Source organism: Pseudonocardia aurantiaca, assembly GCF_039526725.1.
In the GTDB taxonomy this organism is placed as follows: Bacteria; Actinomycetota; Actinomycetes; order Mycobacteriales; family Pseudonocardiaceae; genus Pseudonocardia; species Pseudonocardia aurantiaca.
Window position 1 is genome coordinate 235,190 of sequence record NZ_BAAAJG010000003.1, and the last position, 56,974, is coordinate 292,163.

A 56,974-nucleotide genomic window follows, 5' to 3' on the forward strand; every position below is an offset into this window, starting at 1 on the left:
GCGGACCGGGAGCTCCCGCTCCTCGGCGTCTGCCTCGGCCATCAGGCCATCGGCGCGGCGTGGGGTGGGGTCGTGGAGCGCGCGCCGGAGCTGCTGCACGGCAAGACGTCCCTCGTGCACCACCAGGGTGAGGGTGTGCTCGACGGGCTCCCCGACCCTTTCGTCGCCACGCGCTACCACTCGCTCTCCATCCGGCCCGACACGCTCCCGGACGTCCTGGAGGTCACCGGGCGCACGGAGAGCGGCGTGATCATGGCCGTGCGGCACCGCGCGCTGCCGATCGCCGGCGTCCAGTTCCATCCGGAGTCCGTACTCACGCAGGGCGGCCACCGGCTGCTGGCCAACTGGATGGCGAGCGCGGGCCACCCGGTCGCGGAGGCCACGGTCGAGGCCCTCACCGCGGAGACGGCCGCGGTCGTCGCAAAGGCCTGACCGCGCGGCTCCCGACGCGGCCGCTGCTCAGGTCGGCAGGCCGCGCTACCGTGGGGGTCGACATCCGACGTCACGCGAGGTCAGCACATGCCCAAGTCCAAGGTCCGGAAGAAGGCGGTTTACACCCCGCCAACGAGCGAGCGCACCGGCACCACGCCGGTGAAGGTCGCAGGCCCCACCCACCCGGTGTACATCGCGGTGATGCTGGGCTTGATGCTCGTCGGCCTGGCTTGGCTGGTGGTCAACTACATCGCCGGCAACTTGATCCCGTTCATGGTGTTGCTGGGTCCGTGGAACTTCGCCATCGGGTTCGCGCTCATCGTGATCGGCCTGCTGATGACGATGAGATGGCGCTGACCGGCCGAACCACAACGATGTGAGTCTTCCCCAATGTGGACGCTCCGTGTGGATAAGTCACGTTGAGTGATCAACTTGGAGCGGTCCGGGAGTGGAGCCCGGCGCGCGGCCTCGTCATCGCCGGGTGGTTCCTCGCGATCGCAGCGGCTACCTGGTGCGCAGCCCTGTGGATCACCGGGTCCGATCCGGCGGGTCGGCTGCTGGCCGGCGTCGCCGCGGTGGGCGCCGGGATCGCCGCATTGTTCGGCACCCGTGCCCGGCCGCGGCTACGAGCGGATGCGGACGGGCTGACCGTCGGTGGGATGGCCCGGCCCCGCCACCACCCCTGGCCTCTGGTGGAGGACGTGCGCCTCCTGCGCACTCGGCGCCTCGGCCGGGTGACCACTCTGCTGCAGGTCGACACCGTCAATGCGAGCGGTGACGAACGGCTGCTCCTCTTCGGCCGCCTCGATCTCGACGCCGACCCTGAGGACGTCCTGCAGGAGCTGCGCCTCTTGCGGCCCTGAGATTCCCCCACATGCCGCAGCGGCCTGTCCGCCACGTGGGGGTTGGGCTGATCAAATCGCCCGCATGAGCGGTCGTGAATGCGCGCCGGGCTGCATACGATCGAGAGACCTCGACGAAGGGAGTCTGCATGGGGAGCACACCGATGCGGGGCACGGACAGCTGCACCACTGGATGCGGCTGCAACCCACCCGCCTGAGACTGTCCCGACGAGCCACGGCGGGGCGACCCTCACGAGGGCCGCCCCGCCGTCGTCGTGCAGGGCCTCTTTCCTAGGAGTAGCTCCTAGCGCAAGCCGGTGATCGCGATGACGAGCAGCAGCAGGACCGTCAACCCGGCGAGGGCCCCGGCCTGCACCACGTTGCGGCTGCGTGCCGGCGCGTAGACCAGCGCAGCGGTGGCCCCGGCACCCACCACCAGCCCACCGAGGTGCCCGATCAGCGAGATCCCCGGGATGATCACGCTGATCACGACGTTGACCGCGATCAGCCCGATCACCTGCCCGGCGGGCACCCGCATCCGCCGCAGCACGACGGCTAGCCCTCCCATGAGCCCGAACACGGCGCCGGACGCGCCGGCAACCTCCTGGTTCGCCGTGAAGACCATCACCGCGGCCGAGCCACCAAGGAGAGAGACCATGTAGACCGCAAGAAATCGGACACGGCCGAGCACGATCTCCATGTCCCGGCCCAGCACCCAGAGCGCCCACATGTTGAACAAGAGGTGGATGAGCCCGATGTGCAGGAAGCCACTGGTGACGATCCGCCACCACTCGCCTGCCCACACGTCGCGAGCCACTAGCGACCATTGGCCGAACAGCGGCGCCGCGGCGTTGCCGTTGATGCTGCCGGCCTCCACCGCCGTTAACAGGTAGATCGCCACGTTGAGCGCGATCAGGGTGGGAACGACGACCGGCCGGGTGCCCGGTGCCGCCCCAGCGATCGTCGTGCCCCGCCGCACCCCGCGTCGGGCCGCGCCGACGCAGTCGACGCACTGGTAGCCGACCGACGCCTCACGCAGGCACTCCGGGCATGCGGGGCGCCCGCAGCGGGTGCAGCTCAGCCCGGTGGGACGGTCCTTGTGCCGCACACACACCGCGGACGGCCCGCTCTGCGGCTCACCCGGGTGCGGCGGCGGGGTCGGCGGGCCGGCTGGATGGGTCACGGGGCGGGCCTCCTCGCCGGCACGGCGGGCATGGGCGGTGTCACTGGGGTGGAACGTGCAGAAGTGCCGAGTTCAGTCCGTGATCTCGACGTGCTCGATGACGACCTCGTTGATCGGCCGGTCGGACCGGTCGGTGGCCGTGGTGGCGATCGCGTCGACCACCGCGCGGGACTCGGCGTCGGCCACCTCGCCGAAGATCGTGTGGCGGCGGTTCAGGTGCGGGGTGGGCCCGACGGTGATGAAGAACTGCGACCCGTTGGTGCCCGGCCCAGCGTTGGCCATCGCCAGCAGGTACGGCCGGTCGAAGCGCAGGTCGGGGTGGAACTCGTCGGCGAACTGGTAGCCGGGGCCTCCACGTCCGGTACCGGTGGGGTCACCGCCCTGGATCATGAACCCGTTGATCACGCGGTGGAAGACCGACCCGTCGTAGAACGGGCCCGAGTTGCCGCCGCCTGCATTGGGCTGCGTGTAGCTCTTCTCGCCGGTTGCGAGGCCTGCGAAGTTGGCTACTGTCTTCGGCGCGTGGTCGGGGAACAGAACGATCCGGATGTCGCCCTGGTTCGTCCGCAGCGTCGCGGTGTGTTTGGCGTTGCCTGGTTCCGTCACGACACCTATCGTGCCAGCCCGCGGGGAGGCAGGCAGCGGAGCACCGGGGAGGGCGGGCCGCCGGTCACACGACGTCGGCCAGGAACGCGGCCACAGCCCGCTCGTAGGCGGCCGGGTCCGCGTTCCAGGACGCCGTGTGCTCCACGTCGGGCACTTCGAGGTAGCGCATCGGCCAGCCCAGCTCAGGGGCGGCCGCGGCGAGCGCGCGGCTGGCTGTCACGGGCACCGCGGTGTCGGCTGAGCTGTGGATGACGAGGGTCGGCGGGCGCGTCGCGGGCGGGCGGCGGCGCAGGTCGAATCGGTCGAAGTCGATGCCGATGCGCCTGCTCGTCACGGCGCCGGCCAGCGGCGACAGCCCCGGCGGAAGCCTGCGGTTGCGGGCCTGCTGGCGCAGGGTGGCTCGCCAGTCAACGAGCGGGGCGTCCCACACGACCGCGGCGACGCTTGCTGCCTCCGGTGCCCGGTCCAGAAACGCGCCCGTGATCGCGCCGCCCATCGACCACCCGAACAACACGACCCGCCCAGCCCCTCGATCCGTCGCGTACCGGACCGCGGCCGCCACGTCCTCCCACTCCGTGTCGCCCAGGTGGTAGAGCCCGTCCGGGCTAGCGGGCGCGCCGATGTCGTTCCGGTAGGTCACCACGAGCTGCGGGAAACCCCGCCGGTGCAGCGCGGGCAGCATCCGCAACGCCTCGCGCCGGGAGCCGCCCCGGCCGTGCACCATGATGACCCACGTGTCACCGGGGCCGTCTGTGGCCGGGACGAACCACGCCGGGTACGGCCCGAGCGGACCCGGCACGACGACGTCGTCGAACGGCAGGTTCCGCGCTCCCGGATCTGGGTCGTACGGGCCGGTGTCCAGCACGGCGGCGGTGCCGGCTTCCGGGACAGCACCGGCGAGAAGTGGCCGCACGACCTCGCGACGCCGCTCGGCGACGACAGGTCCGATCACCGCAAGCGCCTCGGTTCCGGTCCCAGGCGCGGCCCACCGCAGCCCCCATGTGCCCGGCTGCGCGGTGAGCCGCGTGGAGGTCAGCGTGACCGTCCGGGCATCGGCGGCCCGGACCCGCTCCGGGTAGACCGGGCGGAGCGAGGTGTCGAGCAGCACCGAGGAGTAGAACCACCCGATCCCGGCTGCGCCGGCGGCACTGGCCCCCAGCCCGACGCCGAGCCCGATTCCGACGCCGGTTCGGATCCGTCGCAGAAGCGCCATTCTGCAAGTTTGCCCCGGGCGAGCCGCGGTCGGTCGCCAGGTCTCACGGTCAAGCATCTGATCGTCATCAGTCTCGATGAAACCGCCGTGACCTGCGGAGACGTCGCCACCGTTACGAGTGAACCATCGTGATCCAGTCGTAACCACACCTGACGGCCCGCACTATCGCCACCTTCGCCCGACGAGGATCCCGGTGGTGCGGGCGTTCCCGGTCCGGGCCGTGCTCGTGGAGGACCGATACGTCAGGGATCGAGTGGGAGCTTGAACCCTCCGTGGGAGTCGACGAACCCGAGGCGTTCGTAGAAGCGGTGGGCATCTCCCCGGGAGCGGTCTGACGTGAGCTGCACGAGCACGCATCCCCGGCGGCGGCACTCCTCCACCGCCCACCCGACGAACAGGCGCCCGAGCCCGTTGCTGCGGTACTCCCGGTGCACGCGGACCGCTTCGATCTGCCCGCGCAGCGCCCCGCCACGGGAGAGCCCCCGGATGAACGTCAGCTGGAGTGTGCCCACCACTTCGCCCGAGGCCGTCGTCAGGCACACCAACAACTGCTCGTCCGAGGCGTCCACCGCCTCGAAGGCGCTGAGGTACGCCTCCGGTGGCGCCGTTTCGCGGCCGCTGCCGAGCGGGTCGTCGGCGAGCAGCGCCACGAGCGCGGGTACGTCCTCGCGACGGGCTTTGCGGACGGCGAACTTCTCGCCGCCCGCCGTCACTACGGAAACGGCGGTGCCGTGTTCCACGTGGAACGGACCCTTCTACTGCCGCGGGCTGACTTCGCCCATCTCCGACCAGCCATCCCCCGGGACATCCGAGAGGCTGATGATCTTCGGGGTCGAGGCCACGTAGTCCGGCGCCCAGCCCACGAACGTCTTGAAGTGGTCGGAGCCGACGTGGTCACCCGCCGTACCGTCCTCGAACGCCTCGACCAGCACGAACGTGTCGCGCTCCTCGACGCTGCGCGACCATTCGAAGAACTTGTTGCCCGGCTCTGCCCGGGTCGCCTGGGTGAACTCCTCGACCCGCGTGAGCCACTCGTCGCTGAGCTCCGGGCGGATCGTGAACTTGACGACGATGAAGATCATGAAGCCTGTCCTCCGGGGTCGGCGCTGATCACGGTGCGCGGGGCAACGAGGTTACCGGCTGGCCCTTCCGCTGGGACCAGACCGGAAGGATGGGTCGTCGCCACCGGTCATGCGCATTTGCGCAGCACCATCAGCGACCGTGCGGTGATCCGCAGCCGGCCACGCGGTTTCGCGTCCCGCTCCCGCCTGCGGGCCCGAGCCAGCAGCGGGTCGGCGGTGTCGACGGAGATCTCCCAGACCCGGCCGTACGCCTCTCCCGGAAGGTTGAACGGCACGGCCTGGTGGTGCGCGTTGAACAGCAGCAGGAAGGAGTCGTCGACCACCCGCTGCCCGAGCTCGTCGCGCTCTGGGATGCCCTCGCCGTTGAGGTACACGGCGAGCGAGCGAGCGAAACCCGTGCCCCAGTCGTCTTCGGTCATCGGCTTCCCGTCCGGGCGCAGCCAGGCGATGTCATCGATGCTAGACCCGCGGATGGGTCTGCCCTGGAAGAACCGGCGCCTGCGGAACACGTGGTGGTCGCGGCGCAGCGCGGCGACCGCGGCGACGAACTCGGTCAGCACCGAGTTGTCCCTCGCCTCCTTCCAGTCCACCCAAGCGAGCTCGTTGTCCTGGCAGTAGACGTTGTTGTTGCCGTGCTGCGAGCGGCCGAGCTCGTCGCCGTGGGCGAGCATCGGCACGCCCTGGGACAACAACAGGGTCGCGATGAAGTTGCGCTTCTGCCGCTCCCGACGCACATGCACCTCACCGCCCTCGACCGGGCCCTCCGTCCCGTGGTTCCAGGACCTGTTGTGGCTCTCCCCGTCCCTGTTGTCCTCGCCGTTGGCCTCGTTGTGCTTCTCGTTGTAGGAGACGAGGTCGCTGAGAGTGAACCCGTCGTGCGCGGTCACGAAGTTGATCGAGGCGATCGGCCTGCGGTTGTCCTTCTCGTACAGGTCGGACGAGCCGGTGAACCGGGAGGCGAACTCCCCGAGGCTCGCAGGCTCTCCCCGCCAGAAGTCCCGGACGGTGTCGCGGTACTTGCCGTTCCACTCCGTCCACAGCGGTGGGAAGCCACCGACCTGGTAGCCGCCCTCGCCGACGTCCCACGGCTCGGCGATCAGCTTGACCTGGCTGACCACCGGGTCCTGGTTGACCAGGTCGAAGAAGGCGGCGAGCCGGTCGACCGAGTGGAACTCCCTGGCCAGCGCGGCGGCCAGGTCGAAGCGGAAGCCGTCGACGTGCATCTCGGTGACCCAGTACCGCAGCGAATCCATGATCAGCCGCAACGACTCGTGGGCCCGGACGTTCAGGCTGTTCCCGGTGCCGGTCGTGTCGTAGTAGTGCTCGGGGTCGCCGGGGACCAGCCGGTAGTAGGCGTGGTTGTCGATGCCGCGGAACGACAACGTCGGCCCAAGATGGTTGCCCTCCGCAGTGTGGTTGTAGACGACGTCGAGGATCACCTCGATCCCCACGCCGTGGAGCCGCTTCACCATCGTCTTGAACTCCTGCACCTGCTCGCCGCGGGTGCCGAAGGACGCGTAGCCGTTGTGCGGGGCGAAGAAACCGATCGTGTTGTAGCCCCAGTAGTTGGACAGTCCGCGCTCCTGCAGCCCGTGGTCGTGCGCGAACTGGTGCACCGGCATGAGCTCGACGGCTGTCACGCCGAGGTCCTTCAGGTGCTTGAGCATCACCGGGTGGACGAGTCCCATATAGCTGCCGCGGAGGTGGGCCGGCACGTCCGGGTGTGCCATCGTCATGCCCTTGACGTGGGCCTCGTAGATGACCGTCTCGTGGTACGGGACGCGCGGCGCCCGGTCGTTGGACCAGTCGAAGTACGGGTTGACGACCACCGAGCGCGGCACGAAAGGCGCGGAGTCGGTGCTGTCGATCGAGCGCGGGTCACCGAAGCGGTAGGAGAAGAGGGCCTGCCCCCAGTTGATCTGCCCGTCTACCGCCTTGGCGTACGGGTCCAGCAGCAGTTTCGACGGGTTGCACCGGAGCCCGGCCCCCGGGTCGTACGGTCCGTGGACGCGATAGCCGTATCGCTGGCCAGGTCCGACCCGCGGCAGGTATCCGTGCCAGGTCAGCGCCTCCCGCTCCGGGAGGTCGATGCGTGTCTCCTTGCCGTCCTCGCCGAACAGGCACAGTTCCACGCGCTGCGCGACCTCCGAGAAGAGCGAGAAGTTCGTGCCGCCGCCGTCGTAGTTGGCGCCGAGCGGGTACGGCGAACCAGGCCAGACGTCCATGGTGTCCCCCCACCTCCGCGGGCAAGGACCGACGCCCGCACCGCCAGCAATGGGCATACCTGATCAGGTGCCAGCCGCGCAGCGCTCGTCCCATCAGTTGAAACATGACGTGAGACGGATAACCTCTGCACTCGATCTACTCTGGAACAGAGCTATTGTCGGGTCATGCCTGGCACCACGACCGTTGTGGTCGACACCGTCTCCGAGGGCCTGATGCCCGCGGTCGGCGCCGTGCGCCGGCAGCTGCGCCGGCTCGCCGGGCCCTCCTTCCCTGGGGACCCGCTGTCCACGTCGCAGCGCGAGGTGCTCGTGGCCGTCGGGCGGCACCCGGGAAGCGCGGTCGCCGAGATCGCGGACGAGCTGGGGCTCGCGCCCAACAGCGTCTCCACGATCGTGACGCAGCTGGTCGGGGCCGGGATGCTCGTGCGCGAGATCGACCCGCAGGACCGCCGCATCGGCCGGCTCGCACTGACCGAACAGGCCCGCGGCCAGGTGGCCGAGGCGCGGCGCCGCAGACGCGAGGTGCTGCACGACGCGCTCGACCGGCTCAGCCCGCAACAGGTCGAGGCGCTGGCGGCGGGGTTGGCGGCGCTGGGGGTCCTGGCCGACGAGCTGAAGACACTGGAGCAGGAACGAGAAGCAGGAGGCCAAAGTTGACTGCACCGCAGGTCGCCGTGGAATGCACCGGCCTCGTGCACCGGTTCCGCGACACGGTGGCGGTCGACCACCTCGACCTGCGCATCCCGGCCGGCGCGGTGTTCGGGCTGCTCGGACCGAACGGAGCCGGCAAGACCACCACGATCCGCGTGCTCAACACGCTGCTCCCGGTGCAGGAGGGCAGCGTCCGGGTATTCGGCCTCGACGTGGCGCGCCGGGCCGTGGACGTGCGTCGGCACCTGGGCTACGTGCCCCAGCAGCTCTCCATCGAGCCCGCGCTCACCGGCCGCCAGAACGTCACGTGGTTCGCCCGGCTGTTCGACGTGCCCCGCCGGGAGCGCACGGCCCGGGTCGACGAGGCCCTCGACGCGATGGACCTGCTCGCCGTGGCCGACCGCCTGGCCGGCAACTACTCCGGCGGCATGATCAGGCGGCTGGAGTTGGCCCAAGCGCTGGTCAACCGGCCCGCGCTGCTGGTGCTCGACGAGCCGACCGTCGGCCTCGACCCCATCGCCAGGGCCGGGGTGTGGGAGCGGGTGCGTGGCATGCAGGCCGACTACGGGATGACGGTGCTGCTCACCACGCACTACATGGACGAGGCCGACGAGTTGTGCGACACGGTGGCGCTCATGCACCGCGGACGCCTGCAGGTGGTCGGCTCACCAGCGGAGCTGCGGGCTGACCTCGGCCCCGACGCCACGCTCGAGGATGTGTTCAGCTACTACGCCGGCGCCGGCCTGGTCCCGACCGAGGAGCAGAAGGGGGTGCGGGATGTCCGTCGCAGTCGAGCAACCGCGCGCAAGCTGGGTTGAGCCCGTCCGCCTGCTCGTCGTCCGTACCGGGGCGCTGGCCATCGTCGAACTGCAGAAGCTGCGACATGACAACACCGAGCTGATCACCCGTATGGTGCAGCCGGTGCTGTGGCTGCTGGTCTTCGGCCAGATCTTCAGCCGCATCAGGGCGATCCCCACCGGCGACCTGTCCTACCTCGAGTACCTGACGCCGGGCATCCTTGCCCAGTCGGCGCTGTTCGTCTCGATCTTCGTGGGCATCCAGATCATCTGGGACCGCGACGCAGGCATCCTCACCAAGGTGATGGTCACGCCCACCCCGCGCGCCGCGATCGTGTTGGCGAAGGCGTTCTCGGCCGGGATCCGCGGGCTGGCGCCCGTGGTCATCCTCGTTCCGTTGTCGCTGCTGCTCGGGGTCGCGATCACGGTCAACCCGCTGAAGCTCATCGCCGCGGCCGTCGCGCTGATGCTCGGCGCCGGCTTCTTCGCGTGCCTCTCGATGGCCATCGCCGGTGTGGCCCAGGCGCGGGACCGGCTGATGGGCATCGGCCAGCTTATGACGATGCCACTCTTCTTCGCCTCGAACGCGCTCTACCCGATCGAGATCATGCCGGGCTGGCTGCAGGTGATCAGCCAGATCAACCCGCTGACGTACCTGGTCAACGCCCTGCGCGGCCTCCTGGTCGGCGCACCGGCGAACCTCTGGGCGGACTTCGGCGTGCTCCTCGCGGCCGCCGTCGTCGGCGTGGCCGGCGCCTCCAGGCTCATGGGCAGACTGGTCCGCTGACTCCGGAGCCACCGCACGCGGCCCGTGCCGGACGAGCATGTCGGTACGGTCTGGAGTCCGCCGAGCGGTCAGCTCTCGGGCGGTCCGGCGGAGCTGGGTACCTGCGAAGCCGCGTCGCGCAGCCTGGTCAGCGCGTGACGCGGACCGTCCGGGGGAAGCACCGCAGCAGGTGCTCGGCGACCTCGCGGGCGCCGACGATCGTGGCGTCGCCGGACTGTTCGGCCTGTGCGAGGGGCCGATCGGCGAACACGAGGGCTTGAAGAATCGGTGCGTCGGCCGTGATCGTGACATCGGGCTCATCGATCTCACCGCGCGCCACACGGAACTCTCCGTTCTCGACGCGGGCGTGGAACCGGTCGTCGCTGATCCGTAGTTGAACGGCTGCGGTGAGTGGACCGGCGATCTCGGCGTCGAAGGTGGTCTTCAGAGCGAAGACCAACGCGTCGGTGCTCAGGCTCGGGTTCGCCGAATCGTCGACGGAAAGCCTGGTGCCCCACTGGGCGAGCGCCGTCAGCACCGGCTCGAGGTCGCGTCCCATGTCGGTCAGGTCGTACGCCCAGAAGCTGCTCGGCGGCCCGAACCTGCGCCGGGACACAACTCCCGCCTGCTCCAGGTCCCGTAGGCGCTGGGACAAGACGTTCTCGCTGATCCCGGCCAGCCCGCGCCGCAGATCAGCGAAACGCTTGGGGCCGAAGATCAGTTCACGCACCACGAGCAGTGCCCACCGTTCGCCAACGGCGCCCAGTGCCCGGGCGATGCCGCACGCATCGTTGTAGCCACGCATCACCCGATGCTATCTCCGGTGCTTGTTCTTGAGCAGCATAAACTCCTAATATAGGAGCGAGGCCGTGAGTGACCCGAGGGAGGAGCCCGGAATGAGCGTTGCGGTGTCGAGGGATGGCACGTCGATCGCGTATCAGCGCGCCGGGGTCGGCCCTGCGGTCATCCTGGTGGGTGGGGGCCTGGACGACGGCTCGGAGAACGCGGCGCTCGTCCCGGAGCTGGCGCAGCACTTCACTGTGTTCAACTACGCCCGGCGCGGGCGGGGCGAGAGTGGCGACACACCGCCGTACGCCGTGGAGCGCGAGATCGAAGACATCGAGGCCCTCATCACGGAGGCCGGCGGATCGGCACACCTGTTCGGTTCCTCCTCGGGTGGCGCGCTCGCCCTGGAGGCGGTCGCCGCCGGACTCCCCGTCGACCGGATCGCCGTCTACGAGGTCCCGTACATGAGCGACGACGCGAGCGTGCAGGGCTGGGCGGAGTACGTCGATCGGTTGACCGCGGCGCTTGCCGCCGGCCGCCGGGCGGAGGCAGTAGAGCAGTTCATGCGTCTGGCGGGCGCGGCCGAAGAGGACATCGCCGGGGCACGCAGCTCCTCGTTCTGGCCCGGCCTGATGGCGATCGCGCCCACGCTCGCCTACGACGCAGCATGCATGGGAGGCGGGCGGCCACCGATCGACCGGCTGGCGACCATCACACAGCCCACGCTGGTGGCGACGGGCGGCGTCGCGGATCCGCACATGGGAGGTCTGCGGCCCGGCTTCTTCGACGAAGCGGCCGACGCGATCACAGCGGCTGTCCCGAAGGCCGAGCGTCGAATCGTCGAAGGCCAGTCGCATGTCGCCGAGCCCACGGTGTTCGCCTCCGTGCTGGAGCCGTTCTTCGCCGAGTGATGCGACGAAGAAACATCGCACGCGCTCAAGAGGCGTCGGGCGGCGTTACGTCGATCCCGGCTGGGACGCGCCCAGCTGCGTCGAACGCGTCCTCGATGTAGTGGTTCCGTCGCACCGTTCGGTTGACGCGCTCGACACCGCCGTCTCGCCTACTGGCTCGACGCGCTCTCGACGCGCTGGCCGGGGCCTCGCACGCAGCCGCTCAAACGGACCGCACGAGATGCTGACGCTGCTCGAGGAGGAGCTAATGCGACGGCTGTGCGAGACCGCCGGCCTGGGGCTGGTCCGCCATACGAGCAGCGTCATCGCGGCGACCAGCGGGGCGGTGGCGATCGGCGAACTGAGGGTGGCAGCCGGTGTCAGCAGCACTCATCTGGCACAGCGGTTCAAGGAGCTCATCGGCGTCACGCCGAAGCGGCTGGCCCGCACCTACCGCGTGTTCGCGATCAACCCCGCCGGACCGATCGACTGGGCGACCTCGCCGGTGGCGCAGGCTACTTCGATCAGGCCCACTTCGGCCACGAGTTCCGGGCGTTCACCGGCTCACGCCGACCCGGTACGTCGAAGTCCGGCGGCGGTTCCTGCGCGAACATCCCGGCCACGCGCGGGACGGCTGGCCGCTGCCGGCCGATTGATTTTCTTACAAGAGCGACAGCTCACGACACGCTAATTTGGGGCACCCCAAAGCAGAGGAGAGCCCCGTGGGCAAGGTGGTCATGTACAGCTCGGTGTCGGTGGACGGCTTCGTCGCGGACGAGAATGACCAGCCCGGACCGCTGTTCGACTGGTTGTCCAGCGGTGACGTCCCGTTGGACGAGAGCGGCGTACTGAAGGTGTCGCAGACGTCCTACGACTACACCCGGCCGTACTGGGACCAGATCGGGGCGACACTCGTCGGCCGCCACGTCTTCGACATGACGGACGGCTGGGACGGGAAGCCTCCGGGCGGGATCGACCACGTGGTCGTCGTGACGCACCGGCCGGAGCCCGAGGGCTGGGACCCCGAGGCGCCGTTTCACTTCGTCGACGGCGTCGAGGCAGCCGTGGCCAAGGCGCAGGAGCTTGCGGGTGACCGCATGGTCGAGGTCGCCGCTGGCGACGTCGGTGGCCAGGTGCTTGCCGCGGGCCTGATCGACGAGGTGCGCATGGACGTCGTACCCGTGGTGTTCGGGTCCGGCAAGCGCTACTTCGGGTCGGTCCACGCGCAGCACCTGTTGGAGGATCCTGACGTGGTGATTCAGGGCAACCGGGTGCTTCACCTGCGCTATCGGGTGCGCCGTTGACCGATCTGAGCGGGTACGCGAAGAAGTCCACTGCGAACGGTGACACAAGATCGGGCCTCCGGCCGCGTTTGCGCATCGCTGGCCCTCAGGCCGCGGGCGGGTCAGGAAGCTCGACCCAGTCACTGGGTTCCTCACCAGGTGGCTGCGTGATGATCGCGACGTCACGACCCCGGGAGACCTGACACGGTTCGCAATGCAGACGCAACTGGTAGCGCCGTAGCGCCCGGATGAACGTCGAGTAGCCGCCGCCGTAGCCGAGTTTCGGCGACCTCGTCCAACAGCGTCGCCGGCCACAAGTGCGGGTCATCGGCCAACGGAGCCCGGCAGTAGGCGACGAACGGCTCGAACGGATCCGGCCCCTCCGGCCGACGCTTTCCCGGCACCACGTCGCCGGACAGGTACCGAATGGTCTTGCGGTCACGCCCGAGATGTCGCGCGATCGCCGAGACCGACCAGCCTTGAGCACGCAGCGCCTGCGCCTCCACGTCTTCCTCCAGAGTGAGCATCCACGCCTCCGGCAACCGTCACGGTGATCAGCACCGAAACCGTCACCCGGGGCCGTTGACCAGCGCAAACGACGCGCCGACAGGACACCCCCAACTGGGGAATTTCAGAGAGCAGGACTGGCCCTATTCAGAGAGCACCATCAATGTCTCGGCTGGCGAGCAGGCGAGGGTCCGGGTTCTGCCTCCGTCGACTGCCACGGCGCATTCAAATCGGCGAGTGTGTCCTGCAACACCGATCGCAATCGCCGACACGCCACCGAGAATTTTCTTTACGGCGTCGGTGCCGTCTGGGTCCGGCGTGGCCTGCGCCGGATGGAGCATGAGCGCCTGCTGCGCTTCCTTGACGAGTGCTGGCAGATCCGCTCTGTCGTCGACCGGCTGGCCTCGCTCGATCAGCACGACCTTGGCGGTGCTCTCGATCAGCTCCTTGGCACTCCCGACCGCTTGAGCCGGGTCGACTGAAATTGCTCGACGGATGCGGTTGAGATTGTCGATGATCGCTGCGGGTCGCGCAGGTTCGCCAGCGACGCAGAGGAGATCTCTGGCGCACCACCTCGGGCTTCTAAATCTTCCAGCTTCTCGAACGCATCGGCGAAGACGCCATCGATCATGTCACGACGGCTCTCCCGTCGCCTCCGCCAGGTACTTGGGGGTCGCGCGGTCTGGGGCAACGGCGCTCGCGCAAACCACCGCACGCCGACCTCGACTCACCTCAACTACTCCCCATGTCTGGAGCAGAGCAACGGCACGCTGTGCGGTCGCCGTCGCGACGCCGAACTCGGCTCCGAGCTGCTTGCCGGTCGGGAGCTGATCGCCGACCTCGATCGACCCCGCAACCACGCGGGCCAGGAGCTCGACAGCTACCCGCTCGTACGGACTGCGCGGATCGGTTCGAGCACGCTCAGCCTCGTTCGACGTGGCCGGCGTCGGGCGAGCCGGAAGACGGTCGGCGAGCCCCTGCGCCGCGCGCTGGCCGGCCTCTGCCACCCACGCTGCGTACACCCGCAACGTTGTGGTCCCGGGTCCCGCCGCCACCGTGCCCGAGCCGACCCGCAACAGTACGCACATCGACGCCGGCGGCTATCAGCTCTGTTGCCGAGTAGTGCCGCAGGTTATGCAGGTGCGTGTCGATCCCGAGCCGATCCGCCATTCGCCCGTATCGCTGTGTTACCGACGACGGCTTGCGGCTGGTGGCGCCGTCCGGCGAGTTTGAGAACACGAACGCATCGGGCGACATCTCGAATACGAGTGCGGCCGCGCGCGCTTCCCATCGCTGGCGGTGCTCGGTGAGCGCAGCGACGGTGCCCGGATCGATGGTGACGTGCCTGCGCTGATGGGTCTTGGTGTCCTTCTCCTCGGTGTCGTTGCCGTCCTGAGCAATGGCCCGGCGGACGGTGACGACGGCGCGTTCGAGGTCGACGTGCCGCCAACGCAATGCACACAGCTCGCCTCGGCGGGCACCGCTGACCATCGTGAGCCAGACGAGCATGCCCCAGTCCGGATCGACCCGGAACGATTCGGCGATCAAGCACGCTGCCTCGTCAGGTGTCGGCGGCTGCGGGTCAGGCGATGGCACCGGGGGCGGCTCGGCCTGGTCCATCGGGCTCGCGCCCACCCAGCGCCAGCGGACAGCCCGCTTGTAGGCGCCGCTAAGGATGTAGTGGATCTTCCTGATCGTCGCGTTACCCAGCGGCTTGCAGCGGTGTGGGCCGCACCGGTGGTCGCACTCGTGCGCATCGGGGTCCGGTGGTCGATTTGCTTCCGATGGGTGCAGTGGTCCCGGCATCGCCGCATCTCGGCATAGAGCGAGTCCAAGATGTCGGCGTCAAGGTCGCCGACCTTCCGCTTGCCGATGAACGGCCGGACGTGCTTGTCCACGTACTCGCGGTAGCCCGTGACGGTGCGTTTCCCGCCCTGGTGCTGGTCGAGGTAGCGGTCGAGCAAGGTGGTTGACGGTCGCTGTCGTGCGCGGGCTGCGTCGCTGCTTCACCTCGTCGACGAACCGCCGACGCACCTCGTCGGCTCGATCCCACGCGTTCGGACCGGCCAGGATCACCTCGACCAAGTCGTGACGGCGCTTGGTGATCGGGTCGGTGCCAGCGTAGACGCGCACGCGCAAGGCACCGCTCGGGAGCTCGTCGATGCCGCCCCGCTCACGTTTACGCGGGTTCGTCGCCCTCGCCACGAGCAGCACGATAGGCGACTTTGCGTCACATCCTGCGTCATGCAGACCCGTGCTCCGGGCCCCTGCCCTGCCCAGTGTTTCCGCTGGTCAGATCGGTGGAGACGAGGGGAATCGAACCCCTAACCCCCGCCTTGCAAAGGCGGTGCTCTGCCAATTGAGCTACGTCCCCATACGAGCGGGACGTTACCCGCTCGGCGCGGGCGGTATCGTGCCCGGGTCAGTTCTTGGTGGCCTCGTGCCACAGGTCACCCTCGGAGCGGGAGGCCCGGACCTTGGAGAAGACCAGCGCACCCGCCGCGAGTGCGACGACAACAGCGAGAAGCTTCTTCACACGGATCACGTCCTTGTTGTCGCGGATGGGAGTGGGCCCAGCTGGATTTGAACCAGCGACCTCGTCGTTATCAGCGACGCGCTCTAACCAACTGAGCTATGGGCCCCTGCGGCGAGGACGAGGCTACCCCAGCGTCCTCGGCCGCCTCCAACCGGATACCCCGGTCTCACCCGGGCAAGGTCAGTCCCGTTCGGAGAGGGTGACCTCGATGCCGCCGACCAGGTCGGCCGAGACGTTGTAGACGAACGCCCCCACCGTGACCGCGACGGCGAACAGGAGGCTGTTGATCGCCCCGATCACCGCGGCGAAGCCGAACACTCGTCCCGCGCTGATCAGCGGGCTGCCGCCCTGGGCCTGCCCGGACACCAGGTCGGCGTACGTGCCGTTCAGGCGGTCCCAGACGCCCATGCCGTCGAGCACCCCGTACAGGACGCCGACCGCCACCAACCAGATGAAGAACAGCACCACGGCGAGCACCAGGCCGAGTTTGAGCGCCGACCAGGGGTCGAGCCGCTTGAGCTGCAGCGCGGCCTGGCGCGGCGGCCGGTTGCGGACCGCCCGCACGGACGCCCAACTTTCGGACTCGGAGCCGGCCGAACCGTTGGCCGTGGCGGCGTTGTCGCCGCCACGCGCGTCCTCTCCAGGAGGAGTGGGAGGTTCGAGGAACGCGGTGGGGCCCTCGTCGAGCAGCCCGCCGATCGCGGGCTCCCTGGCGGGGTACTGCGCCTGTCGCGGGGGATGCGGCGGAGCCGCCGCCTCCGGGCCGGGCATCCGGTGCCACGGCGGCGGGGCCGCGGCCTGCGGTCCCGGTCCTGGCACCGGCCCCCGGGCGGGCTCAGGTGCCCGTGGCGCCGGAGACGGGCGCGGGGCCGGGCTCGGGGGCGGGCTCGAGGGCGGTCCAGACGGTCCGGACGATCCGGACTGGTCGGCCTGCGTGTCGTGCGTGCCGGGGACCGCCGTGACAGGCACCTCGGCCGGAGCCCCCGGCGCCGGGTGCGGCCCGGACCCGTTCCCGGCTGACGTGGGAATTCGCAGCTCGGTGGTCGGTGTGTCCGCCCCCGCCGGCGCGGACCGTGGCGAGACCTGCTGGGCGGCCACCGGCTCCCCAGTGCCGGCCGTGCCGCCGCCACCAGCGGCTCCGTTCGCGGCGGCCGCGTCAGTACTGGCCGCCGTCCCGTCCGCCTGCGGCGGGACCGGGGCCTGGCCGCCAGTGGCCACGGGCCCGCGGCCCTCCGCGTCGTCCGGTGTGCTCGTCGTGTCGTTCACGGGGTGAACGTCTCCTCGGGACCTTGTGGGGGTGACCGCTGCGCTCGTCCGGGCCGCCCCGGTCAGCGCAACGTCGGGTCGTCGGTGTCATCCTCCGCGTTTCGTGCCACCGCGAGCAGCGTGGCGCTCTCGCCAAGGTTCATCAGCCGGACTCCCTTCGTCTGCCGACCAGCCTTGCGCACCTCACGGGCCGACGTGCGGATCACCCCGCCCGTCGAGGTGATCGCGTACAGCTCGTCATCGAGCCCGACGATGAGCGCGCCGACCAGAGTGCCACGACGACGGTCGTACTGGAGGGTCAGAACACCCTTGCCACCCCGGCCTTGCACCGGATAGTCCTCGATCGGCGTGCGCTTGGCGTACCCGCCCGCGGTCGCGACCAGCACGAACGTGTCGGGCTGGACAACCGCGAGCGACAGCAGCCGGTCGCCCGCGTTGAAGCGCATGCCGAGCACGCCCGACGTCGCGCGTCCCATCGGGCGCAGCACCTCGTCGCTCGCGGTGAACCGGATGGACTGGCCCTCGGCGGACACGAGCAGGAGGTCGTCCTCGGCCGAGCACAGCACCGCGCCGACGAGCTCGTCGTCCTCGCGCAGGTTGATGCCGATGAGACCGCCGGTGCGGTTGGAGTCGAAGTCGGTGAGCCGGGACTTCTTCACAAGGCCGGTTCTCGTCGCCAGGACGAGATAGGGCGCGGCCTGGTAGTCCTTGATCTGCATGACCTGGGCGATGTGCTCGTCCGGCTGGAAGGCGAGCAGGTTGGCCACGTGCTGGCCGCGTGCACTGCGGTTGGCCTCCGGCAGCTCGTAGGCCTTCAGCCGGTAGACCCGCCCCTTGTTCGTGAAGAACAGCATCCAGTCGTGAGTGGAGCACACGAAGAAGTGGGCGACGATGTCGTCCTGCTTCAGCTGTGCACCCTGCACGCCCTTGCCGCCGCGCTTCTGGGCGCGGTACAGGTCGGTCTTGGTGCGCTTCGCGTAACCGGTCTGCGTGATCGTGACGACCACGTCCTCGACGGCGATGAGGTCCTCGTTGGTGACGTCGCCGTCGTCGGCCACGATCCGCGTGCGGCGGTCGTCGCCGTGCTTCTCGATGATCTCGTTGAGCTCGTCGCGCACGATCGTGCGCTGCCGCTCCGGCTTGGCCAGGATGTCCTCGAGGTCGGCGATGGTCTGCTCGATCTCGGCCAGCTCGTCGATGATCTTCTGGCGCTCCAGCGCGGCAAGGCGTCGCAGCTGCATGTCGAGGATCGCCTGGGCCTGGATGTCGTCGATGTCGAGCAGCTCGATGAGGCCTGCGCGCGCGACGTCGACCGTCTCGGACGCCCGGATCAGCGCGATGACCTCGTCGAGCGCGTCGAGCGCCTTGACGTAGCCACGGAGGATGTGGGCCCGCTCCTCGGCCTTGCGCAGCCGGTAGCGGGTGCGCCGGACGATGACCTCGACCTGGTGGCGGATGTAGTTGCGCACCACCTGGTCGAGCCGCAGCGTGCGAGGCACGCCGTCGACCAGCGCCAGCATGTTGACGCCGAACCCGTACTGCAGCTGGGTGTGCTTGTACAGGTTGTTGAGTACGACCTTCGCGACCGCGTCGCGCTTGAGCGTGAACACGATCCGCATGCCGATGCGGTCGGACGACTCGTCGTTGATCTCGGCGACGCCCGTGAGCTTGCCGTCGCGGACCAAGCCGGCGGTCGACTCGATGAGGTTGTCCGGGTTGACCTGGTAGGGCAGCTCGGAGACGACGAGAATGGTGCGCCCCTTGGCGTCCTCCTCGACCTCGACCACCGCGCGCATGCGCACGGAGCCGCGACCGGTGCGGTAGGCCTGCTCGATGCCGTCGCGGCCGACGATGAGGCCGGCGGTGGGGAAGTCGGGGCCCTTGATGCGCTCCATGAGCGCTTCGAGCAGCTCCTCGTCGGTGGCCTCGTGGTTCTCCAGCGCCCAGACGACGCCGGCGCCGACCTCGCGGAGGTTGTGCGGCGGGATGTTCGTCGCCATGCCGACGGCGATGCCGACGCTGCCGTTGATCAGCAGGTTCGGCACCCGCGACGGCAGGACGACCGGCTCCTGCGTCTTGCCGTCGTAGTTGTCGGCGAAGTCGACGGTGTCCTCGTCGATGTCCTGCAGCATCGCCATCGCGAGCGGCGAGAGGCGGCACTCCGTGTACCGCATCGCCGCCGCCGGGTCGTTGCCGCGGGAGCCGAAGTTGCCCTGCCCGTCGATCAGCGGGTAGCGCAGCGCCCACGGCTGCGCCAGCCGCACAAGGGCGTCGTAGATCGCCGAGTCGCCGTGCGGGTGGTAGTTACCCATCACCTCGCCTACGACGCGGGCACATTTGACGTAGGAGCGGTCCGGCCGGAAGCCGTTCTCCCCCATCGAGTACAGGACGCGCCGGTGCACCGGCTTGAGCCCGTCCTCTACCAGGGGCAGGGCCCGGCCGACGATCACGCTCATCGCGTAGTCGATGTAGGAGCGCTGCATCTCCTGCTGGATGTCGACCGGCTCGGTGCGGTCGCCTCCACCGCCGGCGGGCGGCAGCGTGGGGTCGAGGGTATCGGTCACGAAAGTCCTTCTTCAGCTTCTGCTCGTGCGGTAGGGGGCCGGACTCGCATCACACGTCCAGGAACCGCACGTCCTTGGCGTTGCGCGTGATGAACGACCGGCGCGACTCCACGTCCTCGCCCATCAGGATCGAGAACAGCTCGTCGGCGGTTGCGGCGTCGTCGAGGGTGACCTGCAGCAGCGTGCGGTTGGCCGGGTCCATCGTGGTCTCCCACAGCTCCTTGGCGTTCATCTCGCCGAGGCCCTTGTAGCGCTGCACGCCCTCTTCCTTGGGCAGCTTCTTGCCCGCCGCCCGGCCGGCCTCGATGAGGCCGTCGCGCTCGCGGTCGGTGTAGGCGAACTCCGGCTCGGAGCCCCGGCCACCCCACTTGATCTTGTAGAGCGGCGGCTGGGCGAGGAAGACGTGCCCGTGCTCCACCAGCGGCCGCATGAAGCGGAACAGCAGGGTGAGCAGCAGCGTGCGGATGTGCTGGCCGTCGACGTCGGCGTCGGCCATCAGCACGATCTTGTGGTAGCGGAGCTTGGCCAGGTCGAACTCGTCGTGGATGCCGGTGCCCAGCGCCGTGATGATGGCCTGGACCTCGGTGTTCTTGAGCACCCGGTCGAGCCGGGCCTTCTCTACGTTGATGATCTTGCCGCGGATCGGCAGGATCGCCTGGTACATCGAGTCGCGGCCGGACTTCGCCGAGCCGCCCGCGGAGTCACCCTCCACGACGTAGACCTCGGACTTCGACGGGTCGGTCGACCGGCAGTCGGCGAGCTTGCCCGGCAGGCCGCCGATGTCGCCTGCGCTCTTGCGCCGCACGAGCTCGCGCGCCTTGCGGGCCGCCATCCGGGCCTGCGCCGAGGACACCGCCTTGTTGACGATGGTCTTGGCCTCGGTGGGGTTGCGCTCGAACCAGTCGGCGAGCCACTCGTTGCTGACCCGCTGCACGAACGACTTGACCTCGGTGTTGCCGAGCTTCGTCTTGGTCTGGCCCTCGAACTGGGGCTCCTTGACCTTCACCGACACGATCGCGGCCAGGCCCTCGCGGATGTCCTCGCCCGACAGGGCCGGGTCCTTCTCCTTGAGCAGCTTCTTGTCGCGCGCGTAGCGGTTGACCGTGGTGGTCAGCGCGGAGCGGAAGCCCTCCTCGTGGGTGCCGCCCTCGTGCGTGTTGATCGTGTTGGCGAACGTGTAGACCGACTCGGTGTAGCCGGAGTTCCACTGCATCGCCACCTCGACCGCGTGGCCCTCACCCTCGCCCGTGTACGAGACGAGCTTCTTGTGGATCGGGTCCTTGCTCTTGTTGAGGTGCGCGACGAAGTCCTCGAGCCCGTTGGGGTAGCAGAAGGTGTACTCCTTCACCTTCGCCACGTAGCCCTCGGCGTCGGGCTCCTCCTCCTCGGCCGGGTGGCCGTTGCGCTCGTCGCACAGGATGATCGTGAGGCCCTTGTTGAGGAACGCCATCTCCTGCAAGCGGCGGCGGATCGTCTCGATGTTGAAGGTGAGCGTCTCGAAGATGTCGCCGTCGGGCCAGAACGTGACCGTGGACCCCGTGCGCTTGGTGGGCTCGCCCTTGCGCAGCGGACCGGGAACCGAGCGGGCGTAGTGCTGGCGCCACACGAAGCCGTCGGTGTGGATCTCGACGTCGAGCGCCGTGGACAGGGCGTTGACCACCGAGACGCCCACGCCGTGCAGGCCGCCGGACACCGCGTAGGAGTCGCTGTCGAACTTCCCGCCCGCGTGCAGCATGGTGAGGACCATCTCGACGGCGGGCCGCTTCTCCACCGGATGCATGCCCACGGGGATGCCGCGGCCGTCGTCGACCACCCGCACGCCGCCGTCGTCCTGTAGCACGACCTCGACACGCGTGGCGTACCCCGCCATCGCCTCGTCGACGGCGTTGTCCACCACTTCCCAGATCAGGTGGTGCAGGCCGCGCTCGCCCGTGGACCCGATGTACATGCCGGGGCGCTTGCGGACCGCCTCCAGGCCCTCCAGGACGGTGATCGACGATGCGCTGTAGGCGTTCTTCTTCTCCGGCACGGGCTGACTGTCTCCTCGCCACGACGGCCCGCCGCGGGCGCGCGAGCGCGCCCCCCGCTTCGGAGCCTTTCGACCGGGCGATCGGGGTGCGCCCGGAACACACTGTCCATCATACCGGTGCGCCCGGACAGAAACCCGGCTAGGACACCCCTAGAACGGCCTCAGACCGCCGGTCCGTGACTTCGACGGGTCCGCTCGGCCGCCACGGGGTTGCGAACGTGCTGCGGGGACGTCACGTCGCCCTGATTTGCCGTCAGCCGGGCGGTCGCCATCCGGAAGGGTCCGGGGTACCGGGTACTCAGCCGTACGTGTCGCGTGGGCCACGGCCACGCACGTGCCGGGGTCCGCGCCGCCAGCTGGGCCCGGACGGTCCCACGACGCGGATCCGGCGCACGACGTCCTTGCCGACGGCGCCTGCCAGCCTGCCCAGCAGCTGCCGCTGCAACGTGCGCAGCTGCGTGGCCCACGCCGTCGACTCGGCCTGCAGGACCAGTTCGCCGTCGCGCAGGGATAGCGGGGTGCAGTGGTCCGCGATCTCGGCGCCCACAAGGTGTGGCCAGCGGCCGAGCACGGTGGCGTCGGTCAGCCGGGGCGACCAGCCGCGGTCCAGCGCCACCCGCGACACGAGCCGGCCGAACGGCTGCGGGTCGCGATCGTCGGGGCCGGCGCCCGACCACCGGCGACGGCGCCCCCGCGGCGACGCGGGCTTGCGGCCCTGGAACTCGGCCGTGCGTTTGGCCGCCCGGTCGGCCGAGGCCGCGCGGGCCGCCCTGAGTGCTTCGCGGGCGAGATCCGAGCCCCGGCTCCGACCAGCGGTCAAGGCCCCGTCATCCCCAGGGTTGGGGACAACATCACCCAAATGAGGCGCGATGGGCGGTTCATGCTCCACGCCGGGCGGTCGTTTTGGCTCGTCATCACCAGCGGAGCGGAAGTTATCCACAGTATCCACAGTGTTGTCCCCAGATGGTACGTATCACAGTGAACGCGCTGACGTGGCCTGTTCCGGAAGTAGCTCGACCGTACCGCCGCCCACCGAGAACCGGGCGCCGTCGAGACCGTCCGGCACATCCTCCGCGACCGCGGCGGTGATCAGCACCTGCTCGGCACGGCCGGCGACCGCGGCGAGCGCCGTCCGGCGCCGGGTGTCGAGCTCCGCGAACACGTCGTCGAGTACGAGCACCGGCTCGACATCGTCGGCGCACAGCAACCGGTACGACGCCAGCCGTAGCGCGAGCGCGAGCGCCCACGACTCCCCGTGGCTCGCGTAACCCTTCGCCGGGCCCTCGCCCAGCCGCAGGTCCAGGTCGTCGCGGTGCGGCCCGACCAGGCAGACGCCGCGCTCAACCTCCTGCCGCCGCACCCTGGCCAGCTCGTCGATCAGGAGCGCTTCCAGCTCCGCAGAGGTGCGCGGCAGCTCTCCGTCCACGCTCGACCGGTACCCCAGCGAGATGGGGTCGGACGTCGGTGCCACCTCCGCGAACGCCTCGACGGCGAGCGGCGTGATCCCCGCCACCAGCTCCAGCCGGCCCGTGAGCAGGGCCGCGCCGTGCCGCGCCAGGTGGCCGTCCCACACGTCGAGCGTGCTGAGGTCGCCGCCGCGCGCGCCCGCACGCGCCGACTTGAGCAGCGCGGACCGCTGCCGCAGCACCCGGTCGTAGTCCGAGCGCACCGCCGCGTAGCGCGGGAAGCGCGACACGAGGAGGTCGTCGAGGAACCGGCGGCGCTCGCCGGGGTCGCCGCGCACCAGCGCGAGGTCCTCCGGCGCGAACAGCACCGTGCGGAGGATGCCGAGCACGTCACGCGGCTTGGCCACGGGTGCCCGGTTGACCCGCGCCCGGTTCGCCCGCCCCGGCGTGATCTCCAGCTCGACGGCCAGCTCGCGGCCGTGGTGCACCACGAGCCCGCGGACGACTGCCCGCTCCGCCCCCCGGCGGATCAGCGGCGCGTCGGTGGCGACCCGGTGCGAGCCGAGCGTCGCCAGGTATCCCGCCGCCTCGACGAGGTTGGTCTTGCCAACACCGTTCGGGCCGACGAGGACGGTCACGCCCGGTTCGAGCTCGAGCTCCGCACTCGCCCACGAGCGGAAGTCGGTGACGGCGAGACGCCGCAGGTGCACTCTGGCTCAGCCCTGTGTCGAGCCCGTGCCGGAGCTCGGACCCGCATGCTCGCCGGGGACGCCGGACGGGCCGGTCGCCGTCTTGACGGCGTGCCCGCCGAACTGGTGGCGCAGGGCGGCGACGGCCTTCATCGCGGGCGAGGACTCCTGGCGCGAAGCGAACCGGGCGAAGAGCGCGGCCGAGATCACGGGAAGCGGCACCGCGTGCTTGATGGCCTCCTCGATGGTCCACCGGCCCTCGCCGGAGTCCTCGACGTAGTCCTCGAGCGCGGCGAGCGTCGGGTCGTCCTTCAGCGCGTTGACGAGCAGGTCGAGCAGCCAGGACCGCACCACTGTGCCGCGCGACCATGCCTGCAGCACGCCGGGCACGTTGGTGATCAGCTCGGCCGCCGAGAGTAGCTCGAAGCCCTCGGCGTAGGCCTGCATCAGGCCGTACTCGATGCCGTTGTGGACCATCTTCGAGAAATGCCCGGCGCCGACCGGACCCGCGTGCACGAAGCCCTCCTCGCGCGGTCCCTCGGGGCGCAGCGCGTCGAAGATCGGCATCGCGCGTTCGACGTGCTCGGGCGAGCCGCCCGCCATCAGCCCGTAGCCGTTTGCCTTGCCCCAGATCCCGCCGGAGACGCCGACGTCGAGGTAGCCGATCCCCTTCGCGTCGAGCAGGGCGGCGTTCGGCCCGTCGTCGGTGTACCGCGAGTTGCCGCCGTCGATCACCAGGTCGCCCGGCTCGAGGACCTCGGAGAGGGCGGTCACCGTGCTCCTGGTCGGCTCGCCGGACGGGACCATCACCCACACCACACGTGGGGCGTTGAGCGCCTTGGCGAGCGCGTCGAGCGAGTTGACGTCGCTGACCTCGGGACGCGGGTCGAACCCGATCACCTCGTGGCCGGCCGCGCGCAGCCGCTCACGCATGTTCCCGCCCATCCGGCCGAGGCCGATGAGTCCGAGTTGCACGGTTCCACTCCTGATCTCGTGTCGGCGGAGTCGCCCGCGCGCTCCTGGCCTCAGCCAGGGAGGCGGACGGGCATCAGCAAATGCAGGTAGCCGGGCACCGGTTCTGCAGTCTCCTCGCCGCCATTCTCCTCCGCCGGGGCCGCCGGCACCGGCCGGACCAGCGCTGGGCGGTTCGGAGTGGTGAAGGTCAACTGCGCGCGGTCGGTGTGCAGGGCACCGAGTGAGTCGAGCAGGTATCCCGGATTGAACGCGATGGTGAGCGGCGCCCCGTCCAGCTCGCACGGCAGCTCCTCCTCGGCGCTGCCGACGTCGTCGCCGCCGGCCGCGAGGCGCAGACCGTCGTCGCCGAACTCCATCCGCACCTGCGCGACGCGGTCGGTGACCAGTGAGACGCGCTTGATCGCCTCGACGAGCGGAGCCACCTCGACGATCGCCGCGCTCGTGTACTCGGCCGGGATCAGCTGGCGGAACCGCGGGAACTCCGCGTCGAGCAGCCGGGTGGTCGCGCGCCGCCCGCCGCCGGTGACGCCGAGCATCCCGTCGCCTGCCGACAGCGCGATCTCGACCGTGCCGGCTCCCGCGAGCGTCTTCGCAACCTCGGCGAGCGTGCGCGCCGGGATGAGCACGGCGCTGGACTGTGTGTCGTCCTCGGGCGTCCAGTCCAGCTCGCGCACCGCGAGCCGGAACCGGTCGGTGGCCGCCAGCGTGAGCCGGGGGCCCTCGATCTCCAGCCGGATGCCGGTGAGCATCGGCAACGTGTCGTCCCGCCCGGCCGCGACTGCGACCTGCGCCACGGCCTCGGCGAGCTCGCCCGCCGCGACCGTACCTGCGAGCTGCGGCATCGCCGGCAGCTGCGGGTAGTCCTCGACCGGCATGGTCGGCAGGCTGAACCGGCTGCTGCCGCAGTTGATCGTCGCGCGGGCCCCGTCGATCACGAGGTCGACCGGCTTCGACGGCAGCGCACGGGTGATGTCGGCGAGCAACCGCCCGGAGACGAGCACGCGGCCCGGATCGCCGATCGTGGCGTCGAGTTCCACCCTGGCCGAGGTCTCGTAGTCGAAGCCGGAGACGGTCAACCGGTCACCGTCGGAGCCTGCCGCCGCCTCGATGAGCACACCACCCAGCACCGGAACGGGCGGCCGCGCCGGAAGGCTGCGCGCCACCCACGCGGCGGCGTCGGCCAGGACGTCGCGTTCGACCCGGAACTTCATGGCGGGGACCTCTCGCGCTGGGCGGTGTCGGGGACGGTTCTTCGATCGGGACCGGCTGCGGGGTCGGGGCGATCAGGGCGGGCACGGAACGTTGGTGCAACGCGCTGAGTTCGCCGGGAACTGCCCGGGCCGGGAACCCACCGTAGAGCCTCCGGACCGCGGGTGTCATCCCGGCCAGGGGTGACCCGATGCGGGCGAGCTCGGAGGCTCCATCCACCCCCCTTTCTGTTCTTGTAGTTCATCGAAGAGAGAACCCCAACAGCAGTAATAGGGCCTGTGTGCAGTGTGGATGGAGCGCATCGACGCAGGTCATACGGCGCGGCTGGGTGTGGATCCCGCAGTGGGTCCGTCGGTGGGCTGATGCCGCGGGCGGTGGATGGCGGCCGCGAGGGGCGACCTGTCCCCGTGCTGGACACCGGTTGTCCACCATCTGCCCGGCATCCGTCCACCGGCCCCCGCTCGTCCATCCACAGAGTTGTCCCCAGATGTGGGTGAAGAGTGGTCGGGTGCGGACGCTGCGCGACCGATCCGTAGCGCCGAACGGTCCTACGAACGCGCCGTGAAACTCACAGACGTCTCTCCTGGCACACACCCGCGGACGCAGCGTGACCTGCTGCGTGACCTGCAGCGTTCCGGCGCGGGACAGGTGTGTACAAGGAGCGCGATGCCGCGGGCGAACGATTCGTTGGCGGACAGCGCAGCGGTAGCGGCCGGACGGAGGTGTGCGCGGGTTCGTCCGACGCCAAGCAGGTCGAGCAGGCGCCGGGGCTGCCGATCGTCCGACGGCTGCAGAGAGGACCAAGAACTCAGGCGTAAGCCCGCGCGTGGAGGGCTACGAGCGATGGCCGGCAGGCGCCACGGGCATGCGGGCGCCTGCGGCGGTCACTGACGAGCGCGCTGCTTGATCCGCGCGGTCAGCTCCTGAACCTGTTCGAAGGTCTTGCGGCGCTGCGCTATCTCGTTGCGGATCTTCTTGTCGGCGTGCATGACGGTGGTGTGGTCGCGGCCGCCGAACGTCTGGCCGATGCGGGGCAGCGAGAGGTCGGTCAGCTCACGACACAGATACATGGCGATCTGACGGGACTGGGCGAGCGCCTTCGTCTTTCCCGGCCCGCACAGCTCCTCCATGGTGACGCCGAAGAACTCGGCGATGACCGCCATGATCGTCGGCGCGGTGATCTCCGACGCGGACGAGTCGGGAATGAGGTCGCGCAGCACGATCTCGGCCAGCTGCGTGTCGACCGGCTGCCGGTTCAGCGACGCGAACGCGGTGACGCGGATCAGCGCCCCTTCGAGCTCGCGGATGTTGCGCTCGATGCGCTCGGCGATGAACTCGAGGACGTCGCCGGGCACCGCGAGCCGGTCCTGTGCCGCCTTCTTGCGCAGGATCGCGATGCGCGTCTCCAGTTCGGGCGGCTGGATGTCGGTGATGAGGCCCCACTCGAACCGGGTGCGCATGCGGTCCTCGAGAGTCTCGAGGCGCTTCGGCGGCCGGTCGGAGGAGACGACGATCTGCTTGTTGGCGTTGTGGAGGGTGTTGAAGGTGTGGAAGAACTCCTCCTGAGTCCCTTCCTTGCCCTCGAGGAACTGGATGTCGTCCACCAGCAGCACATCGACGTCGCGGTAGCGGCGCTGGAACGCCACCTTGCGGTCGTCGCGCAGCGAGTTGATGAAGTCGTTGGTGAACTCCTCGGTGGACACGTACCGCACGCGCATGCCGGGGAACAGCCGCTGCGTGTAGTGCCCGACCGCGTGCAGCAGGTGGGTCTTGCCCAGTCCGGAGTCGCCCCAGATGAACAGTGGGTTGTACGCGCGCGCCGGCGCCTCGGCGACCGCGACTGCCGCGGCGTGGCTGAAGCGGTTTGAGGCGCCGATGACGAACGTGTCGAACGTGTACTTCTCGTTCAGTCGGGTCTGGGAGCGCGGTGCGACCTGCTCGGCCGCGGGCGGCCCGGAGTACGTCGGCCACACCTCGGCCGGACGGCCCTCGCCGCCGTGACCGCCGTTGCGCCCGTTCTGCGACTCGGGCACGGCCGCGAGTGCTCCGGTGTTCGGCAGCGCCGCGCCCTCGGAGCCGGCCAAGTCTTCGGCACCCGGCTCGCCCGGGCCCGGACGCTGGCCGCGGGCCGGGTCGGCGTCCGTGCCGACGGCCGCGTGCATCGGAGCACGCGCAGGCGCGGCGCCAGGCGGGTCGGGCACCTCGGTGCCGCCGGACGCGGCGGAGGCGTCGACGACAACCGCGAGGTTGACGGTGACGCCGAGGTGGCGGCCCAGCGCGTCACTGATCGGACGGCGCAGGATCCGCTCGATCGCGTCCTTCGCGAACTCGCTCGGGGCGGCCAGCAGCGCGGTGCCGTCGATCAGCCCGAGCGGGCGGGTCAGACGGAGGAACGCGCGCTGCTGTGGCGACAACGTCTGCGTGCCGGAGCCGGCGGACGCGCCGGACAGGTCGGCGATGACACGGTTCCAGACCTGACCCAGGGCTCCTGGTTGGTCGGCCACCGGTCGTCATCTCCCCTCCTGTCGTCGCCCCGGACGATCACCGCACCCGGAGGGGTCGATCATCCCCAGACTTGTCCACACCTGTGCGCAGAACGGTACGCGGCCCCGCAGCGCTGGTGCGCTCGGGCCCGTGTGTGACGTACCTGATGGAGCGATCCCCCCGGATCGAGCTGTGGAGGGGGCACGCTAACAATGACCGCGACCTGCCACAAGGCGACTGTGTCGCGCAATCGGGCAACGGGATGATAGCGATCGGGGTGGTTTGACCCTCCGTCGGCGGGCTGCGTACCCTCTAAAGCAACCGTGCCCGCGCGAAACGGGCCGTGCGCTGGCCCCTGGTCCGTCCGTGGGCGGTGCGCAGCCTGCGCGGGTGCCGAAGCACCACCGTCCCGACCAGCGCATGATGATCATCGACGGCTTCCATCAGCCGGCCGTCGACAGGAGAGCCGACCGTGAGCAAGGGCAAGCGCACCTTCCAGCCGAACAACCGCCGCCGTGCCCGCACGCACGGCTTCCGGCTGCGGATGCGCACGCGCGCAGGCCGCGCCATCGTCGCCGCCCGCCGTGGCAAGGGCCGCCAGCGGCTCTCCGCCTGATCCGGTAGCCCCGGTGCTGCCGGCCCGGTCCCGGCTGACCCACCGGGACGAGTTCGCCTCCGTCATACGGCGGGGGCGGCGCGGCGGCCGGTCCCGGCTTGTCGTGCACCTCCACCGCGCTCCCGAGGAGTCCGGCCCCAGGGCCGGCTTCGTCGTCAGCAAGGCGGTGGGCGGGTCGGTCGTCCGGCACCGGGTCTCGCGGAAGCTCCGCCACCTGGTCGCTACTCGGCTCGACGTGCTACCGGGCGACGTGCGTCTGGTGGTGCGAGCGCTCCCGCCTGCTTCCGACGCCACGTCGGCCGAGCTGGCAGAGGACCTCGACAGCGGGCTGCGGAGCGCGCTGCGCAAGCTGAACGGAGACGTGCGGTGAGCGACGACGGCAAGCGGGCGCCCGTCGCGCGCGCCTTGATCGGAGCGCTCCGCTTCTACCAGCGGTGGATCTCCCCCGCGCTTCCACCGACCTGCCGCTTCTACCCCACCTGCAGCGCCTACGCGATCGAGGCGCTGCAAGTGCACGGGCCGCTGCGGGGTTCTTGGCTCACCGTGCGGCGGTTGCTGCGCTGTGCACCGTGGCACCCTGGCGGCATCGACCCGGTGCCACCGCGCCGCCCCTGCTCGGCTCGGACCCACCACGAGGAGCAAGCCCCGTGCTGAACTTCATCTACTACCCGGTCTCGTTCATCCTCTGGGTCTGGCACGAAGTGTTCGGGTTCCTCCTCGGCCCGGACAACGGCCTCGCGTGGGCGCTGTCGGTGATGTTCCTGGTCTTCACGCTGCGGGCGCTGCTCTACAAGCCGTTCGTGAGCCAGGTCCGCTCCATGCGGAAGATGCAGGAGTTCCAGCCGGAGATCGCCAAGCTCCGCAAGAAGTACGGGAACGACCGGCAGAAGCAGGCCGAGGAGATGCAACGGCTCCAGAAGGAGCACGGCGTCAACCCCCTCGGCGGCTGCCTACCCGTCCTCGTCCAGGTGCCGGTGTTCATCGGCCTGTTCCACGTGCTGCGTGAGTTCAACCCGATCCTGACCAACGGGGCCCCCCGCACCGAGAACTACTTCTTCGGGCAGACGGACGTCCAGTCCTTCAACAACTCCCACCTGTTCGGGGCGAAGCTGGGCAGCTGGGTCACCCAGGGCGAGGCCGTTCTCAACGCCGCAGGTACCTCGATCGCGTCGATGCTGATCGTGATGATCCCCCTGATGATCGCGGCCGGGATCTTCACGCACATCACGGCCCGGCACTCGGTCGCCCGCCAGACGGCGGCGCAGGCCGAGAACCCGCAGACCGCGATCATGAACAAGTTGATGCTGTACGTGTTCCCGATCGGCGTCGTGGTCGGTGCCCCGTTCCTGCCCCTCGCGGTCCTCCTCTACTGGGTGTCGAACAACCTGTGGACCCTGGGCCAGCAGTACGTGGTCTACCGGCGGATCGACGCCGAAGAGGCCGCCAAGAAGGAGCAGACCACGGCCACCCGGCAGTCGCTCGCCCCGCGGCCCGGGCAGAAGCCGGTCCGCCCGGAGCCCACTGCCGAGGAGCCGAAGGCGAAGCGGCCGGGAGCGAAGCCGGTCACCCGCAAGCCCGGCGCCGGCAACGCGGCAGCCTCGTCATCGAAGGCCGCCACGAACGGCGAGGCCTCGCCCAACGGGGCCGCCAACGGAGCAGCCGCCGGCGCGTCCGAGCCGGAGCCGAAGACCAACGGCGCCACGGGCGACGCCCCGCGGAGCGCGCGCAGCAGCGGCGGCGGGAGCACCCGCCCGCCCGCGCGGCGCCCCCGCAAGCGCCGCTGATCCCCACGAGCCACCGCGGTCGCCCCTGACGGCGACCGCAGCGGCGCGTCCCGGGATATGGGCCGCGCCGCACCTGTGAGAGAGGAGACGCATCGTGCCGAAGACTGCGCAGGACGGGCCCACCTCCGCCGAGGACCAGCTGGTTCGTGAGGGCGACATCGCCGGTGACTACCTCGAGCGGCTGCTGGACGTGCTCGACTACGACGGTGACATCGACCTCGACGTCGAAGCGGGCCGTGCGATCGTGAGCATCGACGGCGGTGAGGACCTGGACAAGCTCGTCGGCGAGCGGGGTGCTGTGCTCGAGGCGCTCCAGGAGCTCACCCGGCTGGCGGTGCAGCAGGCGTCCGGTAACCGGAGCCGGCTCATGCTCGACGTCGCCGGATGGCGCGCCGCCCGCCGGGACGAGCTGACCAAGCTGGGCTCCCGCACGGCGAAGGAAGTGCTCGAGTCCGGGGAGTCCGTGCGGCTGCGGCCGATGACCCCGTTCGAGCGCAAGGTCGTGCACGACGCCGTCGCCAAGGTCAAGGGTGTCTCGAGCGAGAGCGAGGGCGAGGAGCCGCGGCGGCAGGTCGTCGTCTTCCGCGGTGCCTGACTCCGCCGACGAGTTCCTCGGCCGCGGTGCCACCGCGGTGCCCGAGCCTGGTCCTACCGCGGGTGAGGTGTTCGGCGACCGACTCCCCCTGGCTCGCAGGTTCGCCGAGCACCTTGTCACGTCAGGGGTCGAGCGCGGGCTGATCGGCCCGCGGGAGGCGCCCCGAGTGTGGGAGCGGCACGTCCTGAACTGCGCTGTCGTCGCCGAACTCGTGCCGGTCGGCGCGCGCTTGGTGGATGTGGGTTCGGGAGCCGGCCTTCCCGGGATACCGTTGGCACTGGCCCGGCCGGATCTCGGCATCGTGCTCGTGGAGCCTCTCGCTCGTCGAGTCGACTGGCTTCGTGAGGTGGTCGCCGATCTCGGTGTGGCGATCGAGGTGGAGCGAGGCCGGGCCGAGGAGAATGTGGTGCGGCGGCGATGGGAGGGGGCCGACGTGGTGACCGCTCGTGCCGTCGCACCGCTGGCTCGACTTGCCCGCTGGTGCCTCCCGCTGCTGCGACCAGGTGGGCTCATGCTCGCCGTCAAGGGCGCGAGCGCGGCGGAGGAGATCGAGCGGGATGGGGCCGCCGTGCGGCGGCTCGGCGGGGGCGCACCGCGAGTCGAGCAATGCGGAGCCGGAATCATCGATCCCCCGAGCACGGTGGTCGTCGTCGAGCGCGAGCGCGGGACCGGTCGCCTCGACCGTTCGGGGCGCAGGAGAGGGCAGGCGTGACGTTCAAGGTGTCCCAGTACGAGTTGTCCCCGAACGAGGCGGCCCGCCGTGTTTCACGTGAAACACCGGGCTGGACACCCATCGCCGAGGAAGCGGAACGGGCGGCACGTGTGCTGCACCCTGAGCGCCACCGGATGCCGCGCCCGACCCACCGCCGGATCCTCACGGTCGCGAACCAGAAGGGCGGCGTCGGCAAGACCACCAGCACCGTCAACCTGGCCGCCGCGCTCGCGATGCACGGGGTGCGGGTGCTCGTGATCGACCTCGACCCGCAGGGCAACGCGAGCACAGCGCTCGGCGTCGAGCACCGGCTCGGCACCCCGTCGGTCTACGAGGTGCTACTCGGGGAGATCCGGCTGGCCGAGGCGGCTGCGGTAACCACGGCGTCGCCGAACCTGCTGTGCGTCCCGGCCACGATCGACCTGGCCGGCGCCGAGATCGAACTCGTCAGCATGGTCGCCCGGGAGAACCGGATGCGGCAGGCGCTGTCGGATGAGGCGCTCAACGAGCTGGACGTCGACTACGTCTTCGTCGACTGCCCGCCGTCGCTCGGCCTGCTCACGGTGAACGCCCTCGTCGCGGCCAATGAAGTACTCATCCCGATCCAGTGCGAGTACTACGCGCTGGAAGGGCTCGGCCAGCTGCTGAGCAACATCGACCTCGTGCGGGCGCACCTCAACACATCGCTGCACGTCTCGACGATCCTGCTGACGATGTACGACGGGCGCACCAAGCTCGCCGACCAGGTGACGAGCGAGGTGCGCGGTCACTTCGGTTCGACCGCCCTTCGAACGGTCATCCCCCGAAGCGTCAAAGTCTCTGAGGCGCCCGGGTACAGCCAGACGGTGCTCGCCTACGACCCGGGTTCCCGAGGGGCGATGAGCTACGTCGACGCGGCCCGCGAGATCGCGGAGCGCGGCGCGGCTATGGACGTGCCGCCCCGCAGAGACGGACGGTAAGGAGCAATGGCGGAGCGCGAGGCATCAGCGGAGCGGCCGGCACCACCCGCGCGCAAGGGCGGGCTCGGACGCGGACTTGCCGCGCTGATCCCGACGGCCCCCGCGGTTCCGCCGGGAGCACCTTCCGGGGCGCCGCCTTCGGCCGGCTCCACCTCGGTCGGCTCGGTGACGGCGCTCCCCACCGCTGTCGGCTCGTCGTCAGGCCATGCGGTCGAGGCCGCGGTGGGTGGAGCGCTGTTCCGGGAGCTCGACCCTGCATCGGTCAGTCCCAACCCGCACCAGCCGCGTACCGCCTTCGACGAGGAGGCGCTCGCGGAGCTCGAGCACTCGATCCGCGAGTTCGGGCTGCTGCAGCCGATCGTCGTGCGCGAGGTCTCCCCCGGCTCTTACCAGCTTGTGATGGGCGAGCGGAGGTGGCGTGCTGCACAGCGGGCCGGGCTCAGCCGCCTCCCCGCGATCGTCCGGAACACCGGCGACGACGCGATGCTGCGCGACGCGCTGCTCGAGAACATTCACCGGGTCCAGCTCAACCCGCTGGACGAAGCGGCGGCCTACGAGCAGCTCCTCGCCGAGTTCGGCGTCACGCAGACCGAGCTGGCCGACCGCATCGGCCGCAGTCGGCCCGTGGTCACCAACACGATCCGCCTGCTGAAGCTGCCGGTCTCGGTGCAGCGGCGCGTCGCCGCGGGCGTGCTGTCGGCCGGCCACGCCCGTGCCCTCCTCGGTGTGGAGGACCCCGGGCGGCAGGAGGATCTCGCCGCCCGGATCGTGGCGGAGGGCCTCTCGGTGCGCGCCACGGAGGAGGCCGTCGTGCTGATGCGCGGCGAGGGCCCGCCGAGCGCGAAGCAGGCGGCGCGACGCAGGCCGCTTCAGGCCCCCGGACTGCAGGATCTGGCGGACCGACTGTCCGATACTTATGACACGCGCGTCAAAGTTGAGCTAGGTCAGAGGAAGGGCCGGATCGTGGTCGAATTCGGCTCCGTAGAGGACCTGGAGCGCATCGCGAAGCTCATGAATCGCCAGTCCGAAGGCTGATGTTCCGGCGTCGAACTCGACCGTAGCTCGGCGGCCCGACAGGACGCGCTGGGCAGCGGGGTTGGATCAACGACCCGCAGGAGTTCCGCGAGGACACCTTCACGCCTGTGCGCTGCTGAGTTCAATCGGTGCGCGCCGCGCAGGCGGGTCGCTGGAGCTGCGGCGCCGTCCGGCTGACCGTTTCACGTGAAACATCGACGCGCGGAATCCTGGGGGCTGTTTCACGTGAAACATCGGCTACCTGCCGCTGTTTCACGTGAAACGTCAGCGTCGCCCGACCGCGCGCTCGACGAGGGCCGAGTACAGCTCCCCCAGCTCCATCCCCGCAGCGCGGACGGCGAGCGGAAGGAGCGACGTCTCGGTCAGCCCCGGCGAGACGTTCACCTCGAGGATCTGAACGCGTCCGTCGGCGTCCACCACGGCGTCGGTGCGGGAGACGTCGCGGAGGCCGAGCAGTTGGTGTGCGGCGAGCGCCGTGTCCTCCAGTAGTCGGAGGGTGGTGGAGTCGAGTCGGGCCGGGCAGTGGAAGGTGGCGGCACCCGGGGTGTAGCGGGCGGTGTAGTCGTAGACGCCCCCAGCCGCGTCCACCTCGACCGGCGGGAGCGCGCGCGCCGTGTCACCGTCGTCGACCACCGAGATCGCCACCTCGGTGCCGCGCACGAAGCGCTCGGCGAGCACTGTGTCGCCGTAGGCGAGGCAGCTCACCATCGCCGCGGGCAACTCCGCCCGCTCGTTGACGACGTGGGCGCCGAGTGCGGAGCCACCCTGGTCCGGCTTCACCATCAGCGGGAGCCCGAGACGGTCCACCATCGCGTCCAGCACGGTCTGCGCCCCGAGTGCGCGGAACGTCGTGTGCGGGAGCGCGACCCAGTCCGGGGTGTCGAGCCCGGCGCGGGCGAGCTCGGCCTTGGCGGTCGGCTTGTCCCAGGCGCGCCGGCATGCGGGTGCCGGCGTGCCCACGAACGGGACGTCGAGCAGCTCCAGTACCGCCTGCACGGATCCGTTCTCTCCCTCGCCGCCGTGCAGCGCGATCGCGACGGCGTCGGGAGGATCGCTGCGCAGCCGGTCGACGAGTGAGCCGTCCACGTCCCACTCCCGGACGTCGGCTCCGGCGTCGCGCAGGGCGGCGGCCAACCGGCGGCCCGACCGCAGCGAAACCTCGCGCTCGTGGGACAGCCCGCCGGCCAGCACGGCCACAGTTCGTTCGATCACCGCCGCATTCTGCGGCACGGCCGGTTCAGGGGGTGTGCGGGCTCGGAGTCTGCGGGCCGTTGCGCGGTGCCGGGCCGACCTGGCGGGCGGAGCTGCCGAACGTGCGCATCACGTCCAGCTCCGCCTCCAGGACACCTGCGAGCCTTCGCACGCCCTCGGTGATCCGCTCTGGAGTCGGATAGCAGTACGAGAGGCGCAGCTGGCGGCTGCCGAAGCCGTCGGCGTAGAAGCCGGTGCCGGACGCATAGGCGACGCGGGCCGTGACCGCGCGCGGCAGCATCGCCTTCGTGTCGACACCCTCGGGGACCGTGAGCCAGACGTAGAAGCCACCGTCTGGGACGTTCCACGTGCAACCGTCGGGGAGGTAGGTCTCGAGGGCCTGCAGGAGTGCGTCGCGCCGGTCGCGGTACGCCTCGGCGAACGTCTTGATCTGGGTACGCCACTCGTGTCCTGCGAGGTACCTCGACACGAGCATCTGGGTGAAGCTCGGCGGGCAGAGGGTGGCCGACTCGGCCGCAAGCACCAGCCGGTCGCGCACTGCTGGCGGCACCAGTGCCCAGCCCACCCGCAGACCGGAGGCGAACGTCTTCGAGAAGGACCCGAGATACACGACGTCGCGGTCGAGGGAGCGCAGCGCCGGATACGTGCGCCCGCTGAAGCCGAGGAGCCCGTACGGGTTGTCCTCGACGACACCGACGCCGTAGGTCGTGCAGATCTCCAGCACCTCGGCGCGGCGCTCCACGGCGAGCGTGACGCCGGCCGGGTTGTGGAAGTTCGGGATCGTGTACAGGAACTTCGGGGTGATCCCCTGCGTCGCCAGCGTCTGCAGCGCCTCGCGCAGGAGCTCGGGCACGAGCCCGTGCTCGTCCATCGCCACGTGCACGACCTGCGCCTGGTACGCGGCGAAGCTGCCGAGCGCCCCCACGTAGGACGGACCCTCGGCCAACACGACGTCACCCGGATCGCAGAAGATCCGGGTGACGAGGTCGAGTGCCATCTGCGACCCGACGGTGACCACGACGTCGTCGGGGTCGGCCCGGATGCCTTCGAGCGCCATCACCTCGCAGATCTGCTCGCGCAGCGCGGGCACGCCCTGGGCCGAGCCGTACTGCAGGGCCACCTGGCCGTCACGGCTGATGAGGTCGGCGACCTCCACCGCGAGCGAGTCGAGCGGGAGCGCGGCGAGGTTCGGCATGCCGCCCGCCAATGAGACGACCTCGGGCCGGCTCGCGACCGCGAACAGCGCGCGGATCTCCGAGGCGGTCATCCCCGCCGTGCGGGCCGCGAAGCGCTCGGTGGGCACCACCGAACGTGCCGCTGCCGCCGCTGCCCCCGCCACTGCCCCGGCGAGCGGGGCCGAGGTGCCGGACGATGGTGGGGGCGTGGCCGGATGCGGCACGGTGGTCCTCCCGGTTCTCCTGGAGCGGCGAGCTGTCAGTCGAGCTGAGCGAGCCGATCGAGTGTAACCGGGATGGAGGAACCTCCTGCCCTTCGGCGAGGGTGAGACACCGGTCGCAGCACGCGGGATGCGTTCGATGTTGGACCGATCTATCGTCGGGAGGGTCGGCGCGACGGGCGGCGGCCATTCAACAGGGTTCTGCCGCCGGAGGTTGGTCTTGTCCTGGCACGTGGCAGCTCTCACTCTGGACAATCTGGATGATTTGCCCAAGAGGTGCCGTCGCTGCGTGTTCTGGGAGCTGTCGGAGCACATGGGCAAACAGGCCGCCGACTTCGGCTCCATGGAGCTGGAGAAGGAGGCCTGGATCTCCGAGGTGCTCCTCGAGTGGGGCTCTTGCGGGCGTGTGGTCTACATGGGCGGCGCCCCGGCAGGCTACGTCATCTACGCGCCGCCTTCGGCCGTGCCGCGCGCTGCCGAGATGCCCACCGGACCGGTGAGCGCCGACGCGGTGCTGCTCACCACGATGCAGATCATGCCCGAGTTCGCCGGGGAGGGCCTCGGGCGCCTGCTCGCCCAGGCCGTCGTCCGCGACCTCACCCGCCGTGGCGTCAAGGCCATCGAGGTGTTCGGCCAGCAGCGTCCCGCTGCCGAGCGGGGGTGCCTCATCCCGGCCGAGTTCCTCCGCGGCGTCGGGTTCAAGACGATCCGCCCACATCCCCACTTCCCGCGTCTGCGCATGGAGCTGCGTTCCGCCATGACGTGGAAGGAGGACGTCGAGGCCGCGCTGGAGCAGCTGCTCGGCACGATCACGATCCCGATGCAGGCCGCGGGCGTCAGCGACCAGAGCTATCGAGCGGTACCGACCCGGTCCTGAACGCCCCGCAGCGGGCCGCTCACGGCGCCCTGTGTGCCACGCTGAGGGCCTGTCAGGGCAGGGTCCGGGTAGCGCGGGGTCCACCGGTTCTTCAGATGGCCTGCGCGCCGCCGCGCTCCAGCTCGCGGGCGAGCACGTCGGAGAACGTGAACGTGCCGGTGGGCTGGTCGTCCTGGCCCAGTAGGTAGAGCCGCTTGACGGCCACGAGGATGCCCTCGGCGACGACGTCGCGGAACGCAGGATCGAGCAGGCGCCTGCGATCGCCCATGTTCGTGAGGTAACCGATCTCCACGCGCACGGTGGGCATGCGGGTGAGCCGGAGGAGCTCCCAGGTGCGGCCCTGGGTGCGGCAGTCCTGCATCGCGGTGCGGATGAGCAGCTCGCGCTGGATGAATCCGGCGAGCGCCTCCCCCACCGTGGAGGTGGAGCCGGACCCGTTTCCGAAGTGGAACGTGGCCAGGCCATGCGCGTGCATGCTGTGGTTGGCGTCGGTGTGCACCGACAGCACGAGATCGGCGCCGGCGTTGTTGGCGAACGCAGCCCGCTCCACCTCCGACGGGCAGGTATCCTCCTGCCGGGAGAGCATCGCGTCCATGCCGGTGGCGGTCATGCGGCCGACGAGCCGGCGGGCTAGATCCCACACGAGGTCCGCTTCGGCGACGCCCGCGGCGACGACTCCGCGGTCCGGGCCGCCGTGGCCGGGGTCGACGACGATCCGCTTGCCGCGCAGCCGCGGCCCGGCCTGCCGGAGCAGCTCCTGCTCGCGCAGCAGGTGCGGACGCCCGCCGGTGACCTTGCGGCCGAGCTGGCGAAGCGAGCGCAGGGTGGCCGGCCCGCACAGCCCGTCGGGTACGAGGCCGTACTCCCGCTGGAACTTCCGCAGCGCCGCCTCGGTCTGCTCGTCGAACACACCGCCGGGACGTCCGGGGTCGTAGCCGAGCTCGAGCAGCCGCTCCTGCAGTGCCACGACATCGTCGCCGCTCATCGGAGCCGAGATCATGAGTGCGAGCATCCGGTCGCCGAGCCGCCAGCCGGCCTCCCTCAGCGCGCGATAGGTGGCCGGGCCCACGATGCCGTCGGTGATCAGGCCGCGCTGCTGCTGGAACGCTCGTACGGCGTGCTCGGCATCCGCGTCGAAGTGGTCCCGCTCGGGCGCTCCGTCGGCGTCGGGGAGAAGCCCGAACCGCCGCAGCGTGGACCGGATCTCGGCGACCGCCGGTCCACTGTCACCTCGGCGCAGCAGCTGCATGCACCCCTCGCTCGCAGTCGTCGAATACCGCCGCAGCGGTGTTGGCCCGGGGGCCATTGTGTCAACTGCATAGTCGGTAACTCGACAGCGGGCCGTGTCGGGCCATGTTCGTGTCGTGATAGGCGATTGCCCCGCTCCCGGGATTCCGGGGCGGGGCATCCGCTGACGTGCCGGGCGGCTCAGGCCAGGTAGTCGGCGAGGTCGGAGAGGAGCGCGGCCTTCGGCTTCGCGCCGACGATCTGCTTCACCGGCTTGCCGTCCTGGAAGACGATCATCGTGGGGATGGACATGACCTGGTAGTCGCGGGCTGTCGACGGGTTGGCGTCGATGTCCAGCTTGGCGACAGTCAGCTTGTCCTGGTGCTCACCCGCGATCTCGTCGAGCACCGGGGCGACCATCTTGCACGGCCCGCACCAGGTTGCCCAGAAGTCGACCACGACGGTCTTGTCGCTCTTGAGGACGTCGCTCTCGAAAGATGCGTCGGTGACCTCGACGGTGTTGGCCATGGGTTCTCCGTTCAATGGATGGTGTGGAGTACGCGGAGTCAGCTGGTGACGGCGGCGACCTGGTCGGAGGCGGTGCCGTACCCGCCCCCTGCCAGCTCGGCGGGCACCGGGACCTCGGCGAGCCAACGCTCGGCGTCGATGGCGGCGGCGCAGCCCGAGCCGGCTGCGGTAACGGCCTGGCGGTAGGTGTGGTCGACGAGGTCTCCGGCGGCGAACACCCCGGGCACACCCGTATAGGTGGTGGGAGCCTCGACCTGCACGTAGCCCTTCTCGTCGGTGCGCACCACGTCCCTGACGAGCTCGCTGCGCGGGTCGTGCCCGATCGCGACGAACATGCCGGTGACGTCGAGCACGGACTCCTCGCCCGTCTGGGTGTCGCGCAGCCGCAGCGCGGACACGCTGCCGTCGCCGATCACCTCGACGACCTCGGCGTTGGTACGCCAGCGCATCTTGGGGTCGTCCTGGGCGCGCTTCAACATGATGCGCGAGGCGCGGAAGTCGTCACGGCGGTGGACGATCGTGACCGATCGGGCGAACCGGGTGAGGAACGTCGCCTCCTCCATCGCCGAGTCGCCGCCGCCGATGACGGCGATGTCCTGGTCGCGGAAGAAGAACCCGTCACACGTGGCACACGCGCTGACGCCGCGGCCGAGCAGCTTCTGCTCGCCGGGGACGTTCAGGTAGCGCGCGGCCGCACCCATCGCGAGGATGACGGCGCGGGAGCGGTAGGTGACCCCGTTGACCTCGACCGTCTTGATGTCGCCATCGAGAGACACCTTCTCGACGTCCAGGGCATGCATCTCGGCTCCGAAGCGCTGCGCCTGCGAGCGCATCTGCTCCATGAGCTCGGGGCCCATGATGCCGTCGGTGAAGCCGGGGTAGTTCTCGACCTCGGTGGTGGTCATCAGGGCGCCGCCGAACTGCGTGCCTTCGAAGACCAACGGGTTCAGTTGCGCACGAGCGGCATAAACCGCAGCCGTGTAACCCGCGGGCCCCGATCCGATGATGATCAGCTCACGCACCTCGTCGGTGGACACCGGTCACCGTCCTCCCTCATCGCTGTACAGCTCTTAACACGATCCCAGCAGGGGACATTCCGCTCGGGACGGGGCCGCGGACTCGGACGTGATCGTCGTCACCGACCGATGACTTCCCAGCCCAGGAGCTGTCCGCCGGCCGGTCCGCACCCCGGGTCGACCACAACCACATGGAACCTTCCCAGGTCCCCGCTCCCCAGTGCGAGCAGCACGCCCTGGCGGCCGTCGAGATCTACTCGGCGGCCCCCGAGGAACGGGGCGTCCGGCCGTACGCCGGGCGGGGCCACTACAGCCAGGCACGCCGCCCGGCGCGCTGGATCGGCGAGCTCGCCCGCGTCCGTGGCACCCAGCGCGGCACGGCCGGTGGCCACAAGGTCCACCCGCTCCAACGGCAGCCGGTCGGGGCCTGGCACGGCCGGCCGAGCGAGGAGGAGCCCCGCGACGAGGGCCACCGCCAGCACGGCCGCCGCGACCAGCGCGGGCCGGTACCGGACCAGGCGCCTGAAAGCCGTGCCGGTCTCCGTTGCGGCCACCGGACCCTCGGGGCCTTCGGCCTCGCGGCGACCGGCCTCGGCCGCGAGCGCCGCGTCCCACCGGGCGGCGACGCCCGCGGGAACATCCGGCTCCGCCAGCGCGGCGAGGTCGGCCCTGGTGGATGCTAGGGCGGCGAGCACCGCGGTGGCTCTCGCGTCCGTGGCCGCGGCTGCCCGGACCTGCGCCGCGCGGTCGTCGTCGAGCAAGCCGGCATCGAGGTCGGCGAGCAGGTCACGGCTCAGCCAGGGCCGCCCGTCGGTCATGCCTCCTCCTCCCGCAGGTGCCCCAGCAGCACGGCGAGCCGAGCCCGCCCCCGTGAGCAGCGACTCTTCACGGTGCCCACCGGCACGTCCAGGATCCCGGCTGCCTCGTCGAGCGGCCAGCCCTGCACGTCGACCAGCACAACCGCGGCGCGCTGCGCCACCGGGAGCGCCGCCAGCGCGTCGACCACGGCGAGCCTGGTGACGAGTTCGCCTGCCATGTCCGGCCGCAGGGCGGGCGGCTCGGTTTCGGGGAAGGGCACGACGACCCGGCGCTGCTCGTGGCGTATCCGGTCGATGCAGGCATTGACGAGGATGCGGTGCAGCCAGGTGCGCACGGATGCCTCCCCGCGGTACGAGCCCGCCCTCCGGTACGCGGCCACGAGCGCCTCCTGGACGACGTCGGCGGCGTCCTCCGGGTGGTTCAGCATGCGGACGGCGATGCCCCACATGCGGGACCGGTAGCGGCCGGCGAGCTCGCCGAACGCCCGCTGGTCACCCGCCCGGTGCGCGGCGATCAGATCCGCGTCGGTCGGGGCCTCCACAGGGCGGAGCGTAGGTCGAAGACCCCTGTCGCCGTGGGCGTTCCGGAGAAATCAAGCAGTTCGAAGTCGGTCAGACGCCGGCGCGCTGGAACTCGACCTCGCCGATCGAGCTCGAGTAGTCCGAGCCGCTCCCGCTGAGGTGGGTGATCCAGAGCAACACGTGGGTGACCGGCTGGCTCCCGGCCATCGACACCACGGTAGCGCCGTTCTTCAGCGTGGCCTCGGCGATCGGGGTGGTTTCCTCGAGCGCGGCGTCGACGCCGGGCGCCGAGCGGACCTCCACCACCGTGCCCGCGCTCTGGGACTGGATGGTCAGCTCCGAAAGCTGCACCGCGGAGGCGAAGGACACCATGATCCCGACGCCCGGCTTGAACGCAGGGAACTGCTGCCGGTAGGCCGAGGTGTTCCATGAGCTCGTCGGGTCGCCGTCGATCACCCGCGAGACGCGCCCCGAGTTGTCGCGGTTGCCGACGTGGTCGTAGACCTCCACTCCAGCGACGGCGGCCAGGAGGTTGGACCCTCCTGGAGCGGCGCCCGGCGAGGGCTGCGTGGGGCTGCCGCCTTCGACGACGATCACCGGCGCTCCTCCGCCGCTGGCGAACAGCGAGCCGACCTGCACGCCCAGGTAGCCCAGTACCACCAGCACAGCGGCGCCGAGCACGGCGAGCGCGACCGTCATCTTGCGGCGGCGCTGCGGGTCGGGCGGTGTGACCGACCGGTCGTGGTCCTGCCACACGTCACCCGGCTCGGACGGCACCCCGTCGTGGGCGGGAGGGAAGAGCGCCATGCGATCTTCTTCCGCCACCACCTCACCCAGCAGGCGCTGCATCGCGGCGGCCGTGTGGACGTGGCCAGCGGCGTCGTCCGGCCCGAGGGCCCCGCGGGTGAGGCTGTCGAGCTCCACGGGCACGCCGGGCCGCAGCTCGGACGGCGCCGGGAGCGTGCCGTCGGACGCGTGCTCCGCGGCGGCGAGCCCGGCCAGTGCGGCGTCGGCGCTGGACAGGGGCCACTGGGAGGTGAGGAACGTGTAGAGCACGGCGCCGAGCCCGCGCACGTCGTCGGCGGGGGTGATGTCCGGGCGCGGGAGCGCGAAGCACAGCTGGGCGCGGCCGTCAGGGGTGACGCGCACGCGCTGCGGGTGGTCGCAGCCCAGCACGAGACCGTGCCGGTGGGCGGCTTCGGCGGCCGCGGCGAGCGGAGCGACCGCGCGGGCTGCCGCCAGCGGCTTGATCAGCCCGTCGGCCACGACCTCGCCGAGACTACGACCGGGCACCCACTCGGTGACGGCGGCGCCGAGCACGTCCTCCGGCACGGTGGAGCCGCTGGGGGTGAGCACGTCGAGAAGCCGGGCACAGCCGGGGTGCTCGAAGCTACCTGCCCGCAGGGCTCGCACGACCATCTGCTCGGCGCGGGCGGCGTCGGTGAGGCCGTCCGCGGGTGCGGCGCCGGGCGCCGGCCTGCGGAGCACCGTGACGGCCACGTCGCGGCGCAGGATGGTGTCCTCGGCGCGCCAGAACTCAGCGCCCGCAGCGGGGTCGGTGCCGACGCGGGTGCGGAGGCGGTACCGGCTCGAGAGGAGGCTTCCGGCGATCGTGCCTGACGAAACAGGCGGAACCGCAGGCGCCGTAGGCGCTTCCGTAGCCGGGGTGTCGCGCGCTGTCGGGGCGTCGTCCGGGCGCATCTGCTGAGGGACTACCGAGTCGACTTCCGCATCTGCGGCCGGAGCTGTCCCGTGCGGCGAGGTCGCACCAGAAGGTGGGCTCGCCAACTCACTCACAGTTCCGCCCTCCCCGCGATGCGCGCGCGAACCCACGATCCGCCCCAGGGCAGCCTACGTCAGGCCGAAGTCCGGCGCCGAGCATTCCTCCGGTCGACGAGCCGTTCGAGCCGTTGTGTTATGGACGTCACTTCGCGCACCCGCAGTAGCCACATACCGAGCACCGTGATCAGCCCGCCGACGAACACCGCCACCCCGAGCACACTCCAGGCCCTGGCCAGGGGTGTGAGCGCGGCGAATGGTCCGGCGTCGAGCAGTGCCACCACACCGGCCGCGAGCAGCACCCCGATCAGCGACGCGAGCAGCGTGCGCGCGGTCGTGGAAAGGACCGCGCCGGTCGGGACCTGGCCCAGCTTGCGGCGCAGCAGGATCTGCCCGAGCACGGCGCCGGCCACGAAGGAGGCACTGTTGGCTGCGGCGAGCCCCAGCACCACGTTCTCCGGCGGGAGCAGGATCGGGCAGGCCAGCATCAACGGGATCTTCACCCCGACCGTGAACAGCTGCACCAGCGTGGCGGTTCGGCTGTCGGTGAGCGCGTAGAACACCCGCAGCTGCAGCATCGTGATAGCGAACGGCAGGAGCCCGAACGCGGAGATGGCGAGCACGGCGCCGAGATCGTTCGCCCCCTCGAGGTTGCCGGACCGAATCCCGAACAGCGCAACGCCGACCGCGGTGCCGAACACGGTGAGGAGCACAGAGATCGGGACGAGCAGCACCGAGGCGAGCTTGCTGCCCAGCCCGAGGTCTGCGGCCAGGTCGTCGGTGCGGCCGTCGGCGGCGGCCCGGCTCATCCGCGGCATCAGCGCCGTGAGCAGCGAGACCCCGAGCACGCCGTACGGCACCTGCAGCAGCAGCCACGCGTTCGAGTAGATCGCGTAGGCGCCGCCGTCTGCGCTGGTCGCGATCCGGGTGGTGACGATGAGCCCGGCCTGCCCGATGAGGACGTAGAGCAGGGCCCACCCTGCGAGCCCGCTCGCCTGCGTCAGCCGCTGGTCCCAGCCCCACTGCGGGCGGTACCGGAACCCGCCCCGCCCCAACGCCGGCAGCAGCACGAGCGTCTGTGCCACGATCCCGATGGTCGTGCCGACGCCGAGCACCAGCAGCTGCGCATCGTCCGGCACCACCAGGTACGCGGCGACCACCCCGAGGACCACGACGTTGTTGAACACGGGCGCCCACGCGAACGCCCCGAACGCGCCCTTGCTGTTGAGGATCGCCCCGAGGATCGCCCCCAGGCCGTAGAAGAAGATCTGCGGCAGGAGCATGTAGGCCAGTGTGGTGGCGAGCTCCGGGTCTGCCGTGGACGTCGCTCCGGCACCCATGTACAGCTGGGTCAGGAGCGGGGCCGCCGCCACGCCGATGGCGGTGGCCAGCAGGAGCGCCACTGCGGCCAGCGTGATGAGCTTGTGGGTGTAGGCCTCCCCGCCGTCGGGGTCCTCCTTCTGGGCCCGCACGAGCAGCGGGATCATGACGCTGCTCAGCGCGCCGCCGAGCAGCAGCTCGTACACGATGTTGGGCAGCGTGTTCGCGACCGTGTAGGCGTCGTTGAGGATCGTGGCGCCGAGCGCGGTGAACAGCGCCACCTGCCGAAGGAACCCGGTGATCCGGCTGACCAGGCTGGCAACCGCCATCACGCTGCTCGCCCGGCCGATGGACGGCTCGGGCCCGATCACTGTCAGCCGCTCCGTCGGGTTGTCGTCGGGAGCGGGACCGATCATGGGCTGGGGACGCGGGGTGGGCCGGGAGGGCGAGGCGGGCCGTCGGGGCGCGGGTTGGCGACCGGGAGTCGGTCGGTGGCCGCGAGGGGGTCGGGGAAAGGGTCCCCGCTCCGGTTGGCCCTCGGGCCCGGGCGGTGGTGCGGGGACGGGTCCGGGCGGGACGCCGGGGTGGCGGGGAGGGAGCCACTTGGCGGGACCGGGAGGTCCTGGCCGTTGGTCTTGCCCTTGCCCGGCTCGCCACGGATCCGGCGGAGCACCCGGCGGCCCGCCAGCACCACGAGCAATACGCCCGCGCTCGCCGTCAGCCACACGGTGATGGTGCCGTAGACGGTGGACTGCACTCGCAACCGGCTCGCCGGACCGAGAATTTTACCGTCTGGCGTACGCACGGAAGCCTGAACGGTGAACTGGCCGGCGCGGACCACCTCGGCGCTCACCCGGACCTGCCGACGGCCCAATGGCGGCACGAGCTGGGGATCGATCGGGGCCACCCGCAAGCCTGACGACGAGGAGATCTCGACGTGCACCTGGACCGTGACCGGGAGCCCGTTCGTGAGTGTGATGAGGATCGGCGCGTTGGACGTGCCGAGCGAGTAGGGGCTGGGCGGCTCCAGTACCCGCACGGTGGCACGTAGCTCGGCCACCCGGTCGGCGACGGCATGGGACGCGGCGGTCGCGGCCTCCGGGCGGCCCCGCCACGCCGCGGACACCGGGCGCAGGAGGCCGTGCCGCAGCGGCGTGAACACCTCCTCGGGGCTGACCCCGACGCCGGCGTCCGGGACGGCAGCCGATTCGAGGTCGGTGATGTCCGCGGCGGTGCCCCGCAAAGCGTCGACGGCGGCGCTCGGCACCTCCTGGCCGCCGGCCTGGAGTGGGTACGTCGGCATGAGCGCGCCCGCACCGGGCGGCGGCCCGGCGGCGAGCGCGGCGTCGAGCCCGCTCGGCACGATCCGGTTCGCGTCGAGCAGTTGGTTCACGGCGCCGAGCAGGGCGTCGGCGGCCGCCCCGTCCGCCATCCAGTTGTGGGGTGGGGCGAGCACGAGCGGCCCACCGCTGCGCGCCGCGGCGTCCGGTGGCTCCCCGGTGCGGAACGCGAGAGCGCCGATGAGGTCTTGTGTGGACAGCGGGCCCGGGCCACCGGCAGGGGTCGAGGAAGCGCCCGACGCGGCCCGGACAGAGCCGGTGGCATGGTCGGTGTCCTGCATGTTCACCGCACCCGGCCCGGCGGCTGCCTTGGTGAGCAGCGGGTCGGTGAGCAGGGCGAACTGAGGGGTGCGCCCGCCGGCGAGCGGGACGACTCCGCTGGTGCGCTGGGTCCTGCCCTGCTGGACGCCATCGGCCGAGAGCACGACGGAGCGTCCGTCCGCCTGGGCCATCGCGGCGAGCGTCGGCTCGTCGGCCACGCCGTCGACGGGCCACGTGGCTCCGGGCACCGACGTGATCTGCAGGATGTCGTTGAGGACCGTCCTGCCGTCGGTGACGGCGCGGACCGCGAGGTCGCTCATACCGCCACGCGTGAGCGCGACGAGGTCGGCGTCGGCGTAGGGCAGGGCAATCACGCAGCCGGTCCTGGCCACGGCGGCGAGCTGGTCCAGCCACCGGCCGGCTGCCTCGCCCCCCGTGCCGGGTGCGGTGCTCCCGTCGGGGAGGCGGACCTGGTAGCCGGCCGGCTGGCGCATCAGGGACGCGGTCTCCACCAGGTCGGGGTCGATGGCCACGCAGGTGGCCGCCCGTAGCCGGGAGCCGCCGATGGCGCTCTGCGCCAGTGCGGAGACCAGCCCGCCGAGCCTGCCGTCCGGCGCGAAGGACGCGGCCAGCTGGTCGTCGGTGAGCAGCGGCAACTCACCGGGAACGGTCGGGATGCGCCGAGGGGCGTCGGTGACGGGATAGAGCATCGCGAACGGGGCGGCCCCGCCGGTCGGGGCCGCAGGCACCGCGTTCGGGGCGGCCGGGTCGGGCGGCAGCGACAGCACCGGCAGCAGCATGCGGACGGCCGCGAGCCGGGCTGTGGCCCCGTCGCGGGGGGCGCCGTTGACGTTGATCAGCAGCTCGTGCACCCCGGTGGAGGAGAGCGCGAGGCTCGTGTCGGTCGGGCCGCGCAACGGCACGGTCAGCTGCACGGGGATCTGGCCGCCGGGTGCGATCTCGCCGGGGATCGGGACGAACTGCGGTGTGACGGCGTCGGTGGCGCCGCGCCCGTCGAGCGCGTCGCGGAGCGCTCCCTCGGTCGGGAGTGGGTTGCCGCGCTGCGCGCGGATGATGAGGTCGCTGACCGGCTGGTCGCCCGTGTTGGTCAGCGTGCCCGTGACGGTGAGGGTGCGCGGCCCGCTCACCGTGACCACCCGCGGGGAGACCTGGGCGAGGTCCAGGCGGACGGGCCCGTCGCCGGGCGCCTGGTTGGAGACGATCGCGGGCGCGCCGGACTCCGCGGCCTGCGCGACGCCGCCCGCCCCGGCGAGGGGAAGCGCGCCGAGCAGCCCGCTCAGCACGAGCAGGGTGATCGCGACCACGGCCGCGACCGGCTTCACGCCGTCTCCTCCAACAGTTCGGTAGCCCGCCGGATCAACCGGCGCTCGTCGGCGTAGGCGAGCCGCGACTCGAGCTCGTCGAGTGGGACCCACGCCACTTCGGAGACCTCCATATCCGAGTCGGAGAGCTCACCGCCGAGCGCGCGCATCAGGAAATGGTGCACGGTCTTGTGCACGCGGCGGTCCTCGGCGACGAACCAGAAGTCGATGGTGCCCAGTGGTGCGACCACGCGGCCGATGATGCCGGTCTCCTCCTCGACCTCGCGCACCGCCGCCTCTTCAGCGGTCTCACCGGACTCGATGTGGCCCTTCGGCAGCGACCAGAGCAGCCTGCCGCGCCGGTCGAGGCGGCCGATCACCGCGGCCATGCCGCGCTCGTGGTCCACGACCAGGCCCCCGGCCGACGTCTCGTCGACGGTTCGGAGCCGCCGACGGCGATCCGAGGAGCGACCCGCGCGGCGCCCCCCGGAGCGGCCGCGGGATGTGGACATGTGGCGATGGTAACGAGGCTTCCCGCTGAAGTGCCTGGCCCGCGCCGCGCGCCCGATTCAGATGACCCGGCCTCGTCGCTCGGTTCGCCCCGGCCGAAGTAAAGTGATTCGCCGTGTCTGCCGCCGCTCTGGCGTCCGCCTCCGATGCGGCCGCCGTTCCAGCCGATCTTCTGCGCGCCCAGGAGAATGCCGTCGTGGAGTTGGTTCGGGTCGGACCAGCGGCCGAAGAGCTGGCCGCACGCTTCGACGCGGCCGGGCACCGGCTGTACCTGGTGGGTGGCAGCGTCCGCGACGCGCTCCTCGGCAGGCCCGCCGAGGACCTGGACTTCACCACCGACGCCCGCCCCGACGCCGTGCTCGCAGTGCTCGAGGGCTGGGCGGACGCGGTGTGGGAGACCGGCATCGCCTTCGGCACCGTCGGCGCCCGCAAGCGCGGCACCGCCGTGGAGATCACCACGTTCCGCGCCGACGCCTACGACCGCGTCACCCGCAACCCGGTGGTCGCGTTCGGCGACACGATCGAGGACGACCTCATGCGGCGCGACTTCACCGTCAACGCGATGGCGGTGGAGCTCACGGGTGGGGAGCGCACCTTCGTCGACCCGCACGGTGGGCTCGCCGCGCTGGCCGCAGGCAACCTCGACACCCCCGCCGCGCCGGAGGTGTCCTTCGCCGACGACCCCCTGCGCATGCTGCGGGCGGCGCGGTTCGTCTCCCAGCTCGGGCTGACGCCGGCCCCGCGTGTGGTGGCGGCCATGACCGCGATGGCGGGCGAGCTGGCCCGGATCACCCGCGAGCGCGTGCAGGTCGAGCTGTCGAAGCTGATCTGCGGCATGCACCCGCGGCGGGCGATCGAGCTGATGGTCGACACGGGCCTCGCCGAGCAGGTGCTGCCGGAGGTTCCCGCGATGCGGCTCGCGATCGACGAGCACATGCAGCACAAGGACGTCTACACGCACTCGCTGGTGGTGATGGACCAGGCCATCGAGCGCGAGACGGACGGGCCGGACCTCGTGCTACGGCTCGCCGCGCTCCTTCACGACATCGGGAAGCCGGCCACCCGGCGCAAGGAGCCCGACGGCCGCGTGAGCTTCCACCACCACGAGGTGGTCGGGGCGAAGATGGTGCGCAAGCGGCTGCGTGAGCTGCGCTACTCCAAGGCCGTCGTGGAGGACGTGGCCCAGCTCGTGTTTCTCCACCTGCGTTTCCACGGCTACGGCAGCGGCGAATGGACCGACTCCGCCGTGCGCCGCTACGTCACCGACGCCGGCCCTCTGCTGGACCGGCTGCACAAGCTTGTCCGCTCCGACTGCACCACCCGCAACCGCCGCCGAGCGGCCGCCCTGCAGCGCAGCTACGACTCGCTCGAGGAGCGCATCGCCCTGCTGCGGGAGCAGGAGGAGCTCGACGCCATCCGTCCGGACCTCGACGGCAACGCGATCATGGAGCTGCTCGGCATCCCGCCGGGCCCGCAGGTGGGCAGGGCGTACAAGCACCTGCTGGCGGTGCGGATGGAGCGCGGCCCGCTGTCCAGCGACGAGGCGGAGGCCGAGCTGCGCCGCTGGGCGGCGGAGAACGGCGTCGGCTGAGCCACACGCGCTCAGGCCGGGGCGGGGCGCGCCCGTCGCAGCTGCCGGTCGTGGGCGGCGAGGCCCAGCAGGTAGACGCCCGCGGCCGCACCGAACAGCCAGGGCGCCCACCCGTCGCGTGGGCTGAGCAGGGCCGCAGCGGACACCGCCACCACGTACCCGACGTTGAAGACGATGTCGTAGAGCGCGAACACGCGCCCCAGCACGGCGTCCCCCACCTCGCTCTGCACCGCGGCGTCCGTGCAGAGCTTGACGATCTGGCCGGTCGCACCGAGCACGAAGGCCGCCACGAGGACCGCGGGCATGGAGAGCAGCAGAGCGAGCGCGAGCTGCGCCACCGTGGCCGTCAGGAGGGCGGTTCGCACCGTCCACGGCCGGCCCCAGCGGCGCACCATCCAAGGCGCGAGGAGCGCGGCGACACCGAGGCCCGCGGCGGCGAGTACCAGAGCCTCTCCGACGCCGGCGAGCCCGGTCCGGAACGGGCCCGAGTCGGTGAAGACGTAGCGGAAGAGCATCAGCGTCAGGAGCGTGGTGATCCCGAACGAGAGCCGGTGGGCAGCGAGGGCGAGGAACGATGCGGCGACCGAGGGCGTGGCGGCCGTCGCTCTGGCGCCGTCGAAGAACCCGTGCAGGACCGTGACCACGGTGCGCGTGCTCCGGTCCGTGCGGTCGGGACCCAGGCTGCCCCTGGCGAACCCGGCGGCGAGCACCGCCCCGACCAGGGAGCCGACCACGGCGACGAGGGTCGTGACGGCAGAGCCGGTGTTGCCGGGCCCGGTCAGTGCCCGTACGCCGATCGCCATGGCCCCGCCCAGTGCCGTCATGCCGGACCCGACGGTGACGGCGAGGGTGTTGGCCTCCACCAGGTGCCGCCGCGGCACCACGTGTGGGAGCGCCACCGAGAGCCCGGAGAGCATGAACCGGCTCACCCCGGCCACCGCGAGCGCGGCGAGGTAGAGCGCCGGCCCGCCGATCCCGACGTAGACGACGGCGGCCACGACGACCACGAGCCCGGCCCGCACGAGGTTGGCGCCGAGCAGCACACGGCGCCGGTCCCACCGGTCGAGCAGCGCCCCGGCGAACGGCCCGATCAGCGAGTACGGCAGGAGGAGCACCGCGAGCCCGGCCGCGACGGCGAGCGGGTCGGCCTGCCGCTCCGGGTTGAACAGGACGGCGCCGCCGAGCGCGGCCTGGAACATGCCGTCGGCCCATTGGGTGGTGAATCGGACTGCGAGCAGCCGCCGGTAGCCCCGGGTACGCAGGAGGCCCGCTACTCCCAGCCGCGTGTCCGCGCTGGTCTCATGGCTGGAACCAGCAGCAGGCCCCGGGGACGTGTCGGGTGCCGTGACGGACCCCGGTGGCGTCGGCGGTCCCGATGTCGGCACGGGCGGAAGGCTACGCCTCTGCGCGGGTGCGACGATGGTCCGCGTGGTGGACGACCGCTCCGGTTCGGCTCCTGGCTCGGAGGTGGCGCCGGGCACCTTGCTCGTAGCCGCCCCAGGGCTCCTCGATCCACATTTCCGGCGCACCGTGATCTACATGATCGAGCACCGGTCGCGCGGCAGCCTCGGCGTGGTGCTCAACCGGCCGAGCGAGGTGACGGTGCGCGATGTCCTGCCGTCGTGGGCGCCGCTGTCGGCGCAGCCGTCCGCGGTGTTCGTCGGCGGGCCGGTGGAGAGCGAGACGGCGCTCTGCCTCGCTGCCGTGCGCACCGGACACGACCCGGGGTCCGTGGACGGCCTGGTGGCGGTGCGAGGGCCGGTGGCGCTGGTGGACCTCGACTCCGACCCGTCCCACATCGCCCCGCGCCTGCGCGGGCTGCGGGTGTTCGCGGGCTACTCGGGCTGGAGTGCCGGCCAGCTGGCCGGGGAGATCGACCGAGGCGACTGGATCGTCGTGCCCGCATTGCCGGACGACGTGCTGAACCACCACGACACTCGCCTCTGGGGCCACGTGCTCCGGCGCCAGGGAATGCCGCTCTCGCTGCTCGCGACCTTCCCTGCGGATGTCCGGCAGAACTGACGCGCCCTCAGGCGCGGTCGGCCGCCGCGTTGGCCCCGGCCGTCGCGTCGCGGCAACCGGCGACCAGGTCGCAGCCGGCGCAGGTGCCGGCGCACGCCGACGGCTCCAGGGGCGCGGGCTGCACGGCGGAGGCGGCCCGGTCGCCCGCCACCCCGCCGACACCGGCCAGCACGGTGGCGCCGGCGCCGCTCACGGCGAGCAATGCCCACGCGAGCGTGCCGTCGGCCCCGGCAAGCAGGGCAACACCGCCCGCCGCGGCGACCGCTCCCGCCGCGCCGAGCGGCGCCCCAGCCACCTGGTTGGCCACGGTGAACGCGGCGTTCGAGCGCAGAGTGGCGCTCGTCCGCACCCCGAACCAGCGGTTGCGGGGCAGCTTACGCCGCAGCCCGAGCAGTGCGACGGCGATCAGCGCGACGCCTGCGACCATGAGCAGGGAACCGAGGACGATGCGAACGGGCGGCGGCACGGCGCCCAGCCTAGGTGAACCCGATCGCGGGGCGCCCGCCAGCGGCGTTACCCTGGTTGCGTGGCACGTCGACTTCTTCTCGAGGCCGCGCCGCACTGAGCGTGCATAAACGCCATGGCGCGGCCGACCCCTCACGCCCGAGTGGCGGAGGGGTCTTCTGGTTTTCGGGCCACCACGGACTTCCCAGGAGCGGGACATGAGCACGGATACGAGCGCAGCCGCGCGGGAGCGCGCCGGCGCCGCGGGCAGCGAGAACGCGGAGAGCAACCTGCCCTACCGCTACAACGCTGCGCTGGCCGCGCAGATCGAGCAGCGGTGGCAGGACCGGTGGGAGAAGGAGGGCACGTTCCACGCGCCCAACCCGTCGGGCCCGTGGGCCGACCCCGATGCCGCGGACGGCGACAAGGTCTACCTGCTGGACATGTTCCCTTACCCGTCCGGCTCCGGGCTGCACGTCGGCCACCCGCTGGGCTTCATCGGCACCGACGTGCTGGGCCGCTACCTGCGGATGACCGGGCGCAACGTGCTGCACGCGATGGGTTTCGACGCGTTCGGCCTGCCTGCCGAGCAGTACGCCGTGCAGACGGGCACGCACCCGCGCAAGACCACAGAGGACAACATCCAGCGCTACAAGGCACAGCTGCGCCAGCTGGGCCTGGGTCACGACGACCGCCGCTCCGTCGCCACCACCGACGTCGAGTTCTACCGCTGGACGCAGTGGATCTTCCTGCGCATCTACAACAGCTGGTACGACGAGCAGCAGCGGAAGGCCCGGCCCATCGCGGAGCTGGAGGCCGAGTACGCGCAGGACAAGAGGCGCACGCCGGACGGTCGCGGCTGGTGCGAGCTGACCTCGGCCGAGCAGCGCCGGATCATCGACTCCCACCGCCTGGCCTACATCTCCGAGGCTCCGGTGAACTGGAGTCCCGGCCTGGGCACGGTGCTGGCCAACGAGGAGGTCACCGCCGACGGGCGCAGCGAGCGGGGCAACTTCCCCGTGTTCCGCCGCAACCTGAAGCAGTGGATGATGCGGATCACGGCCTACGCCGATCGGCTGGTGGCCGACCTGGACCGCCTGGACTGGCCCGACTCGGTCAAGTCGATGCAGCGCAACTGGATCGGCAGGTCCGAGGGAGCGCAGGTCCGCTTCCCCGTCGTCGGCGTCGAGACGCCGATCGAGGTCTTCACCACCCGCCCGGACACGCTGTTCGGCGCCACCTACATGGTGCTGGCGCCGGAGCACCCGCTGGTCGACGCGATCACGCCCGAGCAGTGGCCGGCGGGTGTTGACACGCGCCGGAGCGGCGGGGCCGCCACCCCGCGCGAGGCCGTGGCCGCCTACCGGGATGCCGCTTCCCGCAAGTCCGAGCTGGACCGGCAGGAGAACCGGGAGAAGACCGGGGTCTTCACCGGTGCCTACGCCACCAACCCGGTCAACGGCGAGCAGATCCCGGTCTTCGTCGCCGACTACGTGCTGATGGGATACGGCACCGGCGCGATCATGGCCGTGCCCGCGCAGGACCAGCGCGACTGGGACTTCGCCACGGCGTTCGGCCTGCCGATCGTACGCACGGTCCAGCCGAGCGAGGGCTGGGAGGGCGAGGCGTTCACCGGCGACGGTCCGGCGATCAACTCGGCCAACGCCGAGATCAGCCTGGACGGCATGGGCGTCACCGAGGCCAAGCGGGCGATCACCGAATGGCTGGCCGAACGCGGGGCAGGTGAGGCGGTCGTCCAGTACAAGCTGCGCGACTGGCTGTTCTCCCGCCAGCGGTACTGGGGTGAGCCGTTCCCGATCATCTGGGACGCCGACGGGCCGATCGCGCTGACCGACGACCAGCTGCCCGTGGAGCTGCCGGAGATCGACGACTACTCACCCAAGACCTACGACCCCGAGGCTGCCGACACCGAGCCGGAGCCGCCGCTGTCGCGGGCCACCGACTGGGTGGAGGTCGACCTGGACCTGGGCGGCGGGCCGCAGCACTACCGGCGCGAGACCAACACGATGCCGCAGTGGGCCGGCTCGTGCTGGTACTACCTGCGCTACCTGGACCCGGAGAACCACGAGCGCTTCGTCGACCCGGACGTCGAGGCCTACTGGATGGGCAGAGACCCGTCGCGGCCGGGCGACCCGGGCGGCGTCGACCTGTACGTCGGCGGGGTGGAGCACGCCGTGCTGCACCTGCTGTACGCCAGGTTCTGGCACAAGGTGCTGTTCGACCTGGGCTACGTCAGCTCCGAGGAGCCGTTCCGCCGGCTGTTCAACCAGGGCTACATCCAGGCCTACGCCTACACGGACGCCCGGGGCGCGTACGTGCCGGCCGAGGAGGTCGTGGAGGGCGAGGACGGGCGTTTCACGTGGAACGGCCAGGTCGTGCGCCGGGAGTACGGGAAGATGGGCAAGTCGCTGCGCAACGTGGTGACGCCGGACGAGATGTGCGAGCGCTACGGCGCCGACACCTTCCGCCTGTACGAGATGTCCACGGGCCCGATGGAGGTCTCCCGCCCCTGGTCCACCCGCGACGTCGTCGGCTCGCAGCGGTTCCTGCAGCGCGTGTGGCGCAACCTGGTGGACGAGCGCACCGGTGAGTCCCGTGTCACGGACGAGGAGCCCGACGCCGAGACGCTGCGGGCGCTGCACCGCGCAATCGCGGGCGTGCACAGCGACTACGCCGCGCTGCACTACAACACGGCGGCGGCCAAGCTGATCGAGCTCAACAACCACCTGACGAAGGCCTACGGAGGCACCGGTGTCCCGCGGGCGGTGGCGGAGCCGCTGGTGCTGATGATGGCGCCGCTCACCCCGCACGTCGCCGAGGAGCTGTGGTCGTTGCTCGGACACGAGGGCTCACTGGCGCACGGGCCGTTCCCGGTGGCCGACGAGCGGTACCTGGTGGCGGAGACGGTGGAGTACCCGATCCAGGTCAACGGCAAGGTGCGGTCCCGGGTCACGGTGTCTGCCGACGCCGACACCGACCAGGTGAAGGCGGCCACGCTGGCCGACGAGAAGGTCGTCGCCGCACTGGCGGGCGGGGAGCCGCGGAAGCTGATCGTGGTGCCGGGCCGTCTGGTCAACGTGGTGGTGTAGGCCGGGTCTCCCGTCCATCACCGGCGAGACGCCGGTCAGTGCCCGGCGCCGCAGCCGGTGCTCGCGCGCCTGCCGGTGAGCAGGGGCACCAGAAGCACTGCGGCGTCGTCTACGCGACCGACCTCGGTCAACCGATCGGCTGCCCCCGGGGTCAGGATCCCGCCGGCCGCAACACCAGGTCGGTGAGCGCGGCATCCTCCGGTGCGGTGACGGCGAGCAACACTGCCCCGGCCACTGACTCGGGCCGCAGGTACTTCTCCGGGCGGTACACGTCGCCCTCCTGGTCGACCACTGCGCGCTGCATCTCGGTGTCGACCCGCCCGGGATGCACCGACGTGACGCGCACGCCGTTTTCGGCCTCCTCGGCGCGCAGTGCGTCGGCGAAGGCCCGCAGCGCGAACTTGCTCGCGGCGTACGACGCCCAGCCGGGGCGGGCGTTGAGCCCAGCGCCGGAGTTCAGCATCACCACCCTGCCGCGGGCGGTGCGCAGCGCGGGCAGCAGCAGGCGGGTCAGTTCCGCGACCGCCACGACGTTCACCTCGAACTGGTGCCGCCAGGTCTGGGCCGGGGTGTCGGCGACCGTGCCGAGAATCCCGACGCCGGCGGAGTGGACGAGCACGTCGAGCCGCTCGATCCCGCCTACCGCCGCGGCGACCGCGGCGCTGTCGGTGAGGTCGACGGGCCACGGTCGCGAGCCCGGGAGTTCGGTGGCGAGTGCCTCCAGCGCCGCGGTGTCCCGGCCACCGAGCAGGAGGTCGTGGCTGGGAGCCATCGCCCACGCGACGGCGCGGCCGATCCCACGCGACGCGCCGGTGACGAGCGCGAGGGGGCGACCATCAGGCTCCGTCACGTCCCGGAACTCTACGCGGATGGCCGGGACGGGCTACTCGACAGGCAGGTCAGCCGAGCCGCACGGCCCGGACGCCGGTGTTGGCGTCCGGACCGGGGTTGGCGTCCGGACCGGGGGTTGGCGTCCGGACCGGCCCGCTCGGTCGCTCAGCTGACGCGACGGGCGCTGTTGAAGGGCATCCGGCTGAGGTCCGAGATCTTCACCGGGTTCCTCTTGTTGCTCGCGTGCACGATCTTGCCGCCGCCGATGTAGATCCCGACGTGTTTGACCGGGCGGTAGAAGAAGACCAGGTCGCCGGGGCGCAGGTCGGACTTCGCCACCGGAGTGCCGACGCGCGACTGCTGTCGGCTGGTACGGGGCAGGTTGATTCCAGCCTTCTTGAAGGACCATTGGACCAGCCCGGAGCAGTCGAACGCGTTCGGGCCCTCCGCACCCCAGCGGTACGGGGCACCGATCTTGCCCATGGCGTAGGAGACGGCGGACGAGACTGCCCGGCGGGTCGGCACCGCGGGGGCCGGGGCCAGGACCGGAGCGACGTTCGTGACGGGTGCCACCGGGACGGCCAGCGTGACGGTCGTGGCCAGGGTGGCCGGGGCGGCCGTGGCGGGTGCAGCGGGCAGAGCGCCCAGGATGGCGGCTGCTGCGGTGGTGCTCGCCACGACCGCGGCTCGGAGTACGACAGATCGACGGTGTCTGTGCTTGATCGT

At 70.9% G+C, this 56,974-nt stretch carries 56 protein-coding genes, 2 tRNA genes and 1 pseudogene (1 of these 59 only partly in view); 23 read left to right on the plus strand and 36 right to left on the minus strand.

The genetic code is table 11. The annotated features are described in order from the left end of the window. From ABD143_RS05640 to ABD143_RS05650, 3 genes are all read left to right on the plus strand, one after another. Positions 1-432: the 3' portion of an aminodeoxychorismate/anthranilate synthase component II gene (locus ABD143_RS05640; RefSeq protein WP_343972185.1), read on the plus strand. The gene continues 204 nt to the left of window position 1, outside the view; only the last 432 of its 636 coding nucleotides appear in the window; its start codon lies off the left edge, out of view; it ends in the stop codon at positions 430-432. An 87-nt stretch (positions 433-519) separates the two neighbouring features. Then, the gene (crgA, locus tag ABD143_RS05645; protein WP_343972188.1) at positions 520-789 is read left to right on the plus strand and encodes a cell division protein CrgA; all 270 of its coding nucleotides are present in this window, start codon (positions 520-522) and stop codon (positions 787-789) included. 62 nt (positions 790-851) lie between these two features. Then, positions 852-1,295, plus strand: coding sequence for a PH domain-containing protein (locus tag ABD143_RS05650; protein WP_343972191.1), 444 nt, complete (start codon positions 852-854; stop codon positions 1,293-1,295). 283 nt (positions 1,296-1,578) lie between these two features. Here the strand turns inward: ABD143_RS05650 and ABD143_RS05655 are convergent, their stop codons facing one another. From ABD143_RS05655 to glgX, 6 genes are all read right to left on the minus strand, one after another. Then, complete coding sequence (locus tag ABD143_RS05655; RefSeq protein ID WP_343972194.1) at positions 1,579-2,457, minus strand: rhomboid family intramembrane serine protease; 879 nt, start codon at positions 2,455-2,457, stop codon at positions 1,579-1,581. A gap of 72 nt (positions 2,458-2,529) precedes the next feature. Then, positions 2,530-3,063, minus strand: coding sequence for a peptidylprolyl isomerase (locus tag ABD143_RS05660; protein ID WP_379659604.1), 534 nt, complete (start codon positions 3,061-3,063; stop codon positions 2,530-2,532). 64 nt (positions 3,064-3,127) lie between these two features. After that, positions 3,128-4,276: an alpha/beta hydrolase family protein gene (locus tag ABD143_RS05665; RefSeq protein ID WP_343972197.1), complete on the minus strand. Its 1,149-nt coding sequence runs from the start codon at positions 4,274-4,276 to the stop codon at positions 3,128-3,130. A gap of 242 nt (positions 4,277-4,518) precedes the next feature. Continuing rightward, positions 4,519-5,016 (minus strand): GNAT family N-acetyltransferase, encoded by a 498-nt coding sequence (locus ABD143_RS05670; RefSeq protein ID WP_343972200.1) that lies wholly within the window; start codon positions 5,014-5,016, stop codon positions 4,519-4,521. Positions 5,017-5,031: 15 nt separating this feature from the next. Further along, positions 5,032-5,358 carry a putative quinol monooxygenase gene (locus tag ABD143_RS05675; RefSeq protein ID WP_343972204.1) on the minus strand — a complete coding sequence of 109 codons (327 nt, stop codon included), beginning with the start codon at positions 5,356-5,358 and terminating at the stop codon, positions 5,032-5,034. Between the two features lie 107 nt (positions 5,359-5,465). Beyond that, positions 5,466-7,583, minus strand: a complete 2,118-nt coding sequence (gene glgX, locus ABD143_RS05680) for a glycogen debranching protein GlgX (protein ID WP_343972207.1) — start codon at positions 7,581-7,583, stop codon at positions 5,466-5,468. 165 nt (positions 7,584-7,748) lie between these two features. Between glgX and ABD143_RS05685 the strand changes: the two genes are divergently transcribed. Genes ABD143_RS05685 through ABD143_RS05695 form a run of 3 tightly spaced genes read left to right on the plus strand, consistent with a single transcriptional unit; the run spans position 7,749 to position 9,818 of the window. Then, positions 7,749-8,240, plus strand: coding sequence for a MarR family winged helix-turn-helix transcriptional regulator (locus ABD143_RS05685; RefSeq protein ID WP_343972210.1), 492 nt, complete (start codon positions 7,749-7,751; stop codon positions 8,238-8,240). Next, positions 8,237-9,052 (plus strand): ATP-binding cassette domain-containing protein, encoded by an 816-nt coding sequence (locus ABD143_RS05690; protein WP_343972213.1) that lies wholly within the window; start codon positions 8,237-8,239, stop codon positions 9,050-9,052. The genes ABD143_RS05685 and ABD143_RS05690 overlap by 4 nt, the downstream gene beginning before the upstream one ends. Continuing rightward, positions 9,012-9,818, plus strand: a complete 807-nt coding sequence (locus ABD143_RS05695; RefSeq protein WP_343972216.1) for an ABC transporter permease — start codon at positions 9,012-9,014, stop codon at positions 9,816-9,818. The genes ABD143_RS05690 and ABD143_RS05695 overlap by 41 nt, the downstream gene beginning before the upstream one ends. Positions 9,819-9,945: 127 nt before the next feature. Here ABD143_RS05695 and ABD143_RS05700 read toward each other — a convergent pair whose 3' ends face one another. Next, positions 9,946-10,602 (minus strand): winged helix-turn-helix transcriptional regulator, encoded by a 657-nt coding sequence (locus tag ABD143_RS05700; protein WP_343972218.1) that lies wholly within the window; start codon positions 10,600-10,602, stop codon positions 9,946-9,948. A 64-nt stretch (positions 10,603-10,666) separates the two neighbouring features. Between ABD143_RS05700 and ABD143_RS05705 the strand changes: the two genes are divergently transcribed. The 3 genes and pseudogenes from ABD143_RS05705 to ABD143_RS05715 all read left to right on the plus strand — a co-directional run bounded on the left by ABD143_RS05705 (position 10,667) and on the right by ABD143_RS05715 (position 12,777). Next, positions 10,667-11,494: an alpha/beta fold hydrolase gene (locus ABD143_RS05705; protein ID WP_343972220.1), complete on the plus strand. Its 828-nt coding sequence runs from the start codon at positions 10,667-10,669 to the stop codon at positions 11,492-11,494. A gap of 202 nt (positions 11,495-11,696) precedes the next feature. Next, positions 11,697-12,129 (plus strand): annotated as a pseudogene (locus ABD143_RS05710) (helix-turn-helix domain-containing protein); the annotation flags it as partial. A 66-nt stretch (positions 12,130-12,195) separates the two neighbouring features. Continuing rightward, positions 12,196-12,777, plus strand: coding sequence for a dihydrofolate reductase family protein (locus tag ABD143_RS05715; RefSeq protein WP_343972222.1), 582 nt, complete (start codon positions 12,196-12,198; stop codon positions 12,775-12,777). 161 nt (positions 12,778-12,938) lie between these two features. Here the strand turns inward: ABD143_RS05715 and ABD143_RS38115 are convergent, their stop codons facing one another. Then, positions 12,939-13,283: a helix-turn-helix domain-containing protein gene (locus tag ABD143_RS38115; protein ID WP_379659605.1), complete on the minus strand. Its 345-nt coding sequence runs from the start codon at positions 13,281-13,283 to the stop codon at positions 12,939-12,941. Positions 13,284-13,502: 219 nt separating this feature from the next. On the opposite strand from ABD143_RS38115, the gene ABD143_RS05725 reads away from it, so the two are divergent. Beyond that, entirely contained in the window at positions 13,503-13,745 is a 243-nt protein-coding gene (locus tag ABD143_RS05725; protein WP_343972224.1) for a hypothetical protein, read from the plus strand. A gap of 150 nt (positions 13,746-13,895) precedes the next feature. Here the strand turns inward: ABD143_RS05725 and ABD143_RS05730 are convergent, their stop codons facing one another. Next, positions 13,896-14,285 carry a GntR family transcriptional regulator gene (locus ABD143_RS05730; RefSeq protein ID WP_343972226.1) on the minus strand — a complete coding sequence of 130 codons (390 nt, stop codon included), beginning with the start codon at positions 14,283-14,285 and terminating at the stop codon, positions 13,896-13,898. Then, complete coding sequence (locus ABD143_RS05735) at positions 14,185-14,811, minus strand: site-specific integrase (RefSeq protein ID WP_343972229.1); 627 nt, start codon at positions 14,809-14,811, stop codon at positions 14,185-14,187. The genes ABD143_RS05730 and ABD143_RS05735 overlap by 101 nt, the downstream gene beginning before the upstream one ends. Before the next feature lie 218 nt (positions 14,812-15,029). Here ABD143_RS05735 and ABD143_RS05740 point away from each other — a divergent pair, with 218 nt between their 5' ends. Continuing rightward, the gene (locus ABD143_RS05740; RefSeq protein ID WP_343972232.1) at positions 15,030-15,236 is read left to right on the plus strand and encodes a hypothetical protein; all 207 of its coding nucleotides are present in this window, start codon (positions 15,030-15,032) and stop codon (positions 15,234-15,236) included. A gap of 328 nt (positions 15,237-15,564) precedes the next feature. Here ABD143_RS05740 and ABD143_RS05745 read toward each other — a convergent pair. From ABD143_RS05745 to dnaA, 11 genes are all read right to left on the minus strand, one after another. Then, positions 15,565-15,637: transfer RNA gene (locus ABD143_RS05745), tRNA-Ala, on the minus strand. A gap of 48 nt (positions 15,638-15,685) precedes the next feature. Then, the gene (locus tag ABD143_RS05750; RefSeq protein ID WP_343972235.1) at positions 15,686-15,799 is read right to left on the minus strand and encodes a DLW-39 family protein; all 114 of its coding nucleotides are present in this window, start codon (positions 15,797-15,799) and stop codon (positions 15,686-15,688) included. Between the two features lie 32 nt (positions 15,800-15,831). Continuing rightward, positions 15,832-15,905, minus strand: a tRNA-Ile gene (locus tag ABD143_RS05755). A 74-nt stretch (positions 15,906-15,979) separates the two neighbouring features. Next, positions 15,980-17,065, minus strand: coding sequence for a DUF3566 domain-containing protein (locus ABD143_RS38120; protein WP_379659606.1), 1,086 nt, complete (start codon positions 17,063-17,065; stop codon positions 15,980-15,982). 62 nt (positions 17,066-17,127) lie between these two features. Beyond that, a complete protein-coding gene (gyrA, locus tag ABD143_RS05765) occupies positions 17,128-19,629 on the minus strand; it encodes a DNA gyrase subunit A (RefSeq protein ID WP_343972238.1) in 2,502 nt (833 codons plus the stop codon). 49 nt (positions 19,630-19,678) lie between these two features. Beyond that, a complete protein-coding gene (gene gyrB, locus ABD143_RS05770) occupies positions 19,679-21,658 on the minus strand; it encodes a DNA topoisomerase (ATP-hydrolyzing) subunit B (protein ID WP_343972241.1) in 1,980 nt (659 codons plus the stop codon). 298 nt (positions 21,659-21,956) lie between these two features. Further along, positions 21,957-22,478, minus strand: coding sequence for a DciA family protein (locus ABD143_RS05775; RefSeq protein ID WP_343972244.1), 522 nt, complete (start codon positions 22,476-22,478; stop codon positions 21,957-21,959). A 153-nt stretch (positions 22,479-22,631) separates the two neighbouring features. After that, complete coding sequence (gene recF, locus ABD143_RS05780; RefSeq protein WP_343972247.1) at positions 22,632-23,774, minus strand: DNA replication/repair protein RecF; 1,143 nt, start codon at positions 23,772-23,774, stop codon at positions 22,632-22,634. 6 nt (positions 23,775-23,780) lie between these two features. Next, entirely contained in the window at positions 23,781-24,728 is a 948-nt protein-coding gene (gene gnd, locus ABD143_RS05785; protein WP_343972249.1) for a phosphogluconate dehydrogenase (NAD(+)-dependent, decarboxylating), read from the minus strand. 50 nt (positions 24,729-24,778) lie between these two features. Then, positions 24,779-25,939 (minus strand): DNA polymerase III subunit beta, encoded by a 1,161-nt coding sequence (gene dnaN, locus ABD143_RS05790; protein WP_343972252.1) that lies wholly within the window; start codon positions 25,937-25,939, stop codon positions 24,779-24,781. Between the two features lie 882 nt (positions 25,940-26,821). After that, positions 26,822-28,441: a chromosomal replication initiator protein DnaA gene (dnaA, locus tag ABD143_RS05795; protein WP_379659607.1), complete on the minus strand. Its 1,620-nt coding sequence runs from the start codon at positions 28,439-28,441 to the stop codon at positions 26,822-26,824. A gap of 452 nt (positions 28,442-28,893) precedes the next feature. Between dnaA and rpmH the strand changes: the two genes are divergently transcribed. From rpmH to ABD143_RS05835, 8 genes are all read left to right on the plus strand, one after another. Continuing rightward, entirely contained in the window at positions 28,894-29,037 is a 144-nt protein-coding gene (gene rpmH / locus ABD143_RS05800; protein WP_075952533.1) for a 50S ribosomal protein L34, read from the plus strand. A 13-nt stretch (positions 29,038-29,050) separates the two neighbouring features. Beyond that, entirely contained in the window at positions 29,051-29,407 is a 357-nt protein-coding gene (rnpA, locus tag ABD143_RS05805) for a ribonuclease P protein component (RefSeq protein ID WP_343972255.1), read from the plus strand. After that, entirely contained in the window at positions 29,404-29,691 is a 288-nt protein-coding gene (yidD, locus tag ABD143_RS05810) for a membrane protein insertion efficiency factor YidD (protein WP_343972259.1), read from the plus strand. Before rnpA ends, yidD begins: the two co-directional genes overlap by 4 nt. Continuing rightward, entirely contained in the window at positions 29,685-30,821 is a 1,137-nt protein-coding gene (gene yidC / locus ABD143_RS05815) for a membrane protein insertase YidC (RefSeq protein WP_343972262.1), read from the plus strand. Before yidD ends, yidC begins: the two co-directional genes overlap by 7 nt. Before the next feature lie 94 nt (positions 30,822-30,915). After that, complete coding sequence (locus tag ABD143_RS05820) at positions 30,916-31,416, plus strand: Jag family protein (RefSeq protein ID WP_343972265.1); 501 nt, start codon at positions 30,916-30,918, stop codon at positions 31,414-31,416. A 37-nt stretch (positions 31,417-31,453) separates the two neighbouring features. Then, positions 31,454-32,128, plus strand: coding sequence for a 16S rRNA (guanine(527)-N(7))-methyltransferase RsmG (gene rsmG / locus ABD143_RS05825; protein ID WP_379659616.1), 675 nt, complete (start codon positions 31,454-31,456; stop codon positions 32,126-32,128). Between the two features lie 23 nt (positions 32,129-32,151). Then, a complete protein-coding gene (locus ABD143_RS05830) occupies positions 32,152-33,087 on the plus strand; it encodes a ParA family protein (RefSeq protein ID WP_343973372.1) in 936 nt (311 codons plus the stop codon). Positions 33,088-33,093: 6 nt separating this feature from the next. Then, positions 33,094-34,122: a ParB/RepB/Spo0J family partition protein gene (locus tag ABD143_RS05835; protein WP_343972268.1), complete on the plus strand. Its 1,029-nt coding sequence runs from the start codon at positions 33,094-33,096 to the stop codon at positions 34,120-34,122. Positions 34,123-34,386: 264 nt separating this feature from the next. On the opposite strand, the gene ABD143_RS05840 is transcribed toward ABD143_RS05835, so the two are convergent. Together ABD143_RS05840 and ABD143_RS05845 are read right to left on the minus strand one after the other, a co-directional pair. Beyond that, on the minus strand, positions 34,387-35,334 hold the full coding sequence (locus tag ABD143_RS05840; protein WP_343972270.1) for a D-alanine--D-alanine ligase family protein: 948 nt from the start codon (positions 35,332-35,334) through the stop codon (positions 34,387-34,389). Between the two features lie 25 nt (positions 35,335-35,359). Further along, positions 35,360-36,673, minus strand: a complete 1,314-nt coding sequence (locus ABD143_RS05845; RefSeq protein ID WP_379659617.1) for an aminotransferase-like domain-containing protein — start codon at positions 36,671-36,673, stop codon at positions 35,360-35,362. A 277-nt stretch (positions 36,674-36,950) separates the two neighbouring features. Between ABD143_RS05845 and ABD143_RS05850 the strand changes: the two genes are divergently transcribed. Continuing rightward, positions 36,951-37,607, plus strand: a complete 657-nt coding sequence (locus ABD143_RS05850) for a GNAT family N-acetyltransferase (RefSeq protein ID WP_343972273.1) — start codon at positions 36,951-36,953, stop codon at positions 37,605-37,607. 91 nt (positions 37,608-37,698) lie between these two features. On the opposite strand, the gene ABD143_RS05855 is transcribed toward ABD143_RS05850, so the two are convergent. The 9 genes from ABD143_RS05855 to ABD143_RS05895 all read right to left on the minus strand — a co-directional run bounded on the left by ABD143_RS05855 (position 37,699) and on the right by ABD143_RS05895 (position 48,252). Continuing rightward, positions 37,699-38,856, minus strand: coding sequence for an N-acetylmuramoyl-L-alanine amidase (locus ABD143_RS05855; RefSeq protein WP_343972276.1), 1,158 nt, complete (start codon positions 38,854-38,856; stop codon positions 37,699-37,701). Between the two features lie 179 nt (positions 38,857-39,035). Beyond that, positions 39,036-39,362 carry a thioredoxin gene (gene trxA, locus ABD143_RS05860; protein ID WP_343972279.1) on the minus strand — a complete coding sequence of 109 codons (327 nt, stop codon included), beginning with the start codon at positions 39,360-39,362 and terminating at the stop codon, positions 39,036-39,038. A gap of 38 nt (positions 39,363-39,400) precedes the next feature. Beyond that, positions 39,401-40,399 carry a thioredoxin-disulfide reductase gene (gene trxB, locus ABD143_RS05865; RefSeq protein ID WP_343972281.1) on the minus strand — a complete coding sequence of 333 codons (999 nt, stop codon included), beginning with the start codon at positions 40,397-40,399 and terminating at the stop codon, positions 39,401-39,403. A 98-nt stretch (positions 40,400-40,497) separates the two neighbouring features. Continuing rightward, complete coding sequence (locus ABD143_RS05870) at positions 40,498-41,196, minus strand: hypothetical protein (protein ID WP_343972284.1); 699 nt, start codon at positions 41,194-41,196, stop codon at positions 40,498-40,500. Beyond that, positions 41,193-41,738, minus strand: a complete 546-nt coding sequence (gene sigM, locus ABD143_RS05875; protein WP_343972288.1) for an RNA polymerase sigma factor SigM — start codon at positions 41,736-41,738, stop codon at positions 41,193-41,195. The genes ABD143_RS05870 and sigM overlap by 4 nt, the downstream gene beginning before the upstream one ends. A gap of 70 nt (positions 41,739-41,808) precedes the next feature. Then, entirely contained in the window at positions 41,809-43,419 is a 1,611-nt protein-coding gene (locus ABD143_RS05880) for a protein kinase family protein (RefSeq protein WP_343972291.1), read from the minus strand. 155 nt (positions 43,420-43,574) lie between these two features. Further along, positions 43,575-45,233, minus strand: coding sequence for a murein biosynthesis integral membrane protein MurJ (murJ, locus tag ABD143_RS05885; protein ID WP_343972294.1), 1,659 nt, complete (start codon positions 45,231-45,233; stop codon positions 43,575-43,577). Next, positions 45,230-47,761, minus strand: a complete 2,532-nt coding sequence (locus tag ABD143_RS05890; protein WP_343972297.1) for a DUF6049 family protein — start codon at positions 47,759-47,761, stop codon at positions 45,230-45,232. The genes murJ and ABD143_RS05890 overlap by 4 nt, the downstream gene beginning before the upstream one ends. Beyond that, positions 47,758-48,252 (minus strand): NUDIX domain-containing protein, encoded by a 495-nt coding sequence (locus ABD143_RS05895; RefSeq protein WP_343972299.1) that lies wholly within the window; start codon positions 48,250-48,252, stop codon positions 47,758-47,760. Before ABD143_RS05895 ends, ABD143_RS05890 begins: the two co-directional genes overlap by 4 nt. A 128-nt stretch (positions 48,253-48,380) precedes the next feature. On the opposite strand from ABD143_RS05895, the gene ABD143_RS05900 reads away from it, so the two are divergent. Further along, positions 48,381-49,841, plus strand: a complete 1,461-nt coding sequence (locus ABD143_RS05900) for a CCA tRNA nucleotidyltransferase (protein WP_343973378.1) — start codon at positions 48,381-48,383, stop codon at positions 49,839-49,841. An 11-nt stretch (positions 49,842-49,852) separates the two neighbouring features. Here the strand turns inward: ABD143_RS05900 and ABD143_RS05905 are convergent, their stop codons facing one another. Next, complete coding sequence (locus ABD143_RS05905; protein ID WP_343972301.1) at positions 49,853-51,226, minus strand: MFS transporter; 1,374 nt, start codon at positions 51,224-51,226, stop codon at positions 49,853-49,855. A 34-nt stretch (positions 51,227-51,260) separates the two neighbouring features. Here ABD143_RS05905 and ABD143_RS05910 point away from each other — a divergent pair, with 34 nt between their 5' ends. Then, the gene (locus ABD143_RS05910) at positions 51,261-51,863 is read left to right on the plus strand and encodes a YqgE/AlgH family protein (RefSeq protein ID WP_343972303.1); all 603 of its coding nucleotides are present in this window, start codon (positions 51,261-51,263) and stop codon (positions 51,861-51,863) included. 7 nt (positions 51,864-51,870) lie between these two features. Here the strand turns inward: ABD143_RS05910 and ABD143_RS05915 are convergent, their stop codons facing one another. Continuing rightward, a complete protein-coding gene (locus ABD143_RS05915) occupies positions 51,871-52,329 on the minus strand; it encodes an SdpI family protein (RefSeq protein WP_343972305.1) in 459 nt (152 codons plus the stop codon). A gap of 196 nt (positions 52,330-52,525) precedes the next feature. On the opposite strand from ABD143_RS05915, the gene leuS reads away from it, so the two are divergent. Next, entirely contained in the window at positions 52,526-55,417 is a 2,892-nt protein-coding gene (gene leuS / locus ABD143_RS05920) for a leucine--tRNA ligase (RefSeq protein ID WP_343972307.1), read from the plus strand. A gap of 151 nt (positions 55,418-55,568) precedes the next feature. Here leuS and ABD143_RS05925 read toward each other — a convergent pair whose 3' ends face one another. After that, the gene (locus tag ABD143_RS05925) at positions 55,569-56,267 is read right to left on the minus strand and encodes an SDR family oxidoreductase (protein ID WP_343972309.1); all 699 of its coding nucleotides are present in this window, start codon (positions 56,265-56,267) and stop codon (positions 55,569-55,571) included. A gap of 146 nt (positions 56,268-56,413) precedes the next feature. Further along, a complete protein-coding gene (locus tag ABD143_RS05930; RefSeq protein WP_343972311.1) occupies positions 56,414-56,926 on the minus strand; it encodes a C40 family peptidase in 513 nt (170 codons plus the stop codon). Positions 56,927-56,974: the final 48 nt, after the last annotated feature.

What these genes read in the sequence shown, in the direction of transcription:
- ABD143_RS05910 (WP_343972303.1), top strand. Translation starts at nt 51,261, where the DNA reads ATGGTCCGCGTGGTGGACGACCGCTCCGGTTCGGCTCCTGGCTCGGAG.
- ABD143_RS05685 (WP_343972210.1), top strand. Translation starts at nt 7,749, where the DNA reads ATGCCTGGCACCACGACCGTTGTGGTCGACACCGTCTCCGAGGGCCTG.
- ABD143_RS05870 (WP_343972284.1), bottom strand. Translation starts at nt 41,196, where the DNA reads ATGACCGACGGGCGGCCCTGGCTGAGCCGTGACCTGCTCGCCGACCTC.
- ABD143_RS05895 (WP_343972299.1), bottom strand. Translation starts at nt 48,252, where the DNA reads ATGTCCACATCCCGCGGCCGCTCCGGGGGGCGCCGCGCGGGTCGCTCC.
- trxA (WP_343972279.1), bottom strand. Translation starts at nt 39,362, where the DNA reads ATGGCCAACACCGTCGAGGTCACCGACGCATCTTTCGAGAGCGACGTC.
- ABD143_RS38115 (WP_379659605.1), bottom strand. Translation starts at nt 13,283, where the DNA reads ATGCTCACTCTGGAGGAAGACGTGGAGGCGCAGGCGCTGCGTGCTCAA.
- murJ (WP_343972294.1), bottom strand. Translation starts at nt 45,233, where the DNA reads ATGATCGGTCCCGCTCCCGACGACAACCCGACGGAGCGGCTGACAGTG.
- ABD143_RS05665 (WP_343972197.1), bottom strand. Translation starts at nt 4,276, where the DNA reads ATGGCGCTTCTGCGACGGATCCGAACCGGCGTCGGAATCGGGCTCGGC.
- ABD143_RS05700 (WP_343972218.1), bottom strand. Translation starts at nt 10,602, where the DNA reads ATGCGTGGCTACAACGATGCGTGCGGCATCGCCCGGGCACTGGGCGCC.
- ABD143_RS05835 (WP_343972268.1), top strand. Translation starts at nt 33,094, where the DNA reads ATGGCGGAGCGCGAGGCATCAGCGGAGCGGCCGGCACCACCCGCGCGC.
- ABD143_RS05695 (WP_343972216.1), top strand. Translation starts at nt 9,012, where the DNA reads ATGTCCGTCGCAGTCGAGCAACCGCGCGCAAGCTGGGTTGAGCCCGTC.
- leuS (WP_343972307.1), top strand. Translation starts at nt 52,526, where the DNA reads ATGAGCACGGATACGAGCGCAGCCGCGCGGGAGCGCGCCGGCGCCGCG.
- dnaN (WP_343972252.1), bottom strand. Translation starts at nt 25,939, where the DNA reads ATGAAGTTCCGGGTCGAACGCGACGTCCTGGCCGACGCCGCCGCGTGG.
- ABD143_RS05880 (WP_343972291.1), bottom strand. Translation starts at nt 43,419, where the DNA reads ATGCGCCCGGACGACGCCCCGACAGCGCGCGACACCCCGGCTACGGAA.
- glgX (WP_343972207.1), bottom strand. Translation starts at nt 7,583, where the DNA reads ATGGACGTCTGGCCTGGTTCGCCGTACCCGCTCGGCGCCAACTACGAC.
- ABD143_RS05675 (WP_343972204.1), bottom strand. Translation starts at nt 5,358, where the DNA reads ATGATCTTCATCGTCGTCAAGTTCACGATCCGCCCGGAGCTCAGCGAC.
- crgA (WP_343972188.1), top strand. Translation starts at nt 520, where the DNA reads ATGCCCAAGTCCAAGGTCCGGAAGAAGGCGGTTTACACCCCGCCAACG.
- ABD143_RS05855 (WP_343972276.1), bottom strand. Translation starts at nt 38,856, where the DNA reads ATGCAGCTGCTGCGCCGAGGTGACAGTGGACCGGCGGTCGCCGAGATC.